This is a genomic window from Helicobacter aurati (assembly GCF_003364265.1).
Lineage (GTDB): Bacteria > Campylobacterota > Campylobacteria > Campylobacterales > Helicobacteraceae > Helicobacter_A > Helicobacter_A aurati.
On sequence record NZ_NXLW01000006.1, the window covers coordinates 1 to 57,671 of the forward strand.

The 57,671-nt window shown below is 35.9% G+C and carries 48 protein-coding genes and 1 pseudogene; 23 read left to right on the top strand and 26 right to left on the bottom strand.

Features of this window, described 5'->3' with window-relative positions; translation table 11 throughout:
• Nucleotides 1-693: 693 nt before the first annotated feature.
• Together CQA66_RS04070 and CQA66_RS04075 are read right to left on the bottom strand one after the other, a co-directional pair.
• Entirely contained in the window at nt 694-1,005 is a 312-nt protein-coding gene (locus CQA66_RS04070; protein ID WP_104763484.1) for a hypothetical protein, read from the bottom strand.
• A gap of 308 nt (nt 1,006-1,313) precedes the next feature.
• A complete protein-coding gene (locus tag CQA66_RS04075; RefSeq protein ID WP_104763485.1) occupies nt 1,314-2,864 on the bottom strand; it encodes a DNA recombination protein RmuC in 1,551 nt (516 codons plus the stop codon).
• 116 nt (nt 2,865-2,980) lie between these two features.
• Here CQA66_RS04075 and CQA66_RS04080 point away from each other — a divergent pair, with 116 nt between their 5' ends.
• Nucleotides 2,981-4,249 carry a hypothetical protein gene (locus CQA66_RS04080; RefSeq protein ID WP_104763486.1) on the top strand — a complete coding sequence of 423 codons (1,269 nt, stop codon included), beginning with the start codon at nt 2,981-2,983 and terminating at the stop codon, nt 4,247-4,249.
• Here the strand turns inward: CQA66_RS04080 and CQA66_RS04085 are convergent.
• From CQA66_RS04085 to CQA66_RS04100, 4 genes are read right to left on the bottom strand one after another with little or no spacing between them, the layout of a single operon-like run.
• A complete protein-coding gene (locus tag CQA66_RS04085; RefSeq protein WP_104763487.1) occupies nt 4,246-5,310 on the bottom strand; it encodes a glycosyltransferase family 9 protein in 1,065 nt (354 codons plus the stop codon). The two genes, CQA66_RS04080 and CQA66_RS04085, sit on opposite strands and share 4 nt — an antisense overlap.
• 5 nt (nt 5,311-5,315) lie before the next feature.
• On the bottom strand, nt 5,316-5,873 hold the full coding sequence (locus tag CQA66_RS04090; protein ID WP_104763488.1) for a hypothetical protein: 558 nt from the start codon (nt 5,871-5,873) through the stop codon (nt 5,316-5,318).
• A 12-nt stretch (nt 5,874-5,885) separates the two neighbouring features.
• The gene (locus CQA66_RS04095) at nt 5,886-6,416 is read right to left on the bottom strand and encodes a hypothetical protein (protein ID WP_104763489.1); all 531 of its coding nucleotides are present in this window, start codon (nt 6,414-6,416) and stop codon (nt 5,886-5,888) included.
• 8 nt (nt 6,417-6,424) lie between these two features.
• A complete protein-coding gene (locus CQA66_RS04100; protein ID WP_233707777.1) occupies nt 6,425-7,459 on the bottom strand; it encodes a hypothetical protein in 1,035 nt (344 codons plus the stop codon).
• Nucleotides 7,460-7,586: 127 nt separating this feature from the next.
• On the opposite strand from CQA66_RS04100, the gene CQA66_RS04105 reads away from it, so the two are divergent.
• Nucleotides 7,587-9,794: an ATP-dependent helicase gene (locus CQA66_RS04105; RefSeq protein WP_233707778.1), complete on the top strand. Its 2,208-nt coding sequence runs from the start codon at nt 7,587-7,589 to the stop codon at nt 9,792-9,794.
• A gap of 13 nt (nt 9,795-9,807) precedes the next feature.
• Here the strand turns inward: CQA66_RS04105 and CQA66_RS04110 are convergent, their stop codons facing one another.
• The 7 genes from CQA66_RS04110 to hemC form a co-directional block, all read right to left on the bottom strand.
• Entirely contained in the window at nt 9,808-11,127 is a 1,320-nt protein-coding gene (locus tag CQA66_RS04110; protein ID WP_181882234.1) for an ArsS family sensor histidine kinase, read from the bottom strand.
• A 114-nt stretch (nt 11,128-11,241) separates the two neighbouring features.
• Nucleotides 11,242-12,222 carry an SPOR domain-containing protein gene (locus tag CQA66_RS04115; RefSeq protein ID WP_104763492.1) on the bottom strand — a complete coding sequence of 327 codons (981 nt, stop codon included), beginning with the start codon at nt 12,220-12,222 and terminating at the stop codon, nt 11,242-11,244.
• 26 nt (nt 12,223-12,248) lie between these two features.
• Nucleotides 12,249-12,791 carry a DUF1882 domain-containing protein gene (locus CQA66_RS04120; RefSeq protein ID WP_104763493.1) on the bottom strand — a complete coding sequence of 181 codons (543 nt, stop codon included), beginning with the start codon at nt 12,789-12,791 and terminating at the stop codon, nt 12,249-12,251.
• Nucleotides 12,792-12,883: 92 nt separating this feature from the next.
• Complete coding sequence (locus CQA66_RS04125) at nt 12,884-14,134, bottom strand: serine hydroxymethyltransferase (protein WP_104763494.1); 1,251 nt, start codon at nt 14,132-14,134, stop codon at nt 12,884-12,886.
• 2 nt (nt 14,135-14,136) lie between these two features.
• Nucleotides 14,137-15,648: a lysine--tRNA ligase gene (lysS, locus tag CQA66_RS04130; RefSeq protein WP_104763495.1), complete on the bottom strand. Its 1,512-nt coding sequence runs from the start codon at nt 15,646-15,648 to the stop codon at nt 14,137-14,139.
• A 3-nt stretch (nt 15,649-15,651) separates the two neighbouring features.
• Entirely contained in the window at nt 15,652-16,260 is a 609-nt protein-coding gene (locus CQA66_RS04135; RefSeq protein ID WP_233707779.1) for a CvpA family protein, read from the bottom strand.
• A 90-nt stretch (nt 16,261-16,350) separates the two neighbouring features.
• Nucleotides 16,351-17,394, bottom strand: coding sequence for a hydroxymethylbilane synthase (hemC, locus tag CQA66_RS04140; RefSeq protein ID WP_104763496.1), 1,044 nt, complete (start codon nt 17,392-17,394; stop codon nt 16,351-16,353).
• A gap of 142 nt (nt 17,395-17,536) precedes the next feature.
• Between hemC and arsR the strand changes: the two genes are divergently transcribed.
• The 3 genes from arsR (at nt 17,537) to CQA66_RS04155 (ending at nt 19,461) form a co-directional block, all read left to right on the top strand.
• Nucleotides 17,537-18,217: an acid response regulator transcription factor ArsR gene (arsR, locus tag CQA66_RS04145; protein ID WP_104763497.1), complete on the top strand. Its 681-nt coding sequence runs from the start codon at nt 17,537-17,539 to the stop codon at nt 18,215-18,217.
• Between the two features lie 115 nt (nt 18,218-18,332).
• On the top strand, nt 18,333-19,211 hold the full coding sequence (gene minD, locus CQA66_RS04150; protein ID WP_104763498.1) for a septum site-determining protein MinD: 879 nt from the start codon (nt 18,333-18,335) through the stop codon (nt 19,209-19,211).
• A 1-nt stretch (nt 19,212) separates the two neighbouring features.
• Nucleotides 19,213-19,461, top strand: coding sequence for a cell division topological specificity factor MinE (locus CQA66_RS04155; RefSeq protein ID WP_104763499.1), 249 nt, complete (start codon nt 19,213-19,215; stop codon nt 19,459-19,461).
• 109 nt (nt 19,462-19,570) lie between these two features.
• Here the strand turns inward: CQA66_RS04155 and prpD are convergent, their stop codons facing one another.
• Entirely contained in the window at nt 19,571-21,019 is a 1,449-nt protein-coding gene (gene prpD / locus CQA66_RS04160; protein ID WP_181882235.1) for a 2-methylcitrate dehydratase, read from the bottom strand.
• 341 nt (nt 21,020-21,360) lie between these two features.
• On the opposite strand from prpD, the gene CQA66_RS04165 reads away from it, so the two are divergent.
• Together CQA66_RS04165 and CQA66_RS04170 are read left to right on the top strand one after the other, a co-directional pair.
• Complete coding sequence (locus CQA66_RS04165; protein ID WP_104763501.1) at nt 21,361-21,921, top strand: 5'-methylthioadenosine/S-adenosylhomocysteine nucleosidase family protein; 561 nt, start codon at nt 21,361-21,363, stop codon at nt 21,919-21,921.
• A gap of 119 nt (nt 21,922-22,040) precedes the next feature.
• Nucleotides 22,041-22,877 (top strand): endonuclease III, encoded by an 837-nt coding sequence (locus CQA66_RS04170; RefSeq protein WP_104763502.1) that lies wholly within the window; start codon nt 22,041-22,043, stop codon nt 22,875-22,877.
• Between the two features lie 51 nt (nt 22,878-22,928).
• Here the strand turns inward: CQA66_RS04170 and CQA66_RS04175 are convergent, their stop codons facing one another.
• From CQA66_RS04175 to CQA66_RS04185, 3 genes are read right to left on the bottom strand one after another with little or no spacing between them, the layout of a single operon-like run.
• Nucleotides 22,929-23,555, bottom strand: coding sequence for a class I SAM-dependent methyltransferase (locus CQA66_RS04175; RefSeq protein ID WP_104763503.1), 627 nt, complete (start codon nt 23,553-23,555; stop codon nt 22,929-22,931).
• Nucleotides 23,552-25,459: an LIC_10190 family membrane protein gene (locus CQA66_RS04180; protein WP_104763504.1), complete on the bottom strand. Its 1,908-nt coding sequence runs from the start codon at nt 25,457-25,459 to the stop codon at nt 23,552-23,554. The genes CQA66_RS04175 and CQA66_RS04180 overlap by 4 nt, the downstream gene beginning before the upstream one ends.
• A 10-nt stretch (nt 25,460-25,469) precedes the next feature.
• Nucleotides 25,470-26,267: a glycosyltransferase family 2 protein gene (locus tag CQA66_RS04185; RefSeq protein WP_104763505.1), complete on the bottom strand. Its 798-nt coding sequence runs from the start codon at nt 26,265-26,267 to the stop codon at nt 25,470-25,472.
• A 320-nt stretch (nt 26,268-26,587) separates the two neighbouring features.
• Between CQA66_RS04185 and CQA66_RS04190 the strand changes: the two genes are divergently transcribed.
• The 6 genes from CQA66_RS04190 to CQA66_RS04215 all read left to right on the top strand — a co-directional run bounded on the left by CQA66_RS04190 (nt 26,588) and on the right by CQA66_RS04215 (nt 34,094).
• Complete coding sequence (locus tag CQA66_RS04190; RefSeq protein WP_115582549.1) at nt 26,588-27,409, top strand: LPP20 family lipoprotein; 822 nt, start codon at nt 26,588-26,590, stop codon at nt 27,407-27,409.
• Between the two features lie 140 nt (nt 27,410-27,549).
• On the top strand, nt 27,550-28,209 hold the full coding sequence (locus tag CQA66_RS04195; RefSeq protein WP_104763506.1) for an HP0838 family lipoprotein: 660 nt from the start codon (nt 27,550-27,552) through the stop codon (nt 28,207-28,209).
• 96 nt (nt 28,210-28,305) lie between these two features.
• Nucleotides 28,306-29,049, top strand: coding sequence for an NlpC/P60 family protein (locus CQA66_RS04200; protein WP_104763592.1), 744 nt, complete (start codon nt 28,306-28,308; stop codon nt 29,047-29,049).
• A 41-nt stretch (nt 29,050-29,090) separates the two neighbouring features.
• A complete protein-coding gene (locus CQA66_RS04205; RefSeq protein WP_104763507.1) occupies nt 29,091-30,731 on the top strand; it encodes a DNA repair protein RecN in 1,641 nt (546 codons plus the stop codon).
• A gap of 12 nt (nt 30,732-30,743) precedes the next feature.
• Nucleotides 30,744-32,171 carry a Na+/H+ antiporter family protein gene (locus CQA66_RS04210; RefSeq protein WP_104763508.1) on the top strand — a complete coding sequence of 476 codons (1,428 nt, stop codon included), beginning with the start codon at nt 30,744-30,746 and terminating at the stop codon, nt 32,169-32,171.
• A 117-nt stretch (nt 32,172-32,288) separates the two neighbouring features.
• Entirely contained in the window at nt 32,289-34,094 is a 1,806-nt protein-coding gene (locus tag CQA66_RS04215; RefSeq protein ID WP_104763509.1) for a flagellar hook-basal body complex protein, read from the top strand.
• Nucleotides 34,095-34,466: 372 nt separating this feature from the next.
• On the opposite strand, the gene CQA66_RS04225 is transcribed toward CQA66_RS04215, so the two are convergent.
• The 5 genes from CQA66_RS04225 to murJ all read right to left on the bottom strand — a co-directional run bounded on the left by CQA66_RS04225 (nt 34,467) and on the right by murJ (nt 40,934).
• Nucleotides 34,467-34,835, bottom strand: coding sequence for a hypothetical protein (locus CQA66_RS04225; protein ID WP_104763511.1), 369 nt, complete (start codon nt 34,833-34,835; stop codon nt 34,467-34,469).
• Nucleotides 34,836-35,276: 441 nt separating this feature from the next.
• On the bottom strand, nt 35,277-35,666 hold the full coding sequence (gene fliS / locus CQA66_RS04230; RefSeq protein WP_104763512.1) for a flagellar export chaperone FliS: 390 nt from the start codon (nt 35,664-35,666) through the stop codon (nt 35,277-35,279).
• 10 nt (nt 35,667-35,676) lie between these two features.
• Nucleotides 35,677-37,704: a flagellar filament capping protein FliD gene (gene fliD, locus CQA66_RS04235; RefSeq protein ID WP_104763513.1), complete on the bottom strand. Its 2,028-nt coding sequence runs from the start codon at nt 37,702-37,704 to the stop codon at nt 35,677-35,679.
• 95 nt (nt 37,705-37,799) lie between these two features.
• The gene (gene cysS / locus CQA66_RS04240; protein ID WP_104763514.1) at nt 37,800-39,248 is read right to left on the bottom strand and encodes a cysteine--tRNA ligase; all 1,449 of its coding nucleotides are present in this window, start codon (nt 39,246-39,248) and stop codon (nt 37,800-37,802) included.
• Nucleotides 39,249-39,257: 9 nt separating this feature from the next.
• The gene (gene murJ, locus CQA66_RS04245; RefSeq protein ID WP_104763515.1) at nt 39,258-40,934 is read right to left on the bottom strand and encodes a murein biosynthesis integral membrane protein MurJ; all 1,677 of its coding nucleotides are present in this window, start codon (nt 40,932-40,934) and stop codon (nt 39,258-39,260) included.
• Between the two features lie 130 nt (nt 40,935-41,064).
• On the opposite strand from murJ, the gene CQA66_RS04250 reads away from it, so the two are divergent.
• The 4 genes from CQA66_RS04250 to CQA66_RS04265 all read left to right on the top strand — a co-directional run bounded on the left by CQA66_RS04250 (nt 41,065) and on the right by CQA66_RS04265 (nt 46,802).
• Nucleotides 41,065-42,909 (top strand): hypothetical protein, encoded by a 1,845-nt coding sequence (locus CQA66_RS04250; RefSeq protein WP_104763516.1) that lies wholly within the window; start codon nt 41,065-41,067, stop codon nt 42,907-42,909.
• Nucleotides 42,910-43,030: 121 nt separating this feature from the next.
• The gene (locus CQA66_RS04255; protein WP_104763517.1) at nt 43,031-44,062 is read left to right on the top strand and encodes a type II secretion system F family protein; all 1,032 of its coding nucleotides are present in this window, start codon (nt 43,031-43,033) and stop codon (nt 44,060-44,062) included.
• A 163-nt stretch (nt 44,063-44,225) separates the two neighbouring features.
• Nucleotides 44,226-46,382, top strand: coding sequence for a flagellar hook protein FlgE (gene flgE, locus CQA66_RS04260; RefSeq protein WP_104763518.1), 2,157 nt, complete (start codon nt 44,226-44,228; stop codon nt 46,380-46,382).
• A gap of 18 nt (nt 46,383-46,400) precedes the next feature.
• Nucleotides 46,401-46,802 carry a hypothetical protein gene (locus CQA66_RS04265; RefSeq protein WP_104763519.1) on the top strand — a complete coding sequence of 134 codons (402 nt, stop codon included), beginning with the start codon at nt 46,401-46,403 and terminating at the stop codon, nt 46,800-46,802.
• Nucleotides 46,803-46,817: 15 nt separating this feature from the next.
• On the opposite strand, the gene hemB is transcribed toward CQA66_RS04265, so the two are convergent.
• Together hemB and CQA66_RS04275 are read right to left on the bottom strand one after the other, a co-directional pair.
• Nucleotides 46,818-47,795: a porphobilinogen synthase gene (gene hemB / locus CQA66_RS04270; protein WP_104763520.1), complete on the bottom strand. Its 978-nt coding sequence runs from the start codon at nt 47,793-47,795 to the stop codon at nt 46,818-46,820.
• Between the two features lie 18 nt (nt 47,796-47,813).
• The gene (locus tag CQA66_RS04275) at nt 47,814-48,581 is read right to left on the bottom strand and encodes a tetratricopeptide repeat protein (RefSeq protein ID WP_233707780.1); all 768 of its coding nucleotides are present in this window, start codon (nt 48,579-48,581) and stop codon (nt 47,814-47,816) included.
• 128 nt (nt 48,582-48,709) lie between these two features.
• Here CQA66_RS04275 and CQA66_RS04280 point away from each other — a divergent pair, with 128 nt between their 5' ends.
• From CQA66_RS04280 to CQA66_RS04300, 5 genes are all read left to right on the top strand, one after another.
• A complete protein-coding gene (locus CQA66_RS04280) occupies nt 48,710-49,996 on the top strand; it encodes a Mur ligase family protein (protein WP_233707781.1) in 1,287 nt (428 codons plus the stop codon).
• 21 nt (nt 49,997-50,017) lie between these two features.
• Nucleotides 50,018-51,199 (top strand): M23 family metallopeptidase, encoded by a 1,182-nt coding sequence (locus CQA66_RS04285; RefSeq protein WP_104763521.1) that lies wholly within the window; start codon nt 50,018-50,020, stop codon nt 51,197-51,199.
• An 11-nt stretch (nt 51,200-51,210) separates the two neighbouring features.
• Nucleotides 51,211-52,221 carry a M23 family metallopeptidase gene (locus CQA66_RS04290; RefSeq protein WP_104763522.1) on the top strand — a complete coding sequence of 337 codons (1,011 nt, stop codon included), beginning with the start codon at nt 51,211-51,213 and terminating at the stop codon, nt 52,219-52,221.
• Entirely contained in the window at nt 52,125-52,562 is a 438-nt protein-coding gene (locus CQA66_RS04295) for a bactofilin family protein (protein ID WP_104763523.1), read from the top strand. The genes CQA66_RS04290 and CQA66_RS04295 overlap by 97 nt, the downstream gene beginning before the upstream one ends.
• A gap of 80 nt (nt 52,563-52,642) precedes the next feature.
• Complete coding sequence (locus CQA66_RS04300) at nt 52,643-53,782, top strand: efflux RND transporter periplasmic adaptor subunit (protein ID WP_233707782.1); 1,140 nt, start codon at nt 52,643-52,645, stop codon at nt 53,780-53,782.
• A 255-nt stretch (nt 53,783-54,037) separates the two neighbouring features.
• Here the strand turns inward: CQA66_RS04300 and CQA66_RS04305 are convergent.
• Together CQA66_RS04305 and CQA66_RS04310 are read right to left on the bottom strand one after the other, a co-directional pair.
• Nucleotides 54,038-54,766, bottom strand: a pseudogene (locus CQA66_RS04305) (methionine ABC transporter ATP-binding protein); the annotation flags it as partial.
• Nucleotides 54,767-54,898: 132 nt separating this feature from the next.
• Nucleotides 54,899-55,915 carry a phospholipase A gene (locus tag CQA66_RS04310; protein WP_104763525.1) on the bottom strand — a complete coding sequence of 339 codons (1,017 nt, stop codon included), beginning with the start codon at nt 55,913-55,915 and terminating at the stop codon, nt 54,899-54,901.
• 283 nt (nt 55,916-56,198) lie between these two features.
• Here CQA66_RS04310 and ccoN point away from each other — a divergent pair, with 283 nt between their 5' ends.
• Nucleotides 56,199-57,665, top strand: a complete 1,467-nt coding sequence (ccoN, locus tag CQA66_RS04315) for a cytochrome-c oxidase, cbb3-type subunit I (protein WP_104763526.1) — start codon at nt 56,199-56,201, stop codon at nt 57,663-57,665.
• Nucleotides 57,666-57,671: the final 6 nt, after the last annotated feature.

Consider the following 57,671-nt stretch of genomic DNA (forward strand, 5'->3'; position numbering starts at 1 on the left):
AACTCTCCCTTAGTTTCTTTCATTTCTTCAGAATCTAACAGGGCTACTTTGCTTGTTTCAATATTGTTAAATAAGAAATTGGCATCAGCTTGTGAGATTGTTGCTACTTTATTGGTAACAACAAGAGATTCAAGATTCTGATTTATTGCTTTTGCCTGCATAAAACTTAAACTTAATATTACACTTGAAATTATATTTTTTATAATGTATCCTTATTAAGGTTAAATTAAAATCGAATCTCGAATATCCTCAAGATTCCTGATATTATCATAATACACAACATAGCTTTTGTTATAATTAAGTTTGCATATTTTGTAAAAAATAACGAAAAATTATTATTAAAAATAATGCGCAATACTGATAAATTAACGCAAATGATTATAGCAAATTACTTACAAAACTATTTGTTAGCAATTCTATGCAATTTTTTATACTGATAAATTCTTATAGATATAAAAACCAAGAAAAACGTATAAATACACCAAATAATAAGGAAAATCCCCTTAGAAAAAGTAACAAAGCAGAGAAAAAGCCCGATTGGCAAGAGCATATACGCAAAGCTAATGAACATGAGCTTGATTGGTGTTTGAGAATATATTTTTCGTAATGTTGCAAAACAAGAAAGAGTAAAGTTTATTAAAATAAAATTCAATAATACCGTTATAATAATAAGTGTCGTTAATAGGAACTGCATTATTTTATCCAATTTTCATAAGCTTGTATAATTTCATCTGTTGCGAAGCTGCCAAGATGCTGTATAAGCGTTCCATTATAAATAGAATCATTTAACCCAGGGGCATTAGCAAAGAGGCTACTACCAACAAGTCTCAATAAAACGGGCAAGAACTCTCCCTTAGTTTCTTTCATTTCTTCAGAATCTAACAGGGCTACTTTGCTTGTTTCAATATTGTTAAATAAGAAATTGGCATCAGCTTGTGAGATTGTTGCTACTTTATTGGTAACAACAAGAGATTCAAGATTCTGATTTATTGCTTTTGCCTGCATAAAACTTAAACTTAATATTACACTTGAAATTATATTTTTTATAATGTATCCTTATTAAGGTTAAATTAAAATCGAATCTCGAATATCCTCAAGATTCCTGATATTATCATAATACACAACATAGCTTTTGTTATAATTAAGTTTGCATATTTTGCAATAATTATGTTATGAAAATTTTGGATAGACTTTTCATTGATTGTCATAACAAGTAGTTTCATTACAAACAACCTAGCCGTTTAGCCGTTACAATAAATTTCACCGAATCAGCACGTTGCAATGCGCAATGATTCAGTAGAAACAAAGAGTCTTTAGGCGATATGGCTATCTTTGCGTGAATGTGCTTGAGAAAGTGCTTCGTTTTGTTCCTGCGTGTCTCTATTTTCTAATGTTACTTGTGAATCTTGCAAGGAATTTTTTTGTGCTATTTTAGACATATAGTTATTGAGGTTATTGATGTAGCTAGAGAGGGACCCTCTGCCGTTTAGTTGCGTTCCTGCTCTACCGTATGCAGACAGAGCATTTTGGAGTCCGACTTCAATTTTTTCCATACTGTCTTTAAAGCCATTGAATTTCTTAATGAGTTTTTCGCATTCACCAAGTATTTTTTCTGTATTTTTATCTCTCGCTTCATTTTTCCAGAGATAATTAATCAGACGCAATATCACCATAAGCGTAGTGGGAGCAGAGATGATAATACCCTTTTGATAGGCGTCCATAAATATTTTCATATCTTCTCTTAGAATCTCATTATATGCCCCTTCACTTGGCAGGAACATAATCATAAAGTCTAGCTTTTGCCCGTCAATGTAATCTTGATAAGTTTTCGCTGTTAGGTTTTTAATATGTAGCTTAATACTTTCTAGGTGAGATTTCAGATATTGTTCTTTTTGTTTGGAATCTTCAGAATTGCTATATTCGAGATAGGCGTTAAGGCTCACTTTGGAATCTATAATGACAAAACGATTGTTTGGTAACTGCACAATAGCATCTGGTCTAAGATTCTGCTGCTGCTCGTTTTTCAAAGTAACTTGGAGATGGTATTCTCTATCTTTTTCCAAGCCACTATTTTCCAAAATACGTTCTAGCACCACTTCGCCCCATTGTCCCTGTTGTTTTGCCCCTCCTTTCATGACTGTTGCAAGATTATTGGCTTCTTTTGAAATCAGCATGTTGGCATCTTTTAAAAGCTTAATTTCAGTAATGAGGCTAGTTTGTTTCTCTTGATTTTCTTTGGTGTTTTGTGCTATTTCATGCTTGAAACGTATGATTTCTTCAGTTAGAGGCTTGAGGCTTAACTCTTGTTTTTCTTGAAATTGCTGCCCTTTTTGTTCCAAGAGTGAATTGCTAATCTCGTAGAATCTTTGTGTCATAAGTGCCTCTTGTTTTTCGCGCTCAATAGTTAATGTCTTAGCGATTTCTTCTTGTTTTGCATGGTATTGTGTATTTAATTTTTCTTCTTGTTCCAAGAGGGCTTCTCTGATTTTTTCTTGTAATTCTGTTTTGTGTGCATCTTGAATTTCTTGTATTTTCGCTATGTAATGGGTATATGATTCTCGTAATGTATTCTCTTTTGCTTGCAGCTTATTTTCATATTCTTGCTTGAGAGATTCTAAAATTTGCAAGGATTCTGAACGGAGCCTTTCATTGTCTTCTTGGGCGCATTGTAGCCTGTCTGCAATATGTCTTTCTTTGAGTTGTAGTTCTTGAGTAATTAGATTTTTTGCTAAGAGATATTCTTCCTTTTGTTTGAGAATCTCTCGAAATGAGTTTATTTTTTTTCTTTGTAAATAACAGAGAATGCCCATGATGAAGCTTAGTGAAACAAAGAATGTAAGGGAAGGTAGAATAAATTGTTGCATGATACTCCTTTAAATGACTGAAAAATTATACATCAAGTCAAGACGTATATATAATGGTGTCGATTTATATTTGGTCTCAATTTGAGATAAATATTTAATGTTAAGGATATACGCAAATGAAAAGCATAACGTATCAAAAAACTTTAAAACAAACTTTTATTGCAGGCAGTGTGGCTTTGACAGTTTTAGCAAATTCTGCTAATGCTCTGGAAATGAACCCTTTTGGTACATTGGGCGTAACGGGCAATTTTGCTTTTGGCGATAATACTATTCATGCAGGCGATAATATAAGCGGCTATTTGGGTGTAACTGGGCATCTTGGCGTTGAATTTGATTTCAGTGGATTTAAACTAGGCGTTGGTGCTATGGCGGGTTTTGCTCCCTTGACGCTTGGAACTACGGGTGGTTATGGAAGCAATATTTTTGTTCATAATAGAGGTTTGTATCGAAGCCCGTTTGTTGATGCTTCAGATTTATATATAGGCTACACTAGTTCTGAATTACGTTTCCTTATGGGTCGCTACAATGGAAGCAAGGTGCTTTCTACCGCAGATTGGATTGGTGGATATAATCAAGGTGTAGCCTTTTCTTACCAAAGCGAGTTTTTTGGAGTTTGGGCTACTTGGGTAAATGACTTTCTACGTAATGGATACAATGCGCATGCGAATCTTGCGATAGATGGTCGTTATGGCATGGATTTAGCTGGATTTGCTGGTTATGGGTCAAGCTGGCATAACTTCAATTTGAATAATGAACTGTTTGCTGCGGGAGTAGATTTTAGACTTGGTGAAATCTTAAGTATTAGCCCATTTGCACAGTATTGGTTGAGAAATGGTGCTGATTACTTACAGGCTGGAGCCAGATTGGCACTTACTTTTGATTTGGGTGCTATAAAAACCACAACAACATTTAGAGGATTATGGACTAATAATATAGATACAGGTGGCAACGGTGTTTTGTGGCAAGCTGATGAAGAATTGTTGCTGTTTGACATGATTAAATTAGGGGGCGGTTATCTTAGTGTTGGCGGCATAGGGCTTAATGGATTAACGCTTGTTGATAGAACAAGATTCTATGGGCAGTATCTTTTCCCTTATGGGTATAACGGGACAGGACTTAGGAATCGCGGATATTTGAATGCTACCGCAGAAACATGGTATGTGTTTACAGGATTAAAGCTTGGGGAATCAGCAAACCTTGATGTTCTTTATGCCAACGGTAATTACAAAGAATTTTCTGCCATTATCAATTATGATATTATAGGCGGAGATGCTGGAGAAGAAGGTGAGAGCGGTGGTGGTCTTGTGTGGTCTGTCGGTGGTGGTTATGTAACCGATGATTTTAAATCTCATACAGCCCTAGCTTATACAAAAATTAAATTTTAATCACAATTATTTACATAACCTTTAAGATTCAGAGGTTTTATTTCATTGGTTTTTAGCATTTCTTCAAGGGTAGCAACTATTTGTTCTATTGCTTGATGTTCTTGTTGTGCGCTTATTAGAGAAAGGGGGGTTTCCAAGAAAACATACCGTTTATTATGCGTAGCCCATCTTCTTGTGTCATATTCAGGATAAACGGCAATTGTTGGGATTCTTTGATTGCAAGCAACATGGATTACTCCTGTGCTAGGGCTTATTACAAGACTTACTTGTGAGATAAGAGAGACTAGATTGAGCAAATCATCGTTATTTTCAAAAATAATAATATTTGATATATCTATTTGAGATTCTCTAACGGAAGACATAAATTCGTTATGTACTTGCGGGTAAGTTGCGATAATAGGAATCAAGGGAGAGGTTGCTTCGCTAATTTTTTTAGCGAGTGTTAACCATGAATTAAGTTGCAAGCTGTACGGGCAAGCTCGATTGAATGGATTAATAAGAATAAAATATACATGCCCATTGCTCCCCTCTCCCATTTTTTCCATAAATGTTTTGATTTTTGGCTGCATTTGAGATATAACAAATTGCCTGTGTGTATTCGCGCTAGCTATTTTAGCGTTGTTGAAGTCTAGGGTATCGATTTGTGAATCATAGGTTTTAGAATCTATTCTACGCACATAGCTCAAAAGGATTTCTCTTTCATTGAGGTTGCGATATTTTTTGCAGAAATAGATAGGTACAGTTTTACATCGGAGCGAAAATAAACTTGGTATCTTGCTTGCGCAAATAATATACTTAACGTTTGTTTGTTTTGCAAAATTGATAAACCAGCTTTTAGAGTTACTTAAGATGAGATAATCACATTGTTGTTCGTTGATTGCTTCTAACTTCGTAGGCAACCACAAATCCACAAAGCTACAATGTTGCAGGAGATTTTGCATGCCTTTTTGTCCGAAGACAATGAGTTTGCAACGATAAATCTGCTTTAAGGCGTAAAAAGCTTCAAAGCCTATTGTCATTTCGCCTAATGCTAATGCAGGGAAATAGAATCCAATGACCATGATATTCAATTAAGGTTACGTAAGTAAGTGCTTTGCGTAATGGACATCCCCAGACTGAAGTCAATGTTTCCTTTAGTGTTTTTCTTGAGAGATAATGGTAAATCAAGTATTGCACTGATGTGTTTTGATTGTAGTCTTGGAATAATGTCTAATACATAGGAAAGGTTGCTTGCTGCTACTTCGCCGCTAATGCTATATTGTATTTTTTTTAGCTGGTCTTGAGGGATATTTTTTTCTCCAAGTTTACGCACATTGATTTTTAAGAATCCGGGCTGAATAATTTTACGTATGGTTGCTTCGTTTAAAGAACCAGAAAACACCTTTAGTTCTTGGCTGTTGGTATCGGCAAGAGAGTTCACTTTCTTTTGTGCTTGTTCGTTAATGGTTCGTGTTTGCTCAAGCGTGCTTTGTGTTACCTGGTTGAATCGCAGTTGCTCTTTGTAATGACGAGTTTCTGGCATGATGTACGTGTTAGTGTAATACGCTGTCCCAGAGATAAAAAGAATACTCCAAATAAAATGTCGAAATATATTGTCTGGTTCTACTTCTTTAAACAATCCCATAAATATCCTTATCTATTGTATGCGTTGCAATAGCCCATCATCATCGCTTGTTTGACTGACAGATTCAAAGTTATACCATCCACTTGGCAATTCATAAAAGCTTGCTTCACTCTTTGAATAGACTGCACGGAGCTGTGATTGCAAGGAGGTTTCGAATAACTCTTTGCTTGCTGTTATGCCGCGAATGAAAAGTCGATTATTTTCAAATTTGATTTCAGAAATTGCCACTTGATTCGGAATCATATTGAGAATGTTTTGGATTTGCGTGCGCAATTTTTCGTCATGATTCTTTATCTGGGAAACAACATCTAATTCATAATACAATCTTTCCCCTTCTTTAGTTAATGTGTCGTTGGCTTTTTTAATATATTCCTGTTCGATTTTCATTAGCTCTTGCTCTTCTTTTAGATCTTCGATTTGCAATAATAAAAATACTCTAAAGTATATTAAGATTCCAAGTGCTACACCAATGTAAAATACCCATATTTTTGTGGCAAGCTTAAAAATATGCTTTGTGGTGGGTTTTGTAAAGCTGTAAGTCATATCAATCCTTAACTATTTAGCTCAATTTGTGAGAGATTGATGATTTCTTTGGGTAAATCTGTGGGTATCAGCGATAATTCTATCATGAGATTAGAACGGATATTGTGAATAGATTGCGATGAGATTCCATAGCAGTCAAAAATTACAATTTCCTCTACAAAGTCGCTTTCATAAAGCGTGTTTTGATAGAAGTCCCGCAAGCTAGATTGTATGAGTTGAATAATGCTTGTGGAACGACTTAAATCTTGCAAATTATCACTTGATGACGTGCTTTCAGAATCAGAGTCAGAATCTGTGCTGGCGCGAATATCTTGAGATTCTAATTCGCTAAAATCAAAAGAGTCAAAGTCCTGCAAATCTTGCTCCAAATCCCCTAGTTCCGTATCGAGATTATCAAGCTGTTCTTCTGCTCCTTTTCCGTTAGACATCTTGTTTTCTTCGCTTGGTTTGCTAACACTTGCTGCAATTGTGGTGATGGGTTGTTCTGAACTAATTAACCAAAACGAACCATAAAGTGTCTCTTTGCGGGTAGCAATTAACGTGGCGAGATTCTCTTTTTCTTGTAAAACAAACATTTTTGGTCTATCGCCTACCAGCGTTTTGGATTTAAGAAATAAAAGCACAAAAGGCGAAAAAACAAAATCGAGCCCCTTTGCTTTTTTGAAAGTATTGAGATAATGCGTAACACTATCTTTATGGATAAAGATAAAGGCGTTAGGCAGCTTGATGCTTTTATATTCTTTTTCGTTAACTCCAAAGTTAGCAAAGATATTTTTTTTGGTACCTGGCACCAAAACTTGCTCTGTGCTTTTACTAAGCATTGCGAGATAACTATACGCATAACGACTTTTGAGCTTGTAAATATATTTGATTGTTTCTGCAGATGGCTCTCCATTGACAATTTTAAATTCTTTTTTTGTTTCCTCTACAATAGAACCCCCCCGTTTTTTTGCTACTTGCACAATGCAAGTATCTTCATCGTAGCTGACGCTAATGAGCACTGTTGCAAAAAGAGGGCGAAAAATGGTTCCAATAATGCTCACGATAAACCTCGTCTTTTAGAAAGCTATTCCGAATTATAGCATAGTTTGAAACCATGCTCGCTTTGAGTATAATAGCATTTCGTAAAGGTATTGTTGTAAAAATACTCAAAAGATTATAGGAAAGATGATGTATAGCCTTTTAGAATCTTTGAATGCACAGCAACAACAGGCGGTGCAACATGTCGATGGCGCATTGCTAGTGCTGGCTGGGGCAGGTAGCGGCAAAACGAAGACTATTACCACTCGTTTAGCATATCTGCTTGGTGTAATAGGCATTCCTCCACAAAATACTCTTACTTTGACATTTACCAACAAGGCAGCTAAAGAAATGCAGCAAAGAGCTCTATGCCTTATTGCAGATGCCAATTTGGCTATAAGCACGTCGCCACTTTTATGCACGTTTCATAAATTTGGTTTGTTGTTTTTGCAAAAATACATACATTTTTTAGGCAGATCACAATCTTTTCAAGTGATAGACGAAGAAGACAAAAAAAAGATTCTAAAAAACATAAGAAAAGGATATTCTCGTTATGAAATTATTCCTAGTGTATTTGAATTATTGAACTTTATTTCGGATTCTAAGAACAACAACCTTACGCCCGAAGAGAGAATCGCTAAAGACATTTTTACAGATTCTCTAACAGAGATAAAGATAGAAATCTATAAGCAATACCAAGATTTTTTGCGTGTTTACAACTTGGTTGATTTTGATGATTTGTTATTGCTCCCTTACAAAATTCTTGCTCAAAATACGGATTTAAAGCAAAGTCTTAGTGAAAAGTACCAATATATTATGGTTGATGAATATCAAGACGTTAATAATTTACAAGCAAGCTTTTTGCAGCAACTGTGTACAACGCATCAGAATCTCTGTGTAGTGGGGGATGATGATCAGAGTATTTATGGTTGGCGCGGAGCAAATATTGACAATATTCTCGAGTTTCATAAGCGATTCGAGAATACAAAGATTATTACACTAGAACAGAATTATCGTAGCACAAAGCAAATATTGCACACAGCAAACCAGCTTATTGCCCATAATGCACAAAGACACGATAAGACACTTAAAACCGACAAAACAGGCGAGAATGTAAGAGTGCTTGCAAGCGTAGATGGTAAAGAGGAAATGCAAAAGATTATTTCACGTATCAAGGAAATAAAAGAGGCAGGGGAGGAATACAGCACTATTGCCATTTTATTCCGCCTCAATCCTCTTTCTCGCAATGTTGAACACTGTTTTTCACAGGCAAAGATTCCCTATCAGATTATAGGCGGTACAAGATTCTATGAGAGACAAGAAATTAAAGATGTTCTTGCTTATTTGCGCTTAGGATTGAATCAAGATGATAATTTTTCACTCGCACGCATTATCAATAAACCTAGAAGAGGCATAGGGGAAAAGAGCCTACAAGACATTATAGATAAGGCAAGTAACTATAAAAGTATTCATGATGCCTTTAGACACGATGTATATAACCACACTAGATATTATAACAAGTTACAAGACGTTTTTGACATTATAGATTTGCTGCATGATTGCATGCAAGATAATCTTGGCTTTCTTAATCAGATTTTTGAAACAAGAATCAAACTTTATCACGAAAAGGATATTTCCGATTCTGGTGGAATTAGCAATGAGGAAAGGAGACAAAACATTAGGCAGCTTTTTGAATGGTTTGATGAATATTGTCAGAAAGCAGACGACTTAACGTTTCCAAGACAAGAAGATATTGTACGGGATTTCTTAAACAATGCGGCGTTGTCTACAGATACTGATAAAATGGGTGAGCAAGGGGTGCTGTGCATGAGCATTCACAATAGTAAAGGATTGGAGTTTCAGCATGTTTTTGTTATTGGTATGGAAAGGGGATTGTTTCCTTTGCGCGATGGAGAGGAGATAGATTATTATGATGACAGCCAAACAACAAAGAGGGCAGATATTACTGAGGAGAGGCGACTAGCTTATGTTGCTTTCACTCGCGCAAAAAGCAGCCTTACGTTTAGCTATGTTAAAAACAGATTTTATCGTGGCAAGATAGGTATGCGAGATCCTTCACAATTTCTTATGGAATCAGGTGTCGTTAGTCTGAAAGATTTTGAGGAATTAATAAAAGAGGGGAAAAATACGGAAAGCGATACGATTCTTGCAAGAGATTCTGAAGATTCTAAAACAAAAAACCAAACACAGCTCTGTAAAGGTGATTGTGTGCAACACAAGATTTGGGGATTTGGCAGAGTTGAAAAGATACAAGGATCGGGACTACAAGCTAGCGCAACGGTTAATTTTGGTGGATTAAAGAAAAATATTCTACTTTCATTTCTTACAAAGATGTAGGGTAATAGTATTGTCATACATGGGCATTTGGGGATTCTGTTTGCGGTTGCAGCTGATTTAGCCTTTGGCGCGTGGGATTGTAGTATTTTGGTAGATTGCAAAAACTCTCTACAATGCAATTTTGAATAATAAACATATTATATCCTTCTTCATATTGATAGCATAGATTGAGATTTTGCGCATCTAATGCGCTTTTAACAATATACATTCCCAATCCAAACCCTTGTGATAGCGGATTTTTTACGTCTTTGAAATAAGGTTTGAAATATTCATTGATGTCCAAAGCTAGTGGTTTGCTTTTGTTTTTGATAATTAAATCCTGTTTTGTTACATCGATTTCTACTTGAGAATCTATGCTGTATTTTAATCCGTTATCAATAAGATTTTTGACGATTAATGCAAATAAATCAAAATCGGCTTTGATTAAATCATTATTGTGATGCAAGACGATACGTTCTTGCATATTCTTATCTACCAAAAGCATGGCTTTTGCTTCATTGATTACATCAATTAACAGAAATTCCTTTTTACAAACATTGTAGTTTTTGCTTGCTAGTTCTTCGATTTTTGCAAACTCATCAATGAGATTATTTAATCTCTCGAAGACATTGCATAGTCTTGCTTGTTGTTTAGCATCTTGCAAAGTTTCAACTACTATTCTGCCTTTTGTAATGGGTGTCTTGAGCTCGTGCATGATAGAACGTAGAAAAAGCATACGTGATTTTTCAATGGACTGTAGTTTATCAACAATATAATTAAATTCTCGCACCAAGTCACCAATTTCGTCTTGATGATTTGCGGCACAGGTAATTTTTTGTAGATTCTGGTTTTGCGTCATATTCATTAGTTCGTGCTTAATATTGCTAATTGGCATAAGATGACTGATAAGCGCGATATATACTAATACCAGCACAATAGAACCTAGCACGATTACAGTGTGATATTGTGTCCAAACAAAATCAACGCTATCTTGATACACAATAAAACGTTTTGTTGTTTGTAACGTGATAAATATATTGCTGCCTTCCTGCGTAATATTGACATTGAGACTGCCCAACATTGGCTCTTGATTAGATTCCATAATTTTCTTTTTAAAGCTTTCATTGGGCGTAATTTCATGGAATCCCTGCTCCTCTAAATACCATTTAATTTCATTCATACTTGCATTGAATTGCTTCATTTTGCCAATAGCATTGACAATGTTGTTGTATTGCGTAATGCTCTCCAAATCAAGTTGTATTTTGACGTAGAATAATGAGATTGTTAAAAAGCTTGCGAAAGCAAATGCGAAAAGAATGCTAACTTGAAAGAGTATCGATGAGGTTCTCCACATAGTGCCACCTTAATGATAGTTTCTGTAGAATTGCCATTTTAGTCTATTCAAGATTATGCGATGCATCGTTGTATCATGAAAGTGAGGTTATCGTTACATAGATAACGCAAGTGGTTATTTTATCTCCGTGTAAAACGCGTTACCTTGTATTTCTTTTATTTTTTGTATATTGCTATTGGCTTCAACCCTAGAGGAATATGGACCTATAAGGTACTTTACGATAGTTTTACCATCTCTTGATTCTGTCTTGATTCGATACGGGTATTTTGAAATTCTATTAAGAAAATTTTTATCAACACTACCAGCAAAAGAACCAACTTGAATATAATGCCCTTTGGTAGCAGCTTTGCCGTTATCCTCAGTTTGTCGAGTTTTCTTTTCAATAATATTGCTAGATTTCGGTTTGTCAGATGTATTGGTGGGTACAACTGGCGGAGGAGGTGGAGTTTGTGCGGTTTTAGCCTCTTTAACCTGCTCGGCTTTATTTTCATTTTTCGGCGGACGCTCTTTAGTCAGCGATTCGTTTGTTGGTTGTTTGGTTTGTGTTTGTTGGTTTTTAGAATCGGCGGCTTTTAGTGGAGTTTCTTTTGGTGTAGGTGTTGGGGTTACTTTTTCATTTATGCTGATTGGTTTGTCAGAATCCTTAGCTTGAGGTTGAGTATTTTTGTTTTTTTCCATGTGTTTTTGTTGCAGTTCTTGCATTTTTGCCAATATTTTTGGGTCATTGTCTATATCATTTGTTTTTTGCGTAGCGGCAGGAGGATTAAGTGAGGGGATACTTGCTGGCGGTGTATCTGACATTTTTGCTACATCTATATCAAACGGGTCTAAATTGCTTGTAAGGGTATTATTACTAGCAGTGCTATTCTCTACATTGTGGGCGTAAGGGGGTTGATTGAGAACGCGTATATTTTGGTTATCCTCCGTTAGCTGTATAGATTCTATCGTATTATCTCTTGCCATTACCCATGCAATAATAAGGAATGTTACAATCAGAATAATTGCGACAATAGTCAGTAGTAAAATGGTTTTTGTTTTATTGCTTTTGCCACTTTCATTTTGAAAAATATCATTAATGCCAGATTGATTTTTCATTTTTTACTCCTTAAGATTATGTGACGTTACATGTGCTTTGACCATGCTGCCCCACGTTCTTTTGCATAGACTTCATACGGTAGCACTAGAATATTAAATTGTTGTGGCATGTCATCGTTAGGGAACATACGCCATTCAATTGCGCATTTGGTTGCAAGTTTTAAAGAAAGATTTTTGGCCAATCTTTTTCCCTCCTCCAAATCAGTGTGCCCCTTATGGATATAAAGATGCAAATGCCCGGGTGTTTTTGTTGTATAAGCTGTGAAATTAATAAATCCCTCGTCTCGCAACATGAGCTGCGCCCTGTGATAGAATCTCTGTGAATCTCTACCATTATAATCAAAAACAATATTCTCCACTTTATTGCCGCGTAAAATAAGTGAATGCGCAACAGTAATTTCTTTACGAAGATGACTTTGTATAATTTGTGAGCTTAAGAGAGAATTTACTCTCTCAAATTTATCGTAAAAAATTCTTCCGACATGTGCCATTTTCTTTCCTAACCCCTTGGATTTCAAATAGTAATGACTAGTATCCATTTTAATTAATTTTAGATCCATTTCGGTCATTGCGATTCCTCACGTATTTATAGTTATTTTGTTGTTAATTTTAGCATATATTCTATCACATGTTGTTTGTGTCCGACTGAAATAGAATAGCACTAAAATATTGCTTTTTCGTAGATTATAAATTGCTTATTTAATTCTTTTATTTCTTGTTTGATTTTGGCTTGCAAGGAAGTATTTTCTATATCTAATAGAATCTCTGCGATTTTTTCACCAATCCATGTAAATTCTTTTTCTTTCATGCCTCTAGCTGTAAGAGCAGGAGAACCTATGCGAATGCCGCTTGTTACAAAAGGGGAGCGGGTTTCGCCAGGAACAGTGTTTTTATTGACTGTAATGCCCGCATTGCCAAGAGCAATATCGGCTTGTTTGCCACTAAAGTTATTTTTTAAGAAGCTCATAAGAATAAGATGATTGTCTGTTCCGCCACTTACCAAGTCAAAGCCTTTGTTAGCCAACACTTGCGCTAGAGTTTTGATATTGCTTTTCACTTGTTTGGCATAATCTTTCCATTGCGGCTTGAGATTTTCTTTAAAGCCTACTGCTTTACCAGCGATGACATGCATGAGAGGTCCGCCTTGCATACCAGGAAAAACCATTCTATTAACTTTTTGTGCTATTTCTTCATTATTGCTAAGAATCATACCACCACGTGGTCCCCGCAATGTTTTATGCGTGGTAGTTGTTACGACATCACAATGGGGGAAAGGATTAGGATATTCTCCCGCTACAACAAGTCCTGCTACATGCGCTATGTCTGCAAGTAAAATAGCATCAACACTGTTCGCAATTTCTCTAAATTTTGCGAAATCTAATTCTCTTGTGTAGGCAGAGAATCCGCACACAATGATGTTTGGTTTGATTGTTTTGGCAGATTCCATGAGTTTATCATAATTGATTCTTCCATCTAGCTCTACACCATAGAAAAAACTTTGATACATTTTGCCTGTAATGCTGACTTTTGAGCCGTGGCTTAAATGCCCGCCATGTGTTAAATCCATTCCGAGAATCTTATCATAAGGATTCAGCAATGCACCATATACCGCCGCATTAGCTTGACATCCAGAGTGTGGTTGCACATTGACGTATTGACAATTAAATAGTTTTTTTGCACGTTCTATTGCTAACGATTCTATACCATCTACAAATTCACATCCTCCGTAATAACGTTTATTGGGGTATCCCTCTGCATATTTGTTAGTCAGAATACTTCCCATTGCTTCCATTACACTAGGAAAAGTGTAATTTTCGCTTGCAATCATTTCTAAATGCGCATTTTGTCTTTCTAACTCTTGCTGTATTAAGTTAAACACTTCAGTGTCTTCTGTTTGCAAATAATAAGCCATAGTTACTCCTTATCTATTACATTGTAGTTTTCGGCGGTTGGTTTCATAGCGGGAAACAAAATCACATCCTTAATACTTCGACTATTGGTTAAAAGCATAACCAATCTATCGATTCCTATGCCTTGTCCTGCTGTTGGCGGCATACCATGCCCAAGAGCCCAGACGAAATCTTCATCCATATACTGCGCTTCCATATCACCTTTTTCTTTCTCTGCAACTTGAGTTTTGAATCTTTCTAACTGATCTATTGGATCATTAAGCTCTGAAAAACCGTTAGCAATTTCTCTGCCACCGATAAACAATTCAAATCTATCTGCAATAGCAGAATCTTTATCGTTACGTTTTGCAAGCGGGCTAATGTCAATCGGATAGTCTGTAATAAAAGTCGGATTAATCAGTTTGGATTCCACGAAATGATCAAAAGCCGCATTGAGTAGTTTTGCATAGCTAAGATCTGGTTCTATTTTAATGTGATGTTGTAGTAAGAATGCTTTCAGTTTCTTTTTATCTTGCACAATTGTTTCGTCAATGCCGCCGAGAGCATGTAGTGATTCTTTATAGCTTAATTTACTAAAGCAATCAAAGTCTATTTGCACATCACCAAAAGGCAAGATTTTGGGTAAATGCAATGATTCTAGCAGGGAAACCAAAAGCTCCTGTGTAAGAGTGATAAGATCGTTGTAATCATGATATGCCCAGTAAAATTCAATCATACTAAATTCTGGGTTGTGGCTATGGTCTATGCCCTCGTTGCGAAAGTTACGGTTGATTTCAAAAACTGCTTCGAATCCGCCCACAATTAAACGTTTCAAATACAGTTCAGGAGCGATTCTTAAATATCTTTCGACATTTAAAGCATTATGATGCGTAATGAAAGGGCGCGCATTTGCTCCACCCGGAATAGGATGTAACATGGGTGTTTCTACCTCTAAGAATCCTTTTGATTCAAAGAATCTGCGCAAACAAGAAATAACTTGACTGCGGACAATAAAAGTGTCCCTCACTTCTTTATTGACGATTAAATCCACATATCTTTGTCGGTAGCGCAATTCGACATCATTTAAGCCGTGAAACTTTTCTGGCAATGGAACAATGGCTTTTGTTAGCAGTTTAAATTCGATAGCGTGAATGCTTAATTCTCCTGTTTTTGTGATAAAGGGAAACCCCAAGATATTGACAATATCACCAACGTCAAGATTCTTTTTGAGAATTTTAAAAAAGTCGCCAAGCTCATTTTGTGAAAAATACACCTGCAATAACGCAGTAGAATCTTCCACTTTGATAAAGCTAGCCTTACCCATAAGACGTAGGAATTTAACTCTCCCCTTTATCCACACTCGAGAATCTGCTTCCTGCTTTTCGCTAGATTCTGATTGTCTAAGATACGCAAATGTGTCTAAAAATTCTTGATTGCTCATTGTAACTTTAGAATCATTGCGATAGGGATTGATACCTAGTTCTCGCAGGGTATTTGCTTTTTGTATTCTGTGTTGTATATAGGTATTTTCAAACAACTATTATCCTTTTACTTTAGGTAGAGATTCTGTAATATGTTTTTTCGCTTTCTCAATCGCTTTATCGGTTTCTTTCTGTTCTTCGTATTGTTTTTGAATGTTTTGGATAGTTTCCATATTAATAATTTTTTCAGCAATTTCATACATGATAGGATAGCTCACGGTTTGTTTTGTAAAGTCTTTAATGGGCGATTTGAGAAACTCTATTTGAGAGAAAGCATAAACCAATAAGGACAATATTACAGCATATTTTAATACCGCAAAAATATATCCCCCAGAGTAATTGATAATGGCAAGTTGTGGTGTTGTAGTCATAAATGTCGCAATTGTTGCTCCAACTACTAAAAATCCAATCCACATTAACGCAAATATAATAACAAAGGTGAGGCTCCAAAGAACTGTTTCATTCTGAAATTCTAGTCCCGCATACTTCAAATATTTGCTTAGATCTACACAATATTGTGATGCCAAGTAAATGCCAAGCACTATGCCAAGCATACTTGCAACTTCGTGTACTAGACCATTTTTTAAGCCTCGTAGTCCAAGCAATAAAACAATAATTGTTACTCCAATGTCTATATAGTGTACAGATTCCATAATGTGTCGTTCCAATACTCTCTTTTAGTTTATTTTTACATGTATTTTGATTTTCGCAATAGAATATTTTAGCTTATTTTGAATAATTTCTACAAGAATATCATGTCACGTCTCTTGAGCAACTTCTTGCAAAAGAAATTCTATGCCTTGTTGTTTTAGTTCATTTACCATATCTTGCAGGGTATATTGAACGTCATTTTTATGACATATTTTTTTATCTCTCAAGATTTTACTTGCTTCAAGATTTCCTGCTATGCACTCTATTTGTATTGTCTGCGAACTTAGAGTTTGTGCGTGGATTCCAATAGGGGATTGACAGCTTCCGCCTAAAAGCCTAATAAATGAACGTTCAATAAGGCAACACACCGCACTCTCTTCATCGTGCAGAGATGAGAGAATATGATAGATAGCTTGGTCTCTGGATTCAGGAAAATGTTTTATATCGCGGCACTCGATTCCTAAGGCACCTTGTCCCATGGCGGGTATCATCTCTGAAGTATGAAATGGGACGATATAATATGGCGAATGCGTGTGACCGTTTTCAGTGCCATTGCTAGATATTTCCAAACGTTTTAATCCTGCCATAGCCAATATAATGGCGTGAAAATCGCCGTTTATTAAACGTTGGATTCTTGTTTGAACATTGCCTCGAAGATTTTGTGTATCTAAATCAGGACGCATAGTTTTTATTTGCATACTTCTTCTTAGGGAAGTTGTCCCTACTTTCGCATGTGCTGGTAAATCTTGCAATGATGGGTACTTTTTGCTTACAAAACAATCTCTACTATCTTCGCGCGCTGTAATTGCCGCAAGGCATAGTTTGGGCTCTATGTTCACAGGTACATCTTTGAGAGAATGCACTGCTAAGTCGATTTCACCATCCAAGAGTTTGTGTTCTAATTCTTTGGTGAATAGTCCTTTCCCGCCAATCTTTGCTAGCGGCGCATCAAGGAGCTTATCGCCCTTTGTTTTGACAATCTGAATCTCTACCTTAATTCCACTAGATTCCAATCTTTCTTTAATGTGGTTTGCTTGCCAGAGAGCTAGCATAGAGCCTCTTGAGCCTAGTTTCAAGGTAGAAGAGCAAAGTTTTTGGAGATATTGGTGTGGAATTGTCGATTGTGTGGAATTATTTATAGAATCTGTCATTAATGTTTAACCTTTCTTGAATAATGTAATCATTCTACTATATTTTGATTATTAATGCAATTTAGGACACATTAAGTGGTTAAGAGATTTTTTATATAAGATAATCTATAATCATATTATTTCACGATAAGGGACTATGCAAATGTTAGAAATTCTTATGATAGAAGACGATGTTGAATTAGCAGAAGTTTTAAGCGATTATCTTAGACAACATGATATAAATGTAACAAATTATGATGAACCCTACACTGGTATGTCGGCGTTGGCAACAAAGCATTTTGATTTGTTGCTATTGGACTTGACATTGCCGAATCTTGACGGATTGGAGGTATGCAAGAAAGTTGCAAAGCAAAAAAATATTCCTATTATTATTTCATCGGCAAGAAGCGACATAAATGATAAGATAGAAGCCCTTGATAGTGGAGCAGATGACTATATTCCAAAGCCCTACGATCCTAAGGAATTAGTCGCCAGGATACAATCTTTATTGCGACGTTATTCACAAAAGCTTGCAGAAGAAAAAACCGCAAGCAAGACAGCCACTTTTCGTATTGATAAAGATACCCGAGAAGTGTATTTCAAAGAAAAGAAGCTTGAACTAACAAGAGCGGAATACGAAATACTTACACTACTCATTAGCAAGAAAGGACATGTTTTTAGTCGGGAAGCAATCGCCATAGAGTCGGAGTCTATTAATCCAGAAAGCTCAAATAAAAGTATCGATGTTATCATTGGTAGATTACGTTCTAAAATCGAAGAAAATCCCAAGTCTCCGCAATATATTATTTCTGTACGTGGTGTGGGGTACAAGCTTGAATCATAATTTTTAAGAACTCTCAATTTGGATATTTTATAGATTAGATAAATGTAAAACCAAGCAATATTCTGCCAATATTCTGCTAAAATAGGCTTTATTTACTCGAACACAGGGAAAACAGATGCAATATTCAGAGCGAAAACTATCCCCTATTACAACAACAGATGATCGTGCAACAAGCGGCGGTGTTGTCATAGCCATTACGTCGGGTAAAGGAGGGGTAGGTAAATCCACTGCAACAGCAAATCTTAGCATAGGATTATCGCAACAAGATAAAAAAGTGGTTGCTGTTGATTTTGACATCGGACTTCGGAATCTGGATATGATTTTAGGGCTTGAGCGACGTATTGTTTATGATATTGTAGATGTTATGGAGGGTAAATGCAATCTTTCTCAGGCTATTGTTAATCATAAAAAAGCAAAAAACCTGTATTTTCTGCCAGCTAGTCAAAGTAAAGACAAAACAATTTTAGATAAAAATAAAGTGCAAAATTTGCTTGAAAAACTTAAGCTTGACTTTGACTATATTCTTTTAGATAGTCCAGCCGGAATTGAAAGCGGTTTTGAACATACGATTTTCTGGGCTGACCGAGCTCTGATTATTGTAACACCAGAGATAAGCTCTGTACGTGATAGCGACAGGGTAATTGGCATTTTAGATTCTAAAAGTGATAAGGCGAGACAAGGTAAAGAAATAGAAAAACATATTATCGTCAATCGTTTAAAGCCTGATTTGGTAGCAAAGCAAGAAATGATGAGTTGTGACGATGTGCAAGAGATTTTAGCCTTACCAATTATAGGTGTTGTCCCAGAAGACGAAAAAGTAGTATGTGCCACCAATAACGGAGAACCTACGATATTTGCTAAAACTATTAGTGGTTTATGCTACCAAAGAATCGCTATGCGTGTTTTAGGGGAAAATGTTCCTATTCCAGCATTCGATTCAAATTCTGGGTTTGTGGAGTCTTTGAAAAGGTTTTTTAGTATTAAAAAGGGTTAACATGTTTTTTCGTAGTAAAGACAATGATGTTTATGCTGTATCCAATTCCGCGTACAACGCAAAGCAGCGGTTACAGGTTACCCTTGGCAACGAGAGGGTTATTGCCAAGGGTAACTTTGATGATTTGAGAAAAGAGATTGTTTTAGTAGTTGAAAAATACACATGCTCGCCGTGTCATATTAATATGAAAGCAGATAGAAATAACGGTCTCAATATTATGATAACAGATGTGAATGTAAATTTAGATTAACTTTAGGATTAAATTACAAACAGCATTTTAGACATAGTTTCATTGTATTTTGCACGTGCGAATTGAAGCTAGCTTTATAATAAATGCTAGCATGTGGAAAGTATTACAACTACAAGGCAAACAACTCACTAATTTTAACGAAAGGTGTATTGTAGGCTTTTTCAGAATCTGCGAAGATAGCTTTTATTTGTTCGCATTTTTTAGGGCTTAACCTTGTGGCTAAAGCATTGTGGAATTTATTGATTAAAAGGGGAATACCTTCTGTTCTTCTTCTTTTGTGTCCAACGGGGTAATCAATTTCGATTTTTTCGCTTTTTGTGCCATCTTTATAAAAGATTTGCACTGCATTTGCTATGGAACGTTTGTCGGATTCTAGGTATTCTCTTGTATATCTATCGTCTACTTCGACCACCATTTTCGCGCGAAGTTCGTCAATTAGAGGATTTGCTGCGATGTCATCCTCATAATGTTTTGCTTGTAACTCTCCATAAATGAGAGGAATAGCTACCATATATTGAATGCAGTGATCTCTATCGGCCGGATTAGCTAATTCCCCAACTTTATTAATAATCCTGTGCCCAGATTCTTGTGTAGTAATAATAATTTTCTCAATCTCATGGAGCCTGTGTTTCGCTTCCCCATGTAGTTTAAGAGCACATTCTACCGCTGTTTGTGCATGAAATTCTGCCGGGAAGCTGATTTTAAACAAAACATTTTCCATCACATAACTACCAAACTTTTGTTTGACTATGACTTTTTTGCCTTTCATATTGACGTCTTCAAATCCCCAAAATTTTGCTGATAATGCAGTGGGATAACCCATTTCACCTTTGAGTGCTTTAAGTGCTAGATTTACTCCTCGCGCACTTGCATCTCCTGCTGCCCAGCTTTTCCTTGAGCCTGTATTAGGAGCGTGTCGATAGGTTCTTAAGGAACATCCATCAACAAAAGCTAGAGAAATGGCGTTGCGCACTTCTTCCAAGTTACCACCAAGCATTGCGCATGATACGGCTGTGCTTGCAATGCGCACTAACAATACATGATCTAAACCAACTGAGTTAAAAGAATTTTCTAACGCTAAAACGCCTTGAATCTCGTGTGCTTTTATCATACATTCTAAAACCTCTTTAAGCAGTAAACCGTCTTTCCTCTCCTTTATGTTTTTACGGCTCAAATAATCGGCTATCGCGTAAATCGCTCCCAAGTTGTCGCTAGGATGCCCCCATTCTGCCGCAAGCCATGTATCATTGAAGTCTAACCATCTCACCATCGCGCCAATGTTGAATGCACCTCGTTCTGGTTCTAATTTATAACTTGTACCCGGTACCCTTACTCCTTCATTAAACTCTGCTCCATCGACTACAGGACCCAGTAACTTTGTACATTGTGGAAATGCTAAGGCTAAAAGTCCGCATCCTAAAGTGTCCATAAAGCAATATTTTGCCGTTTCGTAGGCTAAATCTGAGGTAATCTTTTCTTGTGTTACATAATGAGCAATTTCTGTAAGCAGAGAATCAAATTCTGCTCGCTTTGCTTCTAAAATACCCATATTTTCCATTATAGTCCTTATCTATTGTATTCGTGAGATTTTAAACATAAAATTATGAATATTTCTCGTTTAATAGGGCAGATTCATAATGTTTATAAAAATCTATATTTGATTCTAACCCAAAAATGTTTTAGTTAAAGCGAACAAAAAGTAGAAAAATAGCACAAAATCTACACATTTTGTAAAAAATGTATAAAAAACATTCATTATTATGTTTCTTATTGAAACATAATATAATTAAATTTTGTGTATTGGAATTGATATATTACAATTACTTACCCTATTAAACATCGAATTATTGAGTTTGAAGCGATGCACTCAATAATTTATGCCATATGGAAAGGAATGTGATGATCGTTTGTGCTGGCAATGGAGAGTCTTTTGGCTTCGCTAAGGATATTGGTGTAGGAATTGTTGAAAGCACAATAGGACTTACGCAGATTTGTTTGCGTTATGCGCCAAAGTATTTGCTGTTTGTCGGTAGTGCTGGAAGTTATGATTCTACGGTAGCAATAGGCACGTTGTTTGTTAGCAGGCATGCAACACAGATTGAACTATCATTTTTACAAAATCAGTCTTATACACCAATTGATAATAGCATTCTTGTAGAATCTTCTCGATTTGTTTCATGTGAAACACTAATGAAAGCAAATATTCTAGAGGCTGTTGTTAATTCAAGCAATTATATTACTAACACGTCCCAATATAATCAGATGATGCTTTCCGCAAATATTTTGCTTGAAAATATGGAAACATTTAGCGTCTTTAAGGTAGCACAATATTTTCAGATTCCATGCTTTGCAATTTTGTGCGTAAGTAATAAGGTGGGGGAAAATTCTCATCAAGAATGGCTGCAAAATAAAAAGTTAGTGGAAGAGAAGTTGTATTGGGCTGTACGTACATTCTTGTAACATGAATATGATTGTTGGTTAATGAAAGGTTGTTGTGTTGGCAATACTCATCGCAACCAAGTTATTAATTCTTGCTGCTAAATAACGTTTTTAAATATGAAGAGGCTAAAAGATTCTTAATGACAACTTTTAAAAACCAAATATTCAATGGATATGATTTACTGACCGTCCTTAAAAGACACTATAAGATAGGGGATAGCCATTCGTGGTGGTGGCCAAGTTTCCGTTCTGTAAAAATAGATAGGGGAATGGAAATTTGTGGAGCATTAGATTCTGAAATTCCCGATATTTCAATGTGCTTTGCTGGCATTTTGGGGCAAAACACTAAGTATGAGAATGCTTGGTCTGCACTTGTCGCGTTATATGAATATTTGTTTATTCAGATGGATTGCATTTTTCAATTTGATTCATGTTATATTGAATCATTTAAACATTATGAATATCCTAATCTCGCTTTTATTTCACAAACACAATGGCAGGATTCTTTGCTTGCAATACTTTATAAAACAAGTCACGACACAATAGCAAAACTTATTCGCAAGGCGGGATTTCACAATCAAAAGGCGCGTTATATCGCCTTAATAACAAAAAATATTGTACAAGATTTTGGTAGTTTTGATAATTTTGCGAAAAAAGTCAATAAAGAATGGCTACTTCTCCAAAAAGGCATTGGCAATGAAAGTGCCTCAAGTATCCTGAATTACGCGCTTAAAAGAGAAGAGATGGTTGTTGACCGATATACGCAGAAACTACTCATATCTTTAGGCTATGAACATAAAAGTTATGAGGATATGCAGGATTTTTTGCTCACGAATCTAACTGCAGCAATAACTCTTTACGATTTCGATATTTCATTGGCGCAAGTTATGGCAAGACTACATGGTAAAATTGTCGAGCATTGTAAGCGCACAAAGATAGGCAAAAATAAAGAAAAAGAAGAATTGATAATTTATTAATACGTTTAATAATATTCCTTACACAAGGCAAACGCGCAAGAGCATAACGGTTTATTGTTTCACTATCTTACAAAAATTATTCATACCAAATTGGAAATATTGATGTTTTACTATTGTAAGTCCTTGTACCATCGATATTAATTTGTATATATCTGTCTTATTATAATATTGTTTATGATCTCTAATTTCTGCTTCACTCACTATATGCAGCTTATAAGCGAGGAATTCTAATAGTGGTTTTGCAAGACGACTGGGGACAGTTAAGAGTAGGATACCTTTTGGTTTGAGAATCCTATGAATTTCTTTGAGCATTTCTAGTGGGTGATGCAAATGCTCTAAAACCGCTAGCAATGTTGCTATCTCAAAAGATTCATTATCAAAAGGCAAATCGCATTTTTTATTATTGCATGAAGAGGCTTTGCTTGCGTTAAATGAATCTATCCCTTCTTTTGATTCAAAGAAATGACTAAAAACATGAAGTTTATCAGTATGTATCGTGGGTGCTTTTAAGTCGATGCCCACACCATGAGTAATAAACGGCTCTATCTCTTGCAGTAATCTTGCTTCCCAGCCACAACCAATATCAAGTACTTTAGGATTGGCAAATTCTCTAACACTAGGAAGAATTTTCTTTAAACGCATGGTTCGCAGCATGGGTTCTAAAATAGCTTCTTTCATGGCTGCACCTTGTTAATATAATACATATCTCTTTTCATGAACTGTCCTTTTTGTAAGTTGGGTTTAAAGTAGTTGGCGCATGGCAAAGGAGCATTTCCACAATATTCAAAGTGAAGTGTTAATCCAGATTCGGTTTGTTTGGTAGAGTATTGCTTTTGTTCCATAATTTTCTGTGTATCGGTGAGTTTAAAAAACTTAAAGCCATTCAATATGGGCTTGTCGCTACGCATGTGCCCATATATATGACAAAACAATAAAATACCGAGCAGAATATTAAAATTAGTTATAGGTTTGGAATGCAAAAATGCGATGGTTTTTATTGCGATATAGTTATCCTTGCATATAGAGATGTTGTAGGCGAGAATAATCCCATAGATTGGAAGAATATATGAATAGCCAAATCGCGGGTCTGGAGCACTCAAGAACCAAAATGTTACTCCTGATATTAATCCCACAGATAATCCTATGGAAAAAGGATTGATATTCGCGCGAATAGTTTGATATGTGGATTTTTTACAACACAAAAGGGCAAGGAATGCTAATATAATTATTATTCCCGCGATAAAGAGTGGTCTTTGCCAAGGATCTTTGATGAGGAAAGTATAAAACCATGTTTTTAGCCATTTGCCTTGTTCAATAAGAATATCCCCATTTTCGGTATCTTTGACTCTTGCCCAATTGTGAATAGCGCGTATGTCGCCTATCCGTATTGATTCTTCTATTGTCCATGGGAGATTGGGAAAGTGAAGCACTTTCGCAGGATAGGCGGGCATGCCAGAGAGACAAATACCCTTTAATGCCCAAGCTAGCCCCAATACTGCGCACGCGGCACAACTAAAAACACATAGTCTAGCAGTATACATTATAGAAATAGTTTTAGGAAGTATGCTATCTTTATTGTTGGATTTCAGTTTTATTATGAGGCCACAGTAGGACGTTAAAGCACAAAATAAAAGAAATATGGAAGATATTTTAATGTACACCGCAAAAAAGCATAAAAATATTATGACTATAAAGGAGAAATGTACGCGTTGTATTTCGTCTATGTTAGAGAAGTGTTTGTTTCTTGCTTGAAGATTTACGTTGCAAGATTCATAGCAATAGAGCATAAACCCAACAATGCTGAATCCTAAACATCCCAACAAAGATTCAACATATAAACCAAAGAAATGCCAAAATACCAAAGGTATCCACAATAATATGAGGGACATAAAAATAGATGAAAAATTTTGGATTTTTAACGTAAAAAGTGCGAGGAAACCAGCAAAGCAAAAATAAAATAGACACACTTCATTTAAAATGAAACTTCGGATTGAAGGGAACAAGTTAGACACTTCGCTCAAGGCTGCAAAATTGTAAAGAATATTATTGAATCCAAAGCGTGTGTGGATGTTCGCAATACCAAAGACAATAGGGTATTCTTGTACCCATTGTGTTGCTCCACTATGATAGCCAAGTGTGTCGGCGTGATTTTCGTTAACAAAAGAAAAAAATGTGGCAACAAGTAAAGCCAACACAAATGAAAAAATCGCAAATAGGTAATTGCTTGTAGATGGATTACATTGAGTGGTTTCTGCATGTTTTTGTTCTTGACTAAATATATTTTTTATGGAGCATAAGGCGATTACGATTCCCACTATACAGAATAGAACAGAAACTTTTTGGCTAATAGGAATGAAAAAATTGACAATCCCCACAAGAACAGCTAAGAAAAAGACGCCTAACAGCCCTTTGAATAGGACATTAAACTTTGTATCAACACACATTAAGAAAGAAGATTTGATGCCTATGGAGCCAGAGAATCTTTCTATGATCTTTACAAATATTGTTCCGAAACCAAACGTAGCGACAATCCACAATAACACTGCAATGGCTATTTTTGCATTTACCAATAAATACTCCATCGGAAATGCCTTAACTTTTGAATCTATATTTCACAATTGCCCATAGCGCGCGTAGCCCGTCTTTTACTCCGATTTTCTTGCCTTCTTCATAAGTGCGACCATAGTAACTAATACCTACTTCGTAGATTCTTACGCCTTTAATCTTGGCAATTTTAGCGGTGATTTCAGGTTCGAATCCAAAGCGATTTTCTTCTATAGTAATACGGGAAATAATTTCACGTTTAAAAACTTTATAGCACGTTTCCATATCCGTAAGGTTAAGGTTGGTCATCATGTTTGAGAACAGTGTGAGTAGTCCATTGCCCATTCTATGCCAGAAGTACAGCACACGATGAGAATCCCCACTTGCAAATCTTGAGCCAAACACTACATCGGCGACACCTTTTTCTATTGGAGCTAGAAGCTTAGGATATTCACTAGGATCGTATTCTAAATCTGCATCTTGGACGAGCACTATGTTGCCATTTGCGCGCGCAATACCGGTCCGAATAGCTGCTCCCTTGCCTTGATTGGTGCTATGATAAATAACTGCAGTAACAGTGGAATATTGTGTTTGATGTGTTAAATCAACGGGGGGGGGGGGGGTAGATTTTGTTTGTGAAAAATCATGGGCGTCAATTTTTATCCCACAAGATTCTATGTTTTTAAGAATCTCCTTTGTTCCATCACAACTACAATCATCAACGATAATAATTTCTTTGTGATAAGGAATTGCAACACTGCATACAGATTTGAGTAAGGGCTCTATGGTGGCTCTTTCGTTATAACAAGGTATGATAATAGAGAGTGTTGGAGTGCAACTAGACATAATTATCCTTAGTTCTGAGGATTACTAAGCTTGGTATTATAGCAAGTATTTATAATTTTAGAGTTTGCCGAGCGTGACTTACTTCTACTAGATATGAGCCTAATCTTATGTCTATAATACTTGGTCCCTAAACATCATTACAAACCTAAAACTTGCAAACGTAAATGTTCATTTCTTAATATTGTGTTGCAATGGCGATTATTTGAATGGAAGAACCACGTGGAATTGTAATTGTAATTTTAGAATATGGCACGTTTTTTGCTTCGGCTATAAAATATGATATGCAAGGTTTGCATAATATTTAAATAAGGATGTTTAACATGAAAACAAAACTTTTGGTTGCTTCAGCTCTTTCGGTAATATTTTTAACTGGTTGCTTTGATTCGGGTTCACATGCGGATAATTCTGCATTGGTTCCACCAACAGCAGGGGGACCATCTTTAGCACCTTTGTCTGTGCCTACCTATCCGCCCGTTGGCTATAATGCTAATCCCAATCTTATGGCTTCAACCCCTGTTGGTCCTAGTGGTGTGATAGCTCAACCTACAACACCGCCAGTACCATCTATGCCTGTTTCACAGCAATATGCACCAAGTAGTATGCCAATGGCTGCAGGTCCTATGGTTCCAGCTTCGCAGTATGATTATAATCCTGTTCCAAGATATGATAGAGGCGATTATTCTCGTAATACAAGAAATGGAAATGGTGGATATGAGCAAGGATTTGAACGAACACGTGATAACTTTGATGATATGAGAAGGGTAAGCGATAATGATGCATCTGTGGGGATTCAAAATTCTCCTTTGCTTACCCCTAATAACGTTATTGAAATTCAAGCAGTAGGTATGGGCGTTGCACCAGAATCCACTGTATCTCCTGCGCAGGCTTTAGCATTAGCAAAGCGAGCCGCAATTGTTGACGCATATAGACAGATTGGTGAAAAAATGTATGGTATCCGTATTAATGCGAATGATACAATACGCGATATGATCGCGCAAAACTCTACTATAAAAGGCAGAGTTCAAGCTTTAATTAAGAATGCCGAAATTACAGAAACTGCATATAAAGATGGACTTTGTCAGGTTAATATGGAAGTGAAGCTTGATGGAAGAATTTGGCATCGTGTTTTAAATAACGGTTGATAATACGGCTCTCGCAAGTTAAACAAACTTACAATTTATGTAGATCTAGTATAATATACGGCTTTTATATGGTGTTAAAAGTTTCGTATGGCAGAATGCTTTATGCTACAATTATTAAAATACTTACTTAAAGGTCATGAATGTATCGATGTGTTTTACGGATTGCTGTTTTGTGTATATTAGGATTCATTGTTAGTGCATGTGCAAGCAATGATCCAGAACTGCGAACACAAGGTAATCTCGACGGCATTCATTATAAACAACCTAATTTATCGTCTAATAGCAGTAAATCGGATCCGGTTTTCACTCCTCAAGAACAAGAGCCACAAAATATCATTACAAGCGAAGTTAAATTATTATATATCAATACAGCCCCTTTCAAATTCTACGATTACGCAAGATTAAATACCTATCAAAGCGGGTTAGTAAAGCTAGAGTTATTCAAGTACGCTCAAACTATTGGCAGTATAAGAGTGAAGTCTGGCAAAATGTGTGTGTTAACTGAATGTAGCTTTAAGTGGGCTATTTCTAAGAAGTTTTTTGGTGCAGTAAGCTATGGGGACTTATTTGAAGATATTATTTTTGGACGCGATATTTTTGGAGGCAAAGGAAAACAAGTTGCTGCTAACGGTGTTTCTGTGCAAAGATTCCAGCAATCAGGTGAAATGATTTATTACGAGAGGCAACCAGGTCATACTCTTTTTAAGAATATGACGACAGGTGTTACAATTGGCATTGATAATTATGAACCACTTGCTATTGATAACGGGGTACGTAATTCATTATCAATACCTAAATAACATCTTCATTTTACTGCAATTTATTCTACATTCTTATTTGATTAAAATTTACTATAATATAGCTTTGTTATCCGATCTTAGAGAGTTATATTGTTGATGCCAAGATTTTTTATCCTGCTTATTCTTTGTTTTTTGTCAAATTGTGTTAGTGCTACTCTACATTCTAATAATGAACAATCACAATTGCCTTATAGAAATATTGCCTATAGTATTCAAGTGGGTAGTTTTAAGAAACTTGAAAATGCAGGGAAGCTGGTTGATTCGCTCAATAAAAAGGGGCTTGATGCTTTTTTCTTTAAGTATAATGGAGTGTATAAAGTCAGATTCGGAAATTATGCAAATGCCAATCTTGCAAAACTGCAAGCTGCAAAATACAAGAAACAGGGACTAATTAGTGATTTTTTTCTAGTGCATCCAGAGACTTATGCCATTAATAGCGTTTCTGCCAGAAAGCAAAGCAAAGCACATAGTATTCGTGCGAATATTGTTGTCGATGCGCATAATTATATCGGTACACCATATAAATGGGGAGGCACATCCTCGAGTGGTTTTGATTGTAGTGGTTTGGTACGCGCCGTCTATCGATTGAACGGGTTGGATTTGCCAAGAATTTCGCAAGAGCAGTTTCGTGCGGGCAAGTTTGTATTAAAGGCAAAATTGCAACAAGGTGATTTGGTGTTTTTTGTTACGAATAATGGTACAGCAATTAATCACGTTGGAATTTATATTGGCAACGGAGAATTTATTCATGCTCCAGGATCAGGCAAAAGCGTAACAAAAGCCAAGCTTGATAATAGTTATTGGAAAAGGGCTTACAAAGGAGCAAGAACTTATTTTTAGCTTTATGATAACCAATTATTATTGGATTCAATGGGGTAGTAATGATTAAACGTATTTTGATTAATAAGTCGCCGACTTTTTCCTATATTGAAATATACACCGAAGCGGGCTTCAATGTTATTAGCGGCATAAGCGGTAGTGGTAAATCGTTGTTTCTTAACGCTATGTTGAGTGCTTTTGGCTTGAAAGAACCGATTGCAGAACTAATCGAAATTACTCTTACTATGGATTTTAATGCACTTGGAATAGATTTGGAAGAATGGGGCATTTCCAATGAAATCCTTGATAGTGATGGGGAAACTATTGTCTCTGTGCTTAAAAAACAGAAAACACGATATTTTTTTAACCGACAGTCTATTTCAAAAAAGAAATTAGGTGAAATTGCTAAAAAATTTATTCACCATATTGGTGTAAAAGACGCTAATGAACTCGAAAGCAAGCATATGTTAGATGCCTTAGATGCTCTTATTGTTGCACAAGATTCTAAGTATCAAGAAATACTATCAGAATATCAGGAAACCTTTCTCGCATTTAAGCGATGTAAGCAAGATTTAGGGGAATTAGAATCTAAAGAGCAAAATATCGAAAGCTTGAAAGACTTTGCGAAGTTTGAGATTGAGAGGATCGCAAGCGTAAATCCACAGATTGGGGAATATGACAAGCTTTTACATGATAAAAAATTGATAAGCAAAAGAGAAAAAATCATGCAACATTGCAAGGTGGCATTGCAGACTCTAGAGGATTTAGATTCTGTTTATAAGACTTTTGAGCTTTTGGAAGTGGATATAGATAGTCTTGAGTCTGCGGTTCTTGAGGCGAGAGATAAACTCGAGGAAAGTATGGCGATGTTTCAGCAAATAGATTTGAATCCAGAGGCATTATTGGATAGACTTTCGCAATTGGCTGATATTAATCGTAAATATGGCAGCATAGAAAACGCTCTTACACATTTAGAATTACAACAAGAAAAGCTCAAAGAGTACGAAAACGTTGCTTTTGACAAGACACAATTAGAAAAAAAATATCACGAGCTAGCCACAAAAACACATCATCTAGCGTGTATTATACATGAAACAAGATTGCATTCTTTGCCTTTGTTTGAAGAGCGACTAAATAGATTCGGTAAAGATTTAAAACTGCAAACAATTACCTTACAACTACAGGGCACAATGGAAGAATCCGCATATCTACAAGATTGTTATTGTAAAGATGAATCGCCACATCTTAGTGAGAGTGGATATGACCGCTTAGAGATTTTTTTAGATTCTATTCCCAAAGATTTTGTTTCTTCTGGTGAATACAATCGACTACGTTTGAGTATGTTATGTGCGCTTGCACAAAGCAATGAATATGCAGGATTACAATATAGAGGAATTCTTATTTTTGATGAAATCGATGCAAATCTTAGCGGAGAAGAGAGTGAAGGCGTAGCCAAACTACTTAGTTTTCTTTCGCGAAGCTATCAAATTTTTGCCATTTCCCATCAACCATTTATGCCATTACTTAGCGACCATCATTATCTTATCAACAAAGATTCTTGCAATAAAGCGCAAATTACCTTGCTTGATAATAATGGTAGGATTGCGGAGATTGCGCGTATGATTAGTGGCTCTGATTTAGATGTAAACGCGTTAAATTATGCAAAAACTTTGTTGGAACAAAAAAGAAATAAATTTCAATGAAATAGGGAAAATATGGATATTTTGAGTAATGCTGTTGTTGCGTCTGTATTGGTTATGGTAACGCTGTGTCTTTTACGTTGTAATGTGCTTTTAGCTATTCTTACGGCTGCATTATGTGCGGGTATGCTTTCACCTAATTTATTGAATAGTCAGCAATCATCACATGCCCCTTTGGAATCTCATGCGGAATCCGCCGACTATTATGCAGATACAATTTTGCAAGATTTCCAAAATATCTCTTCTAAAAAAGATACTCTGCAAGTTCTGTTGCAAACGCTCGTTGCAACTGTAGATATTTTGATTAAAGGTATGGCGGGGAATTTGAATGTAGCCCTTAGCTATATTCTCTTGGGGGCTATTGCTACGGCTATCGCACATACTAATCTTATGTCTATTGTTATTCATGCTATTGCTAAGAGTATTAGCGATAAGAAGTTTTTGTTAATATTAGGCATCGCTTTTTTTGCGTGTTTTTCGCAGAATCTCATTCCTGTGCACATCGCCTTTATTCCTATTCTTATCCCACCAATTCTTCATCTTATGAATAAATTGCGAATTGATAGGAGAGCAGTTGCCTGTGCGCTTACCTTTGGGTTGCAAGCACCGTATATAACTTTTGGTTTTGGGTTTGGACTTATTTTCCATACGGTGATTAAAGATCAAATGATAGCTAACGGAATGGAAGTGAGCTTAGATCAGATTGCAAGTATTATGTGGATTGGTGGGTTAGCGATGTTTGCGGGATTGCTTGTGGCTGTTTTTGTGCTTTATAGAAAGCCTAGAATCTATCAAGATTCTGTAGGCAAGGAATTTACTAAGTCTCGTATGGGGTGGAGAGAATACGTCATGTTGCTTGGTATTGCTATAACATTTATTGGGCAACTATTTACAGATTCTTTGCCTGTGGGGGCATTTCTAGGACTATTGAGTATGGTTGTTTTAGGCGGCATTCGTTGGAAAGAAATTGATTTGGTGATGGATGGTGGCTTGAAAATGATGGCTTTTATCGCTTTTGTTATGCTTATTGCTGCTGGATATGGTGAAGTTTTACGTGCGAGTGGCGAAGTTCAGAATCTAGTTGGCATGGTCTCAAGCCTAGCCCATACTCAATTTGTGGGGATTGCTCTTATGTTGTTGGTTGGACTTTTGATAACTATGGGTATTGGAACATCTTTTGGCACCGTGCCTATTATTGCGGCGGTTTATATTCCCTTAGGTGTGAATTTAGGACTTAGCGTAGAGGCTCTAATATTGCTTGTGGGGATTGCAGGAGCATTGGGGGATGCTGGATCTCCAGCGAGTGATAGCACTTTAGGTCCAACTTCAGGGCTCAATGCAGATTTACAACACAATCATATTCGTGACACTTGTATTCCTACGTTTTTGGTTTATAATTTGTCTTTGTTGTTATTCGGGATTGCAGGAGCAATGTTGTTGTAGGATATGTTGCTTAGAGCCTGTTAATTTGGTATGACTTTTGCATGGTAATCCTGATTGCAGATAGAGCACAAGGTAGTGTAAGTAATCAAATTAAGGATATTTGCAGGAGGCAGTTTTATGAATGATACCATGCTAAATGCTGTTAGCGGAATCAAAACACATCAGTTTGGACTTGATAGTATTTCTAACAATATTGCAAACGTAAATACTGCGGGATATAAAGCCAATGATCCTGAATTTAAAACACTTTTTTCCCGTAGCATGGAATCTCTAAACACTTCTACCGTAACAAACAATGATTTTAGTTATGGCGTTACTGGCGGCAGTAACAATATCATTACAAAAATGGGTAATCTGAAAAAATCCGATAGCGACACAGCCGTTGCATATACTGGTAAAGGATGGTTTGTTGTGGGTAAAAATAAAGAAGGTCAATTTGAAATTGATAAAGATAATTTCAATGTAAGTGATGAGAATTATTTTACAAAAAATGGAGATTTTACTGTGGATTCTGAAGGGTATCTTGTTAATTCCGAAGGATATTATCTTTATGGCGTAAATTTGGGTAAGATACAAGGCAATAATAGCTTTAAAGCTTCTCAAGATCCTGAAAAGGATTACAAAGAACTTGCCAAGGGCGTGATGAAACCCATTGCCATTCCCCCACAAATTAGCTATCAGCCTGTTGAAACCACAAAAGTAGATTTAAGTGTGAATCTCAATCGCACAGGCGAACTAAAGAATATTGTTCAGGCTTATACAACAAACGGCGTATTTAATGAAATTGGTTTTTTTAACCATGATTTTAACGCTTTGGCGAATCGAGATGGGGATATGATTCGACCCAATAATTTCTCAAAGGCTGATATTGAAGTAACTATGCCCGATGGCACTGTGCAAATTGCACGCTACGAATATGGCGATGGGACATCTTCGCAGGGCAAGTTTCATACATTGGGACAATTGCAATATCTTATTAAAAGAGATACTGGGCTTGATTTGGAGCTTAATAGGGGGCAAGATGGTACAATAGATCCAAAAGGTATTCTGGTGTTGAAAAACAACACTAGTACTCCTGTAAAAGTGAAAGTGAGCGGGAATTTTTTTGAGAGATTGCATATTACAGGTGAGATGGATCCTATGGCAAAGAACGACTACATTGCCGGGACAAATTTAAGTGTACCTAGCTTTACTAACACCACGGAAGTTTTTGATGAAAGTGGCAAGAAATATGCTCTAAGAAATGAATATTTTTTGATTAATGCAGGAGATGGCGAGGGCATACAGCAGTCGCCAGAGACTTGGAATGTACGAAGCTATGTGCATGAATTGTCTGGGGATAGGATGCTTATAAGTTCGGAAGTCAAAGAAGGTAAAATATTCTTTGACCCACAGGGCAAAGCAGATGTTGATGATATGGATATTCCATTTTTGGGACAAAAGAATATTAGACTCACACTCAATCGCAGCACAAATCATGTGTATCAAGATTCTGGAACAAACAATACCGAACAAGATGGTAAAAATCGTGGTGAAATGTCAAACATTAGAATCAATAATGAAGGTATTATTTCGGTTGCTTTTACCAACGGACAAACTGAAGCTATTGGTAGAGTGGGGCTTGCAATGTTTGCTAATGACCAAGGACTAAAGAAAGTAGGTGGCAATCTTTTTGCATTGAATCCAACAACTGTTAACGGTGAGGTTGTACAACAAAGCGGGAATCCCAAACTTGTATGGGGCGAGGATTCTAATTTGAAACAAGGCAAGATATTACAAGGATATGTTGAAACAAGCAATGTTGATGTAGCAGATGCGTTAACAGGGCTTATTCTTATGCAAAGAGGCTACTCTATGAACGCTAAGGCTTTTACGACTTCTGATGATTTAATCAAAGAGGCTATTGCGCTTAAAAGAGCTTAATGCTTGCTGTATTGTGCTGAAGTACTATGCAGTTTTTTGTGCTGATAAATTTTTATAGATATGAGGAGTAGGAAAAACGTATAGATATACCAAATGATAAAGAAAATCCCCTTAGAAAAAGTAACAAAGCAGAGAAAAAGCCCGATTGGCAAGAGTATAGAAGCAAAGCTAATGCACATAAGTTTCACTGGCGTTTGAGAATACATCTTTCTTAATATTGCAAAATTGCACATTGCGAACCAATATAAAATGGCGATTAATGTCGTTGTTATGAAAGGATGTATATCAAAGAGAGATAATACTACATCTATAATTAGCAATATAGTTGTTAATAGCCATACTAATATAATATACATATTTTATTGCCGCCAGTTATAAGTTATAATAGGCTTCTATCATGTCATCTTTTAGACTGCTGCCAAGGTTTTGCAGGATTGTTCCTTCATAAATAGTATCCCCTGGGGCTGGTGCGTTGGCAAAATAGCCATAGTTAATAAAAAAACTAAATGCTAGCCACAGAGGATGTACTTCACCTTTGGTTTCTTTCATCTCTTTGGAATCTAACAGGGCTACTTTGCTTGTTTCAATCTCGCTAAACAAGAAATTAGCATCAGCTTGCGAGATTGTTGCTGCTTTATTGGTAGCAATCATTGATTCAAGATTTTGGCTTGTTGCTTTTGCCTGCATAAAACTTAAACTTAATACTAAGCTTAAAATCACACTTGTAATTACATATTTCATATCTTATCCTTATCAATATTAATATAATGATAGAATATTTGAAAGCTTACGAGAATCATAACATAAACAATATGCTCTGATTGTAATGTGTTTTATATTATACGTAATAATTATGTAATCAAATAACTAAATACTAATATTAGCGTTTTAGTAGTTAACTTCAAAACAAAAAAATCACAATGAAACGTATAATAAGAACGTTAAAATTAGTAAGTTTGTGTATTGTCACTTTATATAAATTCAAATAATTATCGTGTATTAGTTGCGATGAACATTGAGTTTGTTTACCGTTTCCATAATGTTAAATGTTGATTTATTTTATAAAATTCTTTTACTATAAAAGGTTATATATAGAGGAGATACTTACTTTCTTTATTAAAAGTGAAATAGCTAGCCAATTGCATAGCTACATTGGTGTATTCAAATATTTGGCAAAAAATGCTATCTTCCCAATTCTTCTTGATGGATTTCTCTCCATGCTTCTAATAGTCCTCTTGCGACATTCATAACAATGTCAATTTTTTCTACATTGTTTTCCATGTTTGCTTGAGTCAAGAGCTTTATTTGATGCGTATAAAGCCCGGTAAGATATACTGCGACTTCCCCGCCCCTATCATAGTCAAGAACATTCAATAGCTCAGTAAAAATATCGGTAGTTCGATTAATGTAGTAGATTTTTTTTTCTATATCTATATCTTCGTCTTCCATATATCTTCGTGCTTGTCCTAAAAATCTCAAAATACCTTCATACAGCATCTCTATTAATTTTGCGGGGCTTTCCACACTAACAGAAGCTTGCTGATACATATTATGGGCATTAAAGGCTCTCATAACTTGCTCCTTATTTCTTTTTGTCGTTACCGGCGGCTTGGTCAATCATCATTTGAACGGCATTGAAAGAGTTATTCGCTTTGGCTATTTGCTCATCAAAAGAAGCAAATCGTTGAGCCATAGTATCGTATCTAGCATCAAGCATTTTTTTTGCTTTATCTTTTTCAGAGTTATAGTTTTTTAGCTCTCTATCAAGTGTTTGTTCAAAGGTTTTTAACTTAGCGTTTCCACCTTCTACTAAATCGGCTAAAACTGCGTTTACTTTTGTAAAAATTCCATCATATCGATTGAATTTTCCCGAATTATCTTTTGTTTCCCCACCGTAGAACACTTGTTTGGCTTTTTCTGGGTCGGCATTAATGGTGCTTGAAAGTTTACCTGCGTCTAAAGACATGACGCTTTTATCGTTGAGTGAGATTCCATAATCCATGAGGCTTTTTACGTCCAGTCCGTTAGTGATACGTTGTGTAATAGCTTGATTAATGTCTGGACGTATGCTTCTTATAAGTGATTCTGTGTTAAAAACACCACCTCTTTTTGTGTCAGGATCAAACTTTGTAACTGCATCAAGTTTCGGCACCGTTTCGTTGTATGCTTTTACAAATTCCTGTACTTCTTTTACAATATCTTCTGTATTAGATGTAATGCTAATGGTGTCGGGTTTTCCTTCCTCGGATACTTTTTGTAGAGTGATAGTTAAGCCGCCTACAATATCATCTATTGTATTGCTGGGTCTTTTGATTATTGCACCGTTATAGCTAATTTCAGAATCTGTTGCGGTTTGTACGTTTTTTGCCTTAAGGATATTCTTTTGCAACACAGAAAAATCAGTATATTTTCCTGCTTGTAAGCCAGCACTTTTTAATGCCTCATTTGAACCCCCGAGATTGATTGTTGTGCTATGGGAGTTAAGCGTGATTTTATTATCTGCGGTTGACGCGAGTACCCCTTCGATTTTATTTAAAGCCTCTACAATAGCCGCAGCATTTTGTTGAGAATCATTTTCTTTTTTTGTTATTTGCGATAAGTCAATCTCTGTGCCATTAACTTGAATCTTGCCTGTTAACAGCCCTTCTTTTACTTCAACATTTCCTGCGTATAAATCTTTAGTTTGTGATTGTGTTTGCGTGAAGCCTAAGACTCCTGTTTTTTCTCCGCCTACATTGATTTTATATCCTCTTCTATCATTGATAATCAGAGACCGACCACCGTCCGCTAGCCCTATGTTTATCTCGCCATCTTCTAGTAGGCTTTTTGTGGATTCATTAGACTGCAATGCTTCTTGTAGTTTTGTGCGAAGAAATTCGGATTTATCTGCAATAGATTCGTTCATGTCAAGCTCAACAGATATTTTGTGTAGTTGTCCATCGCTGCCTGTTACTTCAACATAAAAGTCCTTTTCGCCTTCAAGCTTAAATGGGTGATCGCTTATACGTTCTGAACGTAATATAGTGCCAAAGTAGATTCTATTATCTTCGCCCGTTTCTTTGCCATTAATCATAAGCTGATAAGGCTTTTGACCACCTGTTTTCATAATAACGCCCATGATTTTACCGTCTGTGGCATCTGTGATAGCCTGACTTACTTCTCCCAATGTCATGCCAGCTTTGATGTCGATGTTGTAATTTCTTCCATTGGAATATAAGTTTAATGTTGTGTCATCTTTACTAAATGTATCATCTCTTGAAGAAAATTTTGTACCTATTTCGTTAATATCACCTTTGGCAAGTTTTTTTACTTCAATGTTTATATCTTGGATAGGAATACCTGCAGTAGCAGTGGCTTTGAGGGCATTGCCTGAAACGTTGACATTTCTATTCAAAAATGTAGAATAATCTGAAAGCTTTTTTGTATGTGATTTTAATCCAGATAGTGCGCTAAATATTTCTACAAGTTGCTTTTGCTTTTCTACATTAAGCTCCATTTTTTTTTCAACAGGTTTTACTAGGTTATCCTCGTCTGCTTTTTTGAGCTTATCAATAACATCAGCATTCAGTACGGAACTTCCAAGTCCTAAAGAAGTTATTTTCCCTGCCATGGTGAATTTCTCCTTTATGTTAAGATGAAATTATTTGCTTTCTCTTGTTAAGAAATTTACATTCCACTATCATATATCGGCAATGTTTTTATTCTTTAAAGTTTTTCCCACTCTGTAATTCCACCAGCTTTATCCATTAGCAATATTTCTTCTTTTTCTAGTTGTTTACGAATAGAATCTGCAAGGGCAAAGTTTTTTTCTTTTTTTGCCTGAGTGCGTTTTGCGATAAGATTTTCAATATGCTCTCTTTGTTGTGAGCCAACTCCCAGTTGGAAATACGATAGAAAATCTAAACTGCCTAAGCCTAATACACTATCAATAAGCTCCAAATTTGCACAAGCCTTTGCTTTGTATGCCTTGTCTTTAGGATGAGAATCTAAATAGTCGTTGGCTTCTTTTAAGAACTCTTCAATAACGCTTAATGCCAGCGAGATATTTAAATCATCGCTTAAAGCGACTATAAAATTTTCTTTGAATGTTGTATCGCAGCGATTGAGCAATTGTTCCAAGCCATCTTGTGGTTGTTGTTCGTGCGCGATAGTGGGAGCAAAAAGAAGACGCTTCTTTAATCGATAGATTCTATCAAGACGCTTTTTGGAAACCAACAAATCAACTTCATTAAAATTTAATGGCAGCCTGTAATGCGTGCTTAGGAGATAATTGCGTATTATCTCGCCATGGTATGCCTGTAATGCATCTCCAATAAAGAAACTGTTTCCTAGACTTTTGCTCATCTTTTCGCCATTGATTGTAACAAAGCCGTTGTGCATCCAGTACTTTGCAATTTCTTTATTGGCGTAAGAGCGTGTTTGGCTTGCTTCATTTTCATGATGAGGAAAAAATAAATCAGCTCCTCCCGCATGAATATCAATACAATATTCCTTGTCCTTATACGCTAAAACCGAATCTACCATAGCCGAACATTCAATATGCCATCCTGGTCTGCCTTTGCCAAGTTTACTATCGTAACCTATATCGGTTTCCCCCTTATATGCTTTCCAAAGCACAAAATCCCTTGAATCTTTTTTGCCTTCTTCAATGGCTATTCTGTGGATAGAGTGCGTATTGTCGACATGTTTGCTTAGGCTGCCGTATTGCGGATCTTTTGCAACTTCTAAGCAAATATCACCATTAGGCAACGTATAGGCAACTTGCTTGTCAAGTAGAATTTGTATAAATTCTGAAATAGATTCTAGAAATTCTGTGGCTTTTGGTTCAAAGTTGGCACGGCGAACATTGAGTGACTGCATATCTGCAAGATAGCTTTGAATATAAGTTTGAGCTAACTTTTCTATGGGAATATTTGTTTGCAGTGATTTGCTAATGAGCTTGTCATCAATATCAGTGAAGTTTTTTGCCATAATGACTTTATAGCCTAGTGTTTCTAAAAATCTTGCCAATATATCAAAATTGATGGCACTTCTAGCATGTCCCAAATGCGCATTGTCATACACAGTAGGTCCACAGACATAGATTCTGATTTCATTGGATTGTAGTGGAACAAGATCAACTTTTTCTTTAAGTCGAGAATCATAAATTTTCATTGTTATTCCTTAGCATTCAATAGATACAAAATGGGTGAAAATCTTCAGTATTATAAAGGTAGCACACAGCAGGATAAAAAATAATAGGCTATATTTTTTGTGCCTAATTATAGCCAAAAAATTAGAGATACCGAATTCCTTGAGAGTGAGAAAAAGCAAAACAAATCCTCCTATACTTCCTGCCAATGCAATAAAAAAATAACGTAACTCCCAAAATATTCCACTTGTTATCTCCGCGTAGCGCATAATAAGTATGAATCCGCCTGCTAAAACGGTTCCTATAAGCAGTGAAATTACTGAAAATTTTGCAGCTAGTGCCTGTTGTTTGTTGGCATACAACCAAAGAGAAAATATCTTTGCAAGACCGAAAGGCAGTAATCCTAGCATATATCCCACAAAGGCATAACCAACTAGAATAGTATCGGCTCTTGTGAAATTACCCCTTTCAAAAAGAAGCCAAATAATCTCGTTGCGCAGCATAAAACCGCCTAATAGACACATTGTAAGTGTTATAAATAAAAACCAAAAAGTTGTTCTAAGATTTTGTAACGCTTCTTTAGAATTTCCTTTTTGTATGGCTTGTGCAACCATAGGGAAGAGGGCACTAGAGATTGCTATTGCAAACAATGCTAATGGCAATTGGAAGACTCGATTGGCAAAATTCAAAATGCTTACTCCACCATCGGAATCGGGCAGTAGAGTTACAAGACTAGAATCGATAATCGCAATAATTTGCGCGCTAGAAGCACCAAGCATGGCGGGTAAAAATGCTTTAAAGAAGAGTTTTATATCGCATAATAGCTGCAAAATATTTCTTTTTGCTTTGGCGGTAATACATTGGTTTGGGAAACTGACTTTATTGTCAGAATCTCTTTTGGTAGGGTTGTTTGTAAAGAAGATTCCAAAAGACGTTTTATGTATTCTCAATACGAGACGACTTTGTTTTTTCCATTGTTTTAACCGCATCAAGCCTATGTATTGCAGTTGCCAGATTTTAGAAGTGTAAAGTGGATAAAAGTGAATGATGATTTGACAGATGCCGCCAATAAGGACGCTATAACTTAAAATATACACGGATTCCAACAAGTCTTTTTGTGCAATTTGTATAAAGAGCATAGCAAAAATCATGGCAAGATTGAGCAGCACTGTATTATAGGCATTTACCCAGAAAATCTGCTTATATTGTAGTAATGTACTAAAATAGGTAACGATAAAGATTAAGAAGAGATACCAAAAGTGTATTTTCACAAGAGGAATCGCAAGTGAAATTCTAGCGGAATCATATCCTAATGCCAAAAGCCTTGTAATGAATGGAGCGCAACATATTACTAGCATTGTTAGAATGAAAAGCAGAAAGAGAAAAATGCTTGCTATGCTAACGCTAAAAGCTCCTTTATTGCGAGCACTAAGAAAAAAAGGAAGGAAACTCTGGACAAAAGCACCTTCGCTTACTATTCTTCGGAACATATTGGGAAATTTAAAAGCAATGAAGAAAATATCACTATAAATGCTTGTGCCAAGTATAGAAGCCTGCATAGCATCACGTAGAAAACCAAAGATACGTGAGATAAAAATACCACTTGCATTGGTAAGGAAAAAAACTGCAAGCTTGTTTTTTTTATGCAAAGTATTTGACTTTGTGGACAAGCACTTATTGTGTTTATTTTGCAAGTTTTTTTTATACATTAGAATCACGCTTTTTAAATCAAAAATTATAGTAAAATATAACTTAAGTTAAAATTTTGTAAAGCTTTTAGGGAAACTTTGAAAATAACTTCATATTTTAACTTAAACTTCAATCACTTGAGGCTATGCAATGGAATTTTTTGCAACAAAGAAACTTAAGGCAATTAAGAATTGGGCAAAAGATATTGCTCAATTTTGCGTTGAATCTGATTTGAGTTTTAATGAGTGTAACTTTCATGTCACGTCGATTTATACAATGCTTAAGAAAGATGATACAAAATTGCCTAAGTCTTTTTTTAAAGAAAGCTACGATCAAACTAAAGAAGAAATTTATCAAACTTTTGATGTTGAGGTTACTCCGAGAGAGTATGATTTTTCTAAATTGAATTTTATATTTAGCACTAGACATTTAGATGCAACATTGGTGTTACATTCAGGATTCTTAGTTGATGATGGCGAAAATTATATTCCACAATTGGTAGATTTTATCATTGCATTTCTTATACAAAAAGATATTATTATTACCAGTCAAGAAATGATTAAGTCTCGTTTGGAGAAAATTATTAATGAGAATTTTTCTCCCCCTTGTACTATCATGGAAGAGAGAAGATTCACTTTTCTTCGCTCTAAACCGTCTAGTACACATAAGGGTTTTACAAATCTTCTCAAAAAAAGATGGTGTAAAGAAAACAATAAAAGCGCGGTTAGAGGTGCTTTGTATGCTGTCAGTGATGGCGAACCTATTGGCTTTTTTCTTAAAGAAGCAATTACAACTTCAGGTAGAAACTTACAGGGCGAGTTTATCGATATGAAGCAACTTTCCATGAATACCCCTCACATAGATAATAGTCAAACTGCTAAAGACCAAGAATCACAAGGTGCTAATTTTCGTTATAAAGTGCCTCCAGAAGCAGGCAGTGGAATTAAAAAAACCGAGGAAGGCGGTGCAACAAAATATGAAGCTGAAGGACATGGAATTGTCGAACTTGCAGAGAGCGGCTTAAGACTTATTGATATTGTAACTTTTCAACAAGTAAGCATTAAAACGGGTTGTATTCTTGGCGGCTTTAATAAGGCAGTGGAGATTGATATTGATTGTCCGGATAATTCTAAAGATGCCGTGCAAATAGGGGCAATTATTGAGGCAGAAGTTGCGAATATTAAAGGAAATGTAGGAGAACGTACGCTCATTCGCGCCAAAAGACTTACCGTTAATGGGCAAACACACCAAAGTGCTCTTCTTCACGCAGAGGAGGCGAGCATTACCATTCATAAGGGCATATTATACAGCAATGAAATTGACATCGATAAGTTAGAAGGTGGCAAGATCTATGGGGCGAATATTAATGTGCTCGAAACACAAGGAGGGAAAATTATAGGTAACAGTGTCGTTGTTTCGAAATTACATTCTAATACATCGATAAGCTTTAGCGAAAAATTGCATATTAAGGCAATACATGGGAGTGAAAACCAAATAAGCTTTGATATATTTGCAGACAGCAAACAGAAAGAAATATTGTCTACTGTCATTCAACGTGATATGTTATTGAGAAATAATATTGCCGCACGTGTTGCCTATTGTAAATCATTGGCAGATAAGTTACATAAGATTAAACCAATTATTGAGAATCTAAGACCGCTTGTTGAACGTAGCAAAAAAGAAGGATTTGAGCTCGATTCTGAAACGCGTAAGACTTTAGGATTCTATGTATTGCTACTTCGACAAATCAAAGAACAAAAAGATCGCGCCAATAAGCTTCAAAAAATACGCGTAGAAAATACCCGTAAGGGGGAGGAAGTTGAACGATTATTGAATGATGCTCGTATTACAACAGAATCAAGCTGGAAAGACAACAATCATATTATTCTTACACGCAGATTTCCTGCTTCGGAGAAAAGAATATTTGCACAAGATTCTGAAATGTTTGAAGTTTTTATTAATAGTGACGGCGAAATGGAAAAGGATGAACAATAGTTTGAGTAATTGTATTTGTTGGGAAATATTGTTATGCCATGCATTCCAGCACTCTTGTAAGAATGTCAGAAATATTTTGCAGTTTTTATAGCTTTGTTATTGCCGTGTCAATGAATCTCGAATGAATCTTATTAATAAAATCGATGAATTAGAAAATGTTTTTTGGCAGTTGGGGTTTGGTTATGGTTCAGGAATAGGTTTATTGCAGCTTTTAGAATCTATTAAAGGCAACTTGAAGTACAAAGAAAATATTGCACTGTTAGAGAGTATGCAATCTTCTTTAGAAAGAGGGCTTAGTCTTACAAGTGCAGTAAAAGAACACAAGAGACTTTGTGGGGATTTGGTTGTCGCCCTTTTTCAAATTGCAGAAAAAAGTGGAAAAATGCAAGAAATCTGTCAATTATGTGCCAAAGAATTGCGACAACAAAACGAATTTTATCGTATTATCATTAAAGCTATGGTCTATCCTTGTTTTTTGTTGCTTACAACGTTAATAGTATTTATCGTAGTCTCATTATTTGTTATTCCAGAGTTTGCCGCGATTTATAGAGATCTAGATGCCACTCTTGGGCTAAGTTCTCGCATAATTATTTATATTGGTGAAACTTTTTCTTTTTATTACTCCCAGATTGTGCTGTGTTTATTGCTTATTGTAGGGGCATTATGGGCATTTTTTAGTCGGAAAATTGTTCGTGATAAGTTGTTGTTCGGATTACCTATCGTCAATGCAATTTTAAGAGATTATGAGCTATATCGTTATTTTTTGGGAATGCATTATTTTCTTAAGAGCCAAGTACCTTTTGAGGAAAGTTTGCAAATTTGCACAGGGCTTGTTGGTAATATTATTTTAAAGCATGAGCTCTTTTTTGTGTTGGATTCTATCAGAAGAGGAATACCCTTTAGTGAATCATTGCGCGAATTGCAAATAGAAATCGCAAATATCGGGTTGCTGATAAATGCAGAACAGAGCGGAACATTAGACAAAGCCTTGGCATTAAATGCGGAATTTTACAAAAGAAGATATAACAACACGTTGCAATATATTTCTATTTTAGTAGAGCCGATTGCAGTAATGTGTGTCGGTGCTTTGGTTGCGTGGATTGCTTTTGCTGTTGTTAGCCCCATTTGGGAATTACTTGTGATTGTCAATTAGGTTTTGCTATTCGTTTGTCTCGAATAACTTAAGTATAACCCCCATTTAGGTTGTAGGCTTCTAATGGCGCAACAAGAGGAGTCATAGTCAAATAGTCTTTTAGAATTTGTATTTTTGGAATCAAAATTGCTTTTAAGTACAAAATTTTTTCTAAAGGATTTGTATGCTAAGGTCATTATGGTCGGGTGTTAGTGGATTGCAAGCTCATCAAGTCGCGTTAGATGTAGAAAGCAATAATATTGCCAATGTAAATACTGTAGGCTTTAAGTATTCTCGCGCTTCTTTTGTAGATATGCTTTCTCAAGTTAAACAAATAGCAACTTCTCCCTATAAAAATGGACTTGGGGGACAAAATGATTTTTCTGTTGGAATGGGTGTCGGCATTAACGCTACTACAAAAGTTTTTTCTCAAGGCAATACACAAAATACTGATGTAAAAACAGACTTAGCAATAGAAGGAGATGGTTTCTTTATTATTAGTCGAGATAGAGGTGAGACAAAAAACTACACACGCGACGGCGAATTTCTTTTTGATGCAAAAGGAAATCTTGTAACAAATGGAGGTTTTGTTGTGCAGGGTTGGAATAGACCGCCAATAGACCAAGGTGCAGGTTCAACAATGACTGATAATGAATTCTTTAAAGTGGATAATACAGGACCGCTTGAGAGCATTCAAATCGATCCAGGTATGGTTATGCCCGCGAGACCAACTAGTAAAGTTACCCTACGTGCAAATTTGAGTGCAGGGAGGCATGTTGATGATGTTGTGAATGTCTCCGCATTAGATTCTACAACCTATACGGCAGCAGATGGAGTTAGTCCCAAATATGATTCCAAAGGTAACCTTACCCAGATGGCTGAGGATTTTGGGGCTTTGTATAATGCCGATGGAGATTCTTTTGCTTTGAGTGAGAATCAGGGGTTTTGGATGAGCTATCGAACTTCCAAATTAACCAACAATGTGATAGCAACCAAAGAGCCAAGTGTAGTATTTATTAATGGGCAGAAGGTGAGTTTTACCAATGATTCCGCGCTTTCTGGAACAAGCACGCTTGCAGCTGCGGTATCTGCCATAAATGCGGTACGTGATAAAACAGGCATAGAAGCGTATGTGGACAATGGACAATTGCGTCTTGAGAATCGTAATGAAATGGATGGTGATGTAAACACTAAAAATATCGTTATTACAAAAGGAGGAACAGGCGCATTTGCAAACTTTGTTGAAGGCGACAAAGACATTACCGCCTTTCGTTATCGCTATACAAAATCAAACGATCCGGATTCTACAACAGGGCAGTTTAAAACCACTGAAGACTTGCGCGCGCTTATGCAATATGATGCGAACATGATTAAAAGTCCCGGTGTTGCATACAAAGACAGTACGGCAAGCGTTAGCGTAACTCTTAATAAATATGGCATGTTTGAAATTGCCAATAAAGATAATGATGACGGTGTAACTGATAATCTTCAAATTACAGCGAGTGCTTATAGTTCTGGACAAGTTTCAACAAATATACTTTTAAGAGACACTATGCGAGCATTGAATACGGCTTCTTTAATTGAGGGTGGCGCAAGTGTTGCAAGCGGCAAACTTACCCATGCCAGACATGCGACAAGCGTAGATTTGTTTGATAGCTTGGGTAGCAAGCATACAATTCGCTTTGAGTTTGTAAAGAGTGGAGGCAAAGAATGGACGTTTCGTGCCATTGTGCCAGAACCAGCACAATTTATTGGTGGCAGCCCCGATAATCCAAACATTTTGGAAGGCGGCAGAGTATCATTTAATAATGATGGAAGTTTAGCAGGCATGAATCCCCCCATGTTGCAATTTGATCCGCGAAACGGTTCTGAAACTCCACAAAGAATCGAATTAAATTTTGGTAAAAACCAGACTTTTGATGGGTTAACAAGCGTTGATAAACGTTCGGAGACATATAACATTGCACAAAATGGTTATAACGCAGGTGATTTGATGGATGTTCGTTTTGATGCAAATGGCTCATTATTAGGCGCATTTAGTAACGGGAAAACTTTAGCTTTAGCACAAGTAGCCCTTGCTAATTTTGCGAACAGTGCTGGTTTGCAAGCTGAAGGAAACAATATTTTTTCTGAAACGGGCAATAGCGGTGAACCAATTGTGGGTGCGGCAAATACGGGACGCAGAGGAGGCGTTAGTGGGTCAAAGCTTGAAATGAGTAATGTTGATTTAAGCCGAGCCTTAACGCAGCTTATTGTTGTGCAAAGAGGCTTTCAGGCGAACTCTAAGGCAATTACGACATCTGACCAGATTCTTAATACACTTTTAAGTTTGAAGCAATAATTAGGAAGGAGCGATAATATGGATATTATTTTAGCAATGTTGGCAAGCAATACATTGGAGAAGCTTGAAGAAAGGAAATGGGGGAAGTTTCCCTATAATGTACAAAAAAATCTTGAGATTAACCAGACTGCACATAATTTTGCCTTATATCGTTATCTCGTTAATAACGCTATTCGCTATCCGAAAGAATGGGTTGACAATGGATATGGTGCTAGCGTAGTTGCAAGTATAGAAATATATAGTCAAAGTGCAATATTAAGAGACGTAAGGGTCTTGCATAAAACGCAAGGGCTCACTCAAGAGTCGATTTTCAATGAAGTCGAGAAGACTTTGCAAAGAGCTAAATTTGATTTTCCTAACACCGAATCAGAAGTAACGTTAAGCTTGCCTCTTGAGTGGAAAAGCGTGAGAACATTTTAAAATTGTATAAGGAAGTTACTTAAGAAGTCTTGCTGCTTCTTTCGCATGATAAGTAATAATAATATCCGCACCAGCACGTCTAATTCCAAGAAGCGTTTCGAGCATAACTTTATCGTAATCGATAACACGTAATTTTTTACCTGCTTGCAAAAGAGCATATTCACCGCTAACATTATAGGCTGCAATAGGCAATAAGCTATTTTCTCTAATATCACGAATAATATCAAGATAGGCTAATGCAGGTTTTACCATGAGGATATCCGCTCCTTCTCCTTCATCATTTAAACTCTCAAGGATTGCTTCTCTACGGTTGGCTGTATCTTGTTGATAGCTCTTTCTATCACCAAAGCTAGGTGTACTTTGTGCAACTTCGCGAAATGGACCATAATATGCGCTTGCAAACTTTGTGGAATAACTCATTATTGGTAAATGTGTAAAATCGTGGGAATCTAAAGCTTCTCGCATCGTAAAGACTTGCCCATCCATCATAGTGCTTGGTGCTAACATGTCTACTCCACTTTGGGCAAGTATGAGGCTTTGTTTAGCAAGGATTTTTAAGGTTTTATCATTATCCACTGTTTGTAGTGTAGAATCTACTATTCCACAATGTCCATGATCAGTATACTCACAAAAACAGACATCAGCAGTAATAAGCATTTCTGGAAAATGTTGCTTAATAGTCCTAATACTTTGTGGAATAATAGATTCTGGGTTACAAGCTTCACTTCCTTGCGTATCTTTCTTTTCGTTGTTTGGGATTCCAAATAGTAGAATATGAAAGACACCAAGCTTTTGTAGTTCTTCACATTCTTTTAGAATATTATCTATACTCATCTGGAATACGCCGGGCATGGATTGTATTTCATTTTTAATTTTATGTCCCTCTATGATAAAAAGAGGATAAATGAAATGCTGTATATGCAATTGATTTTCTTGCAGCATATTTCGCATTACTGGATGTAATCGTGTACGTCTTTTACGTTTAAATAACATAGAATCCCCCTTTGATATTTATAGAAATTCATTATACGCATCGCAGGCTTCAGAGTTACCCAGATCGCATGATTTGCTGTAGAGTTCTTTTGCTTTTCTCAGATTTAATTCAGCTCCTACTCCCGTGCGATAATATTCTGCCAATTCATAGCAAGCTTGGGCATTTTTAAAATCACATGAGCGTGTGAGCAATGCAAAACCCTGCTTTGGATTCTTTTTAATTCCCTTGCCTATTTTGTATAATTGCCACGCCTCAAAGCATGCGGTAGCATTACTACCGTTGCACGCAATTTGTCTAGCATTTAATGCTTTTTGACGTTGATTATGGATAAGGAAAATTTGTGCATACAGTCGACATACTTCTGTGCTATTGAGATTGCATTGGGTAGAGTTTTTATCTGCAAAAGCAAGAGCTTGTTGGCAAGCCTGCTTATTGCGATTATCTACGCAATTTGAGAGCATTTTTTTGAATCGTTCATCGGCTTGATAGGCTGTTTGTGTGGACTTAGATTGCTGTATTTGTGGATTCTGTATTGGTTGAGAATTTTGTACCCCACGAATTTCGTCGACATTTAATACATCAAGATTCTCCCAACTTTTTGGGGATTTTGACGTTGTAGTCGTGCTAATTGTAGAATCTGGACCGATACGGATAACCTCGACTGATGAATCGTCTTTGGCAGATAAAGCCATAAGAAAGATAACACAAAGAGCAAAACATACTCGAAACCAACCTTGCACAAAAGATGTAGCTTTTGTTGAGACATTGTAAGTAATATAATGCAATTCAAACCTCTTTAATTGGTCTACTACCGATTTCTTAGGATTGTAACATAAAAGCTTGAATAGTTCTTAATGAATCTCTGTTATTTCTAATAGGTATAATTATTATGTACGTTTTTAAAGGACATTAGATGTTAAGCGAATGTAATGTGATTAGGCAACCTAACCAGACTCTTGGTATTTATGAGTATATGGAATCAAAAGAACAGGAATATACCCGTTTTGAACCACAAAGGGTGAGAAGAATTTTCGCGAAATTACAACATCATTTGCAATTATCATCCTTTAATATTCACATCATCGGGACAAACGGTAAAGGCAGCACGGGAAGATTCATAGCGCAAAGCTTATTTGAATCTGGCTACCATACTTTGCATTTTACTTCACCACATTTATTTGATTTTACAGAGAGATTCTATGTTGATGATTCTATTGTGGATTTGCAAGAACTAGAAAAGGCGCACTTATTTTTACAACAATTTGATTTTATTAATGAAGCAAGTTATTTTGAATACGCGACATTCTTAGCATTTGTGTTGGCGGGCAAGTGCGATTTTCTTATTATGGAAGCAGGAGTGGGAGGAGAATATGACAGCACTTCGGTGTTGGATTATGATATTACTGTGTTTACGCGCATAGGTATTGATCATAAAGATTTATTAGGCAAAGATTTGCAAGATATTGCGATAACGAAGATTCGTGCAGCGCAAGGGGAAATTTTTGTGCATTTTCAAGAGGATTGTGTGTTACAAATGTTTGCTAACCTATCTAGCATCTTAAATGGTGATGGTGCAAATGTTGTAGACACACAAATAGGCGCGGTTCACTATTTAAGTGAGAATGATATAATGAGACAAGAAATACAGTGTGCAGCCCAACAATATCATTTCCCTATTTTTTTACAAGAGAATTTAGCCTTAGCCAATCTTGTAATAGAACATATCAGTAAATATAGAGCCAATGCGCATCTTACATGTTTGCCATTGAAATTGCGCGGGAGATGTGAGATTCTTAATAATCATATTATGCTTGATGTAGGGCACAATGAGATGGCTGCTAAGGCTGTTTTATATGAAATGCAGAAATTTAGTAATACGGAAAGATTTATTCTTGTTTACAATAGCTATAAAGGCAAGGAGGTTTTAGAGATTCTTCAAATATTTCGATTCTATATAGAGAAAATTGTCATTTTTGAAGTGGATAATCCTAGGATATTAGAGCAACAACTAATGATGGAAATTATTAATGGATTAAATATTAAGTGCGAATTGTTTACCCTTTCTGAACAAGCAATGCAATCACCCAAACATTTGATAGAATCGAAAATCGGTTTTTTAGAATCAACAAAAAAATATTTGGTTTTTGGAAGTTTTTCATTAGTAGAAAACTTTTTACTTTGGTATCAATCTCGAGTTTGAATAGCTTTGGAGGAAGAATTAATGCGGCAAAAGAATGAATTAGTAATAACAATTGTTGATGAGAATGGTTCAAAGCAATTTGCTATTACAAAGGTTTTGCAGAAAGCCATTGTTTATGGAGTTATTGCATTGTTTTGCATTGTTGTTGCTGGATGCTTTGTTATGGCTTTAATTACGAAGAAATTAGAGGAAGTCAAAGTCGCCAAGCAGAATGCTTTCAATGAATTTCAAAACCTTTACGAGCAAAATCTTCTTTTGCAAGACGACATAGAGAGTAAGTCCCAAGAATTAATGGTAATAAAGGAGAAAATTGAAGATTTGGAAGATATGATCAAGATGCGAGATTATACCAATGAAAGGATTAGCCCCCAAGACTTTGATTTGGGGTTATTAACAGATGCACAAAAAGCTACGATATTGCAGGTCATTCCTAATGGGAATCCATTAGCGTTTTTTGAAATGAAACAAAAAGCAAAACGTAAATCTTATGATTTTAATCTTGTAACAATGGGTTATTATCCCCTTAGTCATTCTTCAAATACCGGATATGATTATTACACCACAACAAGTGAGCCTGTGCTTGCAACAGCCGATGGTATTGTAGAATCTGTGCGTGATGGCAATCAAAAGTATGGGTATGGCAATCTTGTACGTATTGTGCATGCTTTAGGCTTTAGTACTGCTTATACGAATCTCTACAATGTAAATGTAAAAAAGGGGGATTTTGTTAGCAAGGGAAGTGTTTTAGGCTATACGACAGCTAGTCCCACCAAAAGTCATGTAAGCTTGTATTATGAGGTGCGATTTTTAAGTGAAGAGCTAGATACTTTATCTTTTACTAATTGGGATCAGCGAAACTTTGATGCAATTTTTGAGTCTAACCACAATTTTAATATTGATTTGAAAAGTCTTATGTGGGCATTAAATGATATTGTAAAGCTTAATGATATGTATTCACATTTTGCTTATATCGATAATTGTACTTCCGCTCTGGATTATTTACAAGATTCTAGCAATTATGCTTTTTTTAAAAATAATAATTGTTCAAGTAAGCCGATAAATCTGTCACTAGATATTACATTGAATCAACCCGCAATGGCGACTGCCCCTTTCTATTTACAAAGCAATGCCAATAAATCGCTAGTAACAAAGAGCTATAGCGGACATAGCAATCAATCACATACAACAACAAAAATAAACTAATAGAGTACTATATGAAATTTGATAAGCGACTTGTAATTATGTTAACAGATTCAAATGGTTCGCGTTTTATTAACGTGGATATGATTTTTAAGCAACTAATGGGCTATTTATTGACTTTTATTGTAAGTGCTGGAGCATTTGCCTATCTTAGTATTGCTGTTATCAAGCAAGAAATCGATAATATTAAAATCCGCAATGGGCTTATAAGTGCGAGATTTGTTGATATGCAAAAACACAATGAAGAGCTCAATAAGGCAATTCAAGTAAAAAATGAAGAGATTGCTCTTATAGGCGATAAGTTTGAGATTCTAGAAAGTAGTATCATAGGAGAAACAAAGGATATAGCCGTCCAAGATAGTTTTAAAAATCCACACAGAGTTATTAAGGACGAAAAACTGCTTGATAATGAAAACTTTACTTTGCTCAACAGGATTGATATAACTTCTGTTACTGCTTTGCAGAAGTCTTTCATTATGAAATTTATTCCAAATGGTCCGCCATTGCAGATTCCATTGCATGTTTCTGCGCCTTATGGAAAAAGATATCATCCGATACTCCATATTTACCATATACATACAGGGACTGATATAATAGCACCTATCAATACTCCAGTGTATGCTACAGCAGATGGTGTAGTGGACTGGGCTAGTAGTAGTGGCAATGGTGGTTATGGTAAGCTAGTGAAAATATCACATTCCTTTGGTTTTCGGACGTACTATGCGCATTTAAATGACATAAAGGTGCAAAGGGGACAATTTGTAAAAAAGGGACAACTTATCGCGCTTACGGGTTCTACTGGGGCTAGCACTGGTCCCCATTTACACTATGAAATTAGATTTTTAGGGCAACCTATTGAACCTATTAATTTTGTTTCTTGGGATATGCAAAATTTTAATGTAATTTTTGAGAAAGAAAGGAGAATATCATGGCATTCTTTGCTGGAGATAATAAACAATCTAATGGGAAGGAATCAGGTGCCGCTACAATTATCGCAGCAAACACAAAGTTTAAAGGCGAGGTAATTACTGACTGCCATTTTCATACAGACGGTGAGTTTGAAGGTACTATTCGTTCTAAAAATACCGTAATGGTTGGAAAAACAGGTATGATTGTGGGTGATATTTTTGCTCAAAAAGTTATTATTAGTGGAAAAGTAGTGGGCAATATTGAGGCGAAAGGTGTGGAAATTATGCCAAATGGTAAGGTAGAAGGTGTGATTGCATCAGATGAATTAGTCATTGAAAGAAAAGGCATATTTTTGGGGCAGTCACGAAATACTCAAAAAGATGACGTTCGGCTTCTTAATAATGACGCGAAGACAGAGCCAAAGATTTTAGAATCTAAGAAACAAATAACAACATGAATGATTTAAAGTTAAGTGAGTTATTACTATTGAATCCAACTATGTTTATAATTGTGTAAAATCTCATTGAGGATGGACATATGAATTTTTTATCTCAAATTAATGTTCTTTTGTGTCTAAGATCTTTCCTTATAGTGCTTTGTTTTATGCTATTGGCTTGTTCGGAAGAAAGCAGTAAGCAAGGCAAAGCCCCGGCTTTGTCTGTTGACACACAGACGGTTCACTCTCATAATATTATGCTTGATTTTGAATATCCAGCTAAACTGAAAAGTTTACAAAGTGCGGAGATTTATGCGCGTGTTGAAGGAATCTTGTTAGAACAAAATTTTAAAGAGGGTGATATTGTCGAAAAAGGCATGAAGCTTTTCAAAATAGATCCTACACGTTATAAGGTGAAGGTTAATATGGCACAGGCGCAATATGAGGCAGCCATTGCAAATCTTAACAAAAGTGCCAAAGATTGGAAAAGGGTAGAGAAACTTTATAAGCAGGGTGTATTGACTATTGATCAATATGACGATAGTTTGTATAATTATCAAACAGCGCAAGCAAGTGTAACCAATACAAAATCATCACTTGATGATGCATTGATTGATTTAGGTTATACAGATGTAGTAGCTAGTATCACGGGTAGAATCGGCATGAGAGGTTATGATATAGGGAATCTTGTAGGTAGGAATGGCGGTAATAATGTGCTTGCGACTATTACACAATTGAACCCTATTTATATTGAGTTTTCTATTCCAAGCAATGATTTTTATTATATGAGAGGCTTACAAAAGGAGAATATCTCTGTAGGTTTGATTTTAGGGGACGGTTTCTTGTATGAAAAGAAAGGTAAAATAGATTTTATTGATAGCGTATTGGATTCTCAAACTTCCTCAATCAAGGCACGAGCAACTATTGATAATGATGAGTATAAGTTATTGCCCAATCAATTTGTCCGCATTAAGCTTGAAGGTTTTGAGACGCAAAATTCTATTGCCATTCCGCAAAATATAATTATGCAGGATAAAGACGGTAGTTATGTGTATATTTTCAAAGAGGGCAAAGCTAAGCTCGTAAGGATAACGCTTGGTAAAACATTAAAAAATAATGAGATTTTGGTTACAGAGGGATTACAGGATGGAGATATACTTATCACTAGTAATTTAAAAAAAATACGAGTTGGGGATGACGTGCAACCAAGTATGGGTTCAGACGACAAACGTGAAACATAGTAAAACATTCTTGCTTGGGTAATTTATATTTTTATTAGGCATTCTTAACTGCTTCGGCATTTTTGCCGCGATAATGTTTGTTGCTTAGTATTTTTACTATTGTATGAATTAATGTTTGTGCTAGTTTTATAATTTTCTTATGCTGTTTGTAAAGATTGGTTGTGATATTAAATTAATATTACGTTGCGGCAGACAATTTATGAACAAAGAATCTCAATGAGATTTTAATTGGTTGCATTTATTTGTTTATTTAATATCTCTTTCATAAGATAGCAATTCTTGGGTCACGGTATGTTTAGGGGCAGCAAAGATTTCTCTTACATTTCCTTCCTCAACGATTTCACCATTACTCATAATGTACACCCTGTTGCATATTTGTCGCACAACTTCAATTTGATGTGTAATAAGAACGATAGTTAAATTAAGTTTTTGCTGAATATCAGCCAACAAATTGAGAATGGATTTTGTGGTTTTTGTGTCTAATGCGCTTGTTGCCTCATCGCATAAAAGAATTTGGGGGTAATTCGCTAGAGCTCTTGCTATTGCAACACGTTGTTTTTGCCCACCGCTTAATTGTTCGGGATAAACATTGGCTTTGTCGCTTAATCCTACTAATTCTAAAAGTTCTTTTACTCTCACTGTAATGTTTTGCTTTTTCCATCCTGCAATTTCTAAGGCAAAGGCAACATTGTTAAAGACATTCCGAGAAGAGAGGAGATTGAAGTGCTGAAAAATCATACCAATTTTTTGCCGTATTTTTTGTAAATCACGTTCTTTAAGGCTTGTAATGTTTATTCCCTCGATGTAAACACTTCCAGTACTGGGAGATTCTAAATGATTTATTAGTCGAATAAGCGTGGACTTCCCTGCTCCTGAATAACCTATTATTCCTATAATATCTCCTTTAGATACCGACAAATTGAGAAGTTTTATAGCATGGAATCCGTTGGGGTAAATTTTTGTAATATTGTGCAGACGTATCATTGTTGCCTTTCATTAATGAGTTTTGCCACAGCAAAAGAAGTTAACAGATAATGATAAATTTCTATTAAGCATACAATATCTTGAGACAAGAATTTGCAGTATGCGTGTTGTTCGAGAGGCGTTCTATTAGAGTCAATATATTGTACTTCGCAGTCCTATGCCCACTCTGTGTGATATTATATTGTATTCATAGAGGCTATCGCCATACCCATAAAAGTATTGTCCATATAATGAAATAAATCGGTTGAATCTAAAGGCGTATCCCAAACGTATTGAGCCATGATATTTGCTGTAATCGGAAATGATAGGAGAAGCATGCAATTCAACGAAGTGTCGGTTGTATTTGTAATAAAGTCTAAGATTTGCATACCCCATAAACTCTGCTAAGTTAGGGTTATCTCTTCTTTTGTCTATATACGGCCATGCACTAATATGTACACCAAAGTTATGAAATTCCCAAATCGCTTCAAATAAGATTCTGTTGCCAGCACTTCTAGATCGACATTCACTCGGTGTGGGGTCGTCAAAATCATTTCTAACGCATTCTTCTCCGCCAATCCCGTTGCTATAATGTATCATTCCCAAACGCAATTCCTTGAGTGTTCCACCCAAGAAGTTCCAATTGGCAGGATAGGAATAAAACAGGCTAGGTTTATAATCCGTATCTCGTATTGGATTTGAATAACGAAAATTAAATTGTTGAAACCACATGGTTTGTGTATAAGCAAAGAATAATGTCCCCTTGCTCCAAAATGCAGCTCTCCATAAGGGTACTTTTGCACTTAATTGAAATTTAAGTTCACCTCGAATGTTATTTCCGTAGATTCCATGTGGGGGAAGGCTGTAATAGTAGAGAAAATACATTCCTTCATGTTCTAAAAGTTTCATATAATATTCATAAGATTTTTCTGCCTGCCTCGATCGTTCTTTGTATGCTTCTTTATCAAAAAAATGCCTCTTTGCATTAGACCAAAAATTTGACTGTTTCTTGGAATTGTCCTTTTCTTCATCCATAAGAGATTCGTCCTCTAAAATCGCATTCTTGATTGTTAAAAGTTCTTCAGCATGAACAATGTCTATATAGAAAGAAAAAGTTAAAGTCAAGAGAATGCTTTTTACTATGAATTTATTGTGCGATTTTTGCAACATGATATAGAACCTTAGAGCTTCAAATTTTAGGATGGATTTTAGAAAAGTGGATTCTACTAAAAAATAGCATAAATAACTTAAATGCCTCTCTAATCCGAGGGTTATCTTATATTTATAAGCAATAAATAAGCTATGGATTTATTTTTAGTTATTGATAATGTTATTTTATTGATATTTATATTCTTTTGTAGAGTTAGCAACTTTAATTAAGCTATTACTAATAAATCAAATATTATAATTAATACATGCTTTAGATTAAGGTTTAGCTAAATAAGGAGAGAACATGCAGGATGGCATTAAGCAGTATGACTACTTGCTTGCAAAGTTATTTTTATTGGTTTGCATAGCCACAGGATTTGTGGGCATGTTAATTGGTGTTGTGTTGGCATTTCAATTGGCAAATCCAGATTTAAATTATATAGCGGGAGAATACTCTATCTTTGGAAGACTAAGACCGCTGCATACAAATGTAATAATTTATGGTTTCACCCTTAGTGGTATATGGGCTGGTTGGTATTATTTTGGGCAAAGAGTTCTTAAAATTACTTACCATGATCATCCGTTTCTTAGACTAGCGGGGATACTGCATTTTATTGTCTATTTGGTGGTTTTAGTTTTGGCTTTATACACTTTATTCAATGGTATTACACGTTCTAAAGAGTATGCAGAATTACCGTGGATAGTTAATATACTCGTAGTTATTGCTTGGGTATTATGGGGAACGAGTTTATTTGGTTCTATGGCTGTTCGTAAGGAAAAAGTGATTTATATTTCTTTGTGGTATTTTATTGCTACTTTTACTGCCATTTCCGTTTTATATATATTTAATCATCTTTCTGTTCCTACTTATATAGTTTCAGGTGGAATTGGCAGTATCTGGTATAGTATTTCTATGTATGCAGGTACTAATGATGCATTGATACAATGGTGGTGGGGGCATAATGCTGTTGCTTTTGTTTTTACGTCGGGTATTATTGCTCTGATTTATTATTTCTTGCCTAAAGAATCTGGGCAGCCCGTGTTCTCATATAAATTAACTTTATTTTCTTTTTGGAGTTTGATGTTTGTTTATATCTGGGCAGGAGGACATCACCTCATTTATTCTACGGTTCCAGATTGGGTGCAAAGCTTGGGTTCTGTATTTTCTGTTGTGCTTATCTTGCCATCATGGGGTACAGCAATTAATATGTTGCTTACAATGAGAGGTCAGTGGCATCTTTTAAAAGAGTCGCCTTTGATTAAATTTTTGGTGTTGGCATCTACTTGGTATATGCTCGCCACATTAGAAGGTCCGATTCAATCGATTAAGTCCGTTAATGCTTTAGCTCACTTTACTGATTGGATTATAGGGCATGTTCATGATGCTGCATTAGGATGGGTAGCTTTCACTATTATTGCAGCCGTGTATCACATGACACCTAGAATATTTGGAAGAGAAATTTATTCTAAAAAGCTTATTGATGTGCAATTTTGGATTATGACAATAGGCATTGTATTTTACTTTTCTAGTATGTGGACGGCAGGTATTGTTCAAGGTATGATGTGGAGAGATATAACCGAACTTGGACAATTGAAATATTCGTTTATTGATACAGTTATAAGGTTAAAACCTTTCTTCATATTACGTGGAATCGGAGGTCTGTTATACCTAATAGGCTTTGTTATTTTTATTTACAACATTATCATGTCAATTGTATCGGCTAAGGAGCTTGATCGAGAGCCACAATATGCCACTCCTATGGCATCTTAGAAGGGG

Bases quoted from the DNA above. Each gene is read 5' to 3' on its own strand.
- hemB (WP_104763520.1), bottom strand. From the start codon at position 47,795: ATGTTATTTAAACGTAAAAGACGTACACGATTACATCCAGTAATGCGA.
- CQA66_RS04180 (WP_104763504.1), bottom strand. From the start codon at position 25,459: ATGGAGTATTTATTGGTAAATGCAAAAATAGCCATTGCAGTGTTATTG.
- minD (WP_104763498.1), top strand. From the start codon at position 18,333: ATGCAATATTCAGAGCGAAAACTATCCCCTATTACAACAACAGATGAT.
- CQA66_RS04210 (WP_104763508.1), top strand. From the start codon at position 30,744: ATGGATATTTTGAGTAATGCTGTTGTTGCGTCTGTATTGGTTATGGTA.
- CQA66_RS04075 (WP_104763485.1), bottom strand. From the start codon at position 2,864: ATGCAACAATTTATTCTACCTTCCCTTACATTCTTTGTTTCACTAAGC.
- CQA66_RS04170 (WP_104763502.1), top strand. From the start codon at position 22,041: ATGACAACTTTTAAAAACCAAATATTCAATGGATATGATTTACTGACC.
- CQA66_RS04200 (WP_104763592.1), top strand. From the start codon at position 28,306: ATGCCAAGATTTTTTATCCTGCTTATTCTTTGTTTTTTGTCAAATTGT.
- CQA66_RS04285 (WP_104763521.1), top strand. From the start codon at position 50,018: ATGCGGCAAAAGAATGAATTAGTAATAACAATTGTTGATGAGAATGGT.
- CQA66_RS04090 (WP_104763488.1), bottom strand. From the start codon at position 5,873: ATGGGATTGTTTAAAGAAGTAGAACCAGACAATATATTTCGACATTTT.
- CQA66_RS04255 (WP_104763517.1), top strand. From the start codon at position 43,031: ATGAATCTTATTAATAAAATCGATGAATTAGAAAATGTTTTTTGGCAG.
- flgE (WP_104763518.1), top strand. From the start codon at position 44,226: ATGCTAAGGTCATTATGGTCGGGTGTTAGTGGATTGCAAGCTCATCAA.
- CQA66_RS04110 (WP_181882234.1), bottom strand. From the start codon at position 11,127: ATGTGGAGAACCTCATCGATACTCTTTCAAGTTAGCATTCTTTTCGCA.
- CQA66_RS04300 (WP_233707782.1), top strand. From the start codon at position 52,643: ATGAATTTTTTATCTCAAATTAATGTTCTTTTGTGTCTAAGATCTTTC.
- CQA66_RS04185 (WP_104763505.1), bottom strand. From the start codon at position 26,267: ATGTCTAGTTGCACTCCAACACTCTCTATTATCATACCTTGTTATAAC.
- CQA66_RS04120 (WP_104763493.1), bottom strand. From the start codon at position 12,791: ATGACCGAAATGGATCTAAAATTAATTAAAATGGATACTAGTCATTAC.
- CQA66_RS04250 (WP_104763516.1), top strand. From the start codon at position 41,065: ATGGAATTTTTTGCAACAAAGAAACTTAAGGCAATTAAGAATTGGGCA.
- CQA66_RS04155 (WP_104763499.1), top strand. From the start codon at position 19,213: ATGTTTTTTCGTAGTAAAGACAATGATGTTTATGCTGTATCCAATTCC.
- CQA66_RS04280 (WP_233707781.1), top strand. From the start codon at position 48,710: ATGTTAAGCGAATGTAATGTGATTAGGCAACCTAACCAGACTCTTGGT.
- CQA66_RS04265 (WP_104763519.1), top strand. From the start codon at position 46,401: ATGGATATTATTTTAGCAATGTTGGCAAGCAATACATTGGAGAAGCTT.
- CQA66_RS04215 (WP_104763509.1), top strand. From the start codon at position 32,289: ATGAATGATACCATGCTAAATGCTGTTAGCGGAATCAAAACACATCAG.
- CQA66_RS04115 (WP_104763492.1), bottom strand. From the start codon at position 12,222: ATGAAAAATCAATCTGGCATTAATGATATTTTTCAAAATGAAAGTGGC.
- CQA66_RS04165 (WP_104763501.1), top strand. From the start codon at position 21,361: ATGATCGTTTGTGCTGGCAATGGAGAGTCTTTTGGCTTCGCTAAGGAT.
- fliD (WP_104763513.1), bottom strand. From the start codon at position 37,704: ATGGCAGGGAAAATAACTTCTTTAGGACTTGGAAGTTCCGTACTGAAT.
- CQA66_RS04190 (WP_115582549.1), top strand. From the start codon at position 26,588: ATGAAAACAAAACTTTTGGTTGCTTCAGCTCTTTCGGTAATATTTTTA.
- CQA66_RS04175 (WP_104763503.1), bottom strand. From the start codon at position 23,555: ATGAAAGAAGCTATTTTAGAACCCATGCTGCGAACCATGCGTTTAAAG.
- fliS (WP_104763512.1), bottom strand. From the start codon at position 35,666: ATGAGAGCCTTTAATGCCCATAATATGTATCAGCAAGCTTCTGTTAGT.
- CQA66_RS04225 (WP_104763511.1), bottom strand. From the start codon at position 34,835: ATGAAATATGTAATTACAAGTGTGATTTTAAGCTTAGTATTAAGTTTA.
- hemC (WP_104763496.1), bottom strand. From the start codon at position 17,394: ATGACAGATTCTATAAATAATTCCACACAATCGACAATTCCACACCAA.
- prpD (WP_181882235.1), bottom strand. From the start codon at position 21,019: ATGGAAAATATGGGTATTTTAGAAGCAAAGCGAGCAGAATTTGATTCT.
- arsR (WP_104763497.1), top strand. From the start codon at position 17,537: ATGTTAGAAATTCTTATGATAGAAGACGATGTTGAATTAGCAGAAGTT.
- CQA66_RS04095 (WP_104763489.1), bottom strand. From the start codon at position 6,416: ATGACTTACAGCTTTACAAAACCCACCACAAAGCATATTTTTAAGCTT.
- CQA66_RS04310 (WP_104763525.1), bottom strand. From the start codon at position 55,915: ATGTTGCAAAAATCGCACAATAAATTCATAGTAAAAAGCATTCTCTTG.
- CQA66_RS04080 (WP_104763486.1), top strand. From the start codon at position 2,981: ATGAAAAGCATAACGTATCAAAAAACTTTAAAACAAACTTTTATTGCA.
- CQA66_RS04290 (WP_104763522.1), top strand. From the start codon at position 51,211: ATGAAATTTGATAAGCGACTTGTAATTATGTTAACAGATTCAAATGGT.
- CQA66_RS04125 (WP_104763494.1), bottom strand. From the start codon at position 14,134: ATGGCTTATTATTTGCAAACAGAAGACACTGAAGTGTTTAACTTAATA.
- cysS (WP_104763514.1), bottom strand. From the start codon at position 39,248: ATGAAAATTTATGATTCTCGACTTAAAGAAAAAGTTGATCTTGTTCCA.
- CQA66_RS04295 (WP_104763523.1), top strand. From the start codon at position 52,125: ATGGCATTCTTTGCTGGAGATAATAAACAATCTAATGGGAAGGAATCA.
- ccoN (WP_104763526.1), top strand. From the start codon at position 56,199: ATGCAGGATGGCATTAAGCAGTATGACTACTTGCTTGCAAAGTTATTT.
- CQA66_RS04085 (WP_104763487.1), bottom strand. From the start codon at position 5,310: ATGGTCATTGGATTCTATTTCCCTGCATTAGCATTAGGCGAAATGACA.
- CQA66_RS04195 (WP_104763506.1), top strand. From the start codon at position 27,550: ATGTATCGATGTGTTTTACGGATTGCTGTTTTGTGTATATTAGGATTC.
- CQA66_RS04205 (WP_104763507.1), top strand. From the start codon at position 29,091: ATGATTAAACGTATTTTGATTAATAAGTCGCCGACTTTTTCCTATATT.
- CQA66_RS04070 (WP_104763484.1), bottom strand. From the start codon at position 1,005: ATGCAGGCAAAAGCAATAAATCAGAATCTTGAATCTCTTGTTGTTACC.
- CQA66_RS04105 (WP_233707778.1), top strand. From the start codon at position 7,587: ATGTATAGCCTTTTAGAATCTTTGAATGCACAGCAACAACAGGCGGTG.
- murJ (WP_104763515.1), bottom strand. From the start codon at position 40,934: ATGTATAAAAAAAACTTGCAAAATAAACACAATAAGTGCTTGTCCACA.